44 protein-coding genes and 1 tRNA gene are annotated in these 50356 nt (G+C 72.3%); 20 read left to right on the top strand and 25 right to left on the bottom strand.

Going from position 1 to position 50356, the window contains the following annotated elements; translation table 11 throughout:
• Positions 1-338: 338 nt before the first annotated feature.
• Positions 339-2519 carry a cytochrome c oxidase assembly protein gene (locus PSD17_RS10050; RefSeq protein WP_013676867.1) on the bottom strand — a complete coding sequence of 727 codons (2181 nt, stop codon included), beginning with the start codon at positions 2517-2519 and terminating at the stop codon, positions 339-341.
• 34 nt (positions 2520-2553) lie between these two features.
• Positions 2554-3378 carry a PP2C family protein-serine/threonine phosphatase gene (locus tag PSD17_RS10045; RefSeq protein ID WP_013676868.1) on the bottom strand — a complete coding sequence of 275 codons (825 nt, stop codon included), beginning with the start codon at positions 3376-3378 and terminating at the stop codon, positions 2554-2556.
• A 66-nt stretch (positions 3379-3444) separates the two neighbouring features.
• Between PSD17_RS10045 and PSD17_RS10040 the strand changes: the two genes are divergently transcribed.
• The 3 genes from PSD17_RS10040 to PSD17_RS10030 all read left to right on the top strand — a co-directional run bounded on the left by PSD17_RS10040 (position 3445) and on the right by PSD17_RS10030 (position 6791).
• Entirely contained in the window at positions 3445-5202 is a 1758-nt protein-coding gene (locus tag PSD17_RS10040) for an N-6 DNA methylase (protein ID WP_339122465.1), read from the top strand.
• Positions 5193-5269: transfer RNA gene (locus PSD17_RS10035), tRNA-Arg, on the top strand. Before PSD17_RS10040 ends, PSD17_RS10035 begins: the two co-directional genes overlap by 10 nt.
• A gap of 271 nt (positions 5270-5540) precedes the next feature.
• On the top strand, positions 5541-6791 hold the full coding sequence (locus PSD17_RS10030; RefSeq protein WP_339122464.1) for an amidohydrolase: 1251 nt from the start codon (positions 5541-5543) through the stop codon (positions 6789-6791).
• A 214-nt stretch (positions 6792-7005) separates the two neighbouring features.
• On the opposite strand, the gene PSD17_RS10025 is transcribed toward PSD17_RS10030, so the two are convergent.
• Positions 7006-8166, bottom strand: a complete 1161-nt coding sequence (locus tag PSD17_RS10025) for a hypothetical protein (protein WP_339122463.1) — start codon at positions 8164-8166, stop codon at positions 7006-7008.
• Between the two features lie 63 nt (positions 8167-8229).
• On the bottom strand, positions 8230-8580 hold the full coding sequence (locus PSD17_RS10020) for a hypothetical protein (protein ID WP_339122462.1): 351 nt from the start codon (positions 8578-8580) through the stop codon (positions 8230-8232).
• A gap of 405 nt (positions 8581-8985) precedes the next feature.
• On the opposite strand from PSD17_RS10020, the gene pta reads away from it, so the two are divergent.
• Complete coding sequence (gene pta / locus PSD17_RS10015) at positions 8986-11064, top strand: phosphate acetyltransferase (protein ID WP_339122461.1); 2079 nt, start codon at positions 8986-8988, stop codon at positions 11062-11064.
• A gap of 537 nt (positions 11065-11601) precedes the next feature.
• Positions 11602-12222 (top strand): hypothetical protein, encoded by a 621-nt coding sequence (locus PSD17_RS10010; protein ID WP_339122460.1) that lies wholly within the window; start codon positions 11602-11604, stop codon positions 12220-12222.
• Positions 12223-12397: 175 nt separating this feature from the next.
• On the opposite strand, the gene PSD17_RS10005 is transcribed toward PSD17_RS10010, so the two are convergent.
• From PSD17_RS10005 to PSD17_RS09980, 6 genes are all read right to left on the bottom strand, one after another.
• Entirely contained in the window at positions 12398-12856 is a 459-nt protein-coding gene (locus PSD17_RS10005; RefSeq protein ID WP_013676895.1) for a pyridoxamine 5'-phosphate oxidase family protein, read from the bottom strand.
• Positions 12857-12927: 71 nt separating this feature from the next.
• On the bottom strand, positions 12928-13983 hold the full coding sequence (locus PSD17_RS10000; protein ID WP_339122459.1) for an acetate/propionate family kinase: 1056 nt from the start codon (positions 13981-13983) through the stop codon (positions 12928-12930).
• A gap of 43 nt (positions 13984-14026) precedes the next feature.
• Positions 14027-16381 carry a phosphoketolase family protein gene (locus tag PSD17_RS09995; protein WP_339122458.1) on the bottom strand — a complete coding sequence of 785 codons (2355 nt, stop codon included), beginning with the start codon at positions 16379-16381 and terminating at the stop codon, positions 14027-14029.
• A 274-nt stretch (positions 16382-16655) separates the two neighbouring features.
• Positions 16656-17537: a universal stress protein gene (locus PSD17_RS09990; RefSeq protein ID WP_339122457.1), complete on the bottom strand. Its 882-nt coding sequence runs from the start codon at positions 17535-17537 to the stop codon at positions 16656-16658.
• 307 nt (positions 17538-17844) lie between these two features.
• On the bottom strand, positions 17845-18705 hold the full coding sequence (locus tag PSD17_RS09985) for a universal stress protein (protein WP_158703493.1): 861 nt from the start codon (positions 18703-18705) through the stop codon (positions 17845-17847).
• A 51-nt stretch (positions 18706-18756) separates the two neighbouring features.
• The gene (locus PSD17_RS09980; protein ID WP_339122456.1) at positions 18757-20103 is read right to left on the bottom strand and encodes an FAD-dependent oxidoreductase; all 1347 of its coding nucleotides are present in this window, start codon (positions 20101-20103) and stop codon (positions 18757-18759) included.
• A gap of 74 nt (positions 20104-20177) precedes the next feature.
• Here PSD17_RS09980 and PSD17_RS09975 point away from each other — a divergent pair, with 74 nt between their 5' ends.
• Together PSD17_RS09975 and PSD17_RS09970 are read left to right on the top strand one after the other, a co-directional pair.
• Positions 20178-20816: a TetR/AcrR family transcriptional regulator gene (locus PSD17_RS09975; protein ID WP_339122455.1), complete on the top strand. Its 639-nt coding sequence runs from the start codon at positions 20178-20180 to the stop codon at positions 20814-20816.
• 299 nt (positions 20817-21115) lie between these two features.
• On the top strand, positions 21116-23860 hold the full coding sequence (locus PSD17_RS09970; RefSeq protein ID WP_339122454.1) for a cation-translocating P-type ATPase: 2745 nt from the start codon (positions 21116-21118) through the stop codon (positions 23858-23860).
• 110 nt (positions 23861-23970) lie between these two features.
• Here PSD17_RS09970 and PSD17_RS09965 read toward each other — a convergent pair whose 3' ends face one another.
• Both PSD17_RS09965 and PSD17_RS09960 read right to left on the bottom strand, forming a co-directional pair.
• Positions 23971-24414 (bottom strand): pyridoxamine 5'-phosphate oxidase family protein, encoded by a 444-nt coding sequence (locus tag PSD17_RS09965; RefSeq protein WP_339122453.1) that lies wholly within the window; start codon positions 24412-24414, stop codon positions 23971-23973.
• Between the two features lie 364 nt (positions 24415-24778).
• A complete protein-coding gene (locus tag PSD17_RS09960) occupies positions 24779-26575 on the bottom strand; it encodes a GAF domain-containing sensor histidine kinase (protein ID WP_339122452.1) in 1797 nt (598 codons plus the stop codon).
• 367 nt (positions 26576-26942) lie between these two features.
• Here PSD17_RS09960 and PSD17_RS09955 point away from each other — a divergent pair, with 367 nt between their 5' ends.
• From PSD17_RS09955 to PSD17_RS09940, 4 genes are all read left to right on the top strand, one after another.
• Positions 26943-27587 carry a response regulator gene (locus tag PSD17_RS09955; RefSeq protein ID WP_103382783.1) on the top strand — a complete coding sequence of 215 codons (645 nt, stop codon included), beginning with the start codon at positions 26943-26945 and terminating at the stop codon, positions 27585-27587.
• A 433-nt stretch (positions 27588-28020) separates the two neighbouring features.
• Positions 28021-28617, top strand: coding sequence for a hypothetical protein (locus PSD17_RS09950; RefSeq protein WP_339122451.1), 597 nt, complete (start codon positions 28021-28023; stop codon positions 28615-28617).
• Positions 28618-28734: 117 nt separating this feature from the next.
• A complete protein-coding gene (locus PSD17_RS09945; protein ID WP_199796724.1) occupies positions 28735-29283 on the top strand; it encodes a flavodoxin in 549 nt (182 codons plus the stop codon).
• Positions 29280-30125 (top strand): universal stress protein, encoded by an 846-nt coding sequence (locus tag PSD17_RS09940; RefSeq protein ID WP_339122450.1) that lies wholly within the window; start codon positions 29280-29282, stop codon positions 30123-30125. The genes PSD17_RS09945 and PSD17_RS09940 overlap by 4 nt, the downstream gene beginning before the upstream one ends.
• A 452-nt stretch (positions 30126-30577) precedes the next feature.
• Here the strand turns inward: PSD17_RS09940 and PSD17_RS09935 are convergent, their stop codons facing one another.
• From PSD17_RS09935 to PSD17_RS09885, 11 genes are all read right to left on the bottom strand, one after another.
• Positions 30578-32176: an ABC transporter permease gene (locus PSD17_RS09935; protein WP_339122449.1), complete on the bottom strand. Its 1599-nt coding sequence runs from the start codon at positions 32174-32176 to the stop codon at positions 30578-30580.
• Positions 32173-33078 (bottom strand): ABC transporter ATP-binding protein, encoded by a 906-nt coding sequence (locus PSD17_RS09930; protein ID WP_339122448.1) that lies wholly within the window; start codon positions 33076-33078, stop codon positions 32173-32175. The genes PSD17_RS09935 and PSD17_RS09930 overlap by 4 nt, the downstream gene beginning before the upstream one ends.
• A complete protein-coding gene (locus PSD17_RS09925) occupies positions 33078-34019 on the bottom strand; it encodes a universal stress protein (RefSeq protein ID WP_339122447.1) in 942 nt (313 codons plus the stop codon). The genes PSD17_RS09930 and PSD17_RS09925 overlap by 1 nt, the downstream gene beginning before the upstream one ends.
• Before the next feature lie 276 nt (positions 34020-34295).
• Positions 34296-34886, bottom strand: coding sequence for an Rv1733c family protein (locus PSD17_RS35340; protein WP_445261003.1), 591 nt, complete (start codon positions 34884-34886; stop codon positions 34296-34298).
• Between the two features lie 269 nt (positions 34887-35155).
• A complete protein-coding gene (locus tag PSD17_RS09915; protein WP_339122445.1) occupies positions 35156-36697 on the bottom strand; it encodes a CBS domain-containing protein in 1542 nt (513 codons plus the stop codon).
• Positions 36694-37563 (bottom strand): universal stress protein, encoded by an 870-nt coding sequence (locus tag PSD17_RS09910; protein ID WP_103383958.1) that lies wholly within the window; start codon positions 37561-37563, stop codon positions 36694-36696. The genes PSD17_RS09915 and PSD17_RS09910 overlap by 4 nt, the downstream gene beginning before the upstream one ends.
• A gap of 207 nt (positions 37564-37770) precedes the next feature.
• Complete coding sequence (locus tag PSD17_RS09905) at positions 37771-38199, bottom strand: avidin/streptavidin family protein (protein ID WP_339122444.1); 429 nt, start codon at positions 38197-38199, stop codon at positions 37771-37773.
• Positions 38200-38283: 84 nt separating this feature from the next.
• A complete protein-coding gene (locus tag PSD17_RS09900) occupies positions 38284-38733 on the bottom strand; it encodes a DUF1918 domain-containing protein (protein WP_199796725.1) in 450 nt (149 codons plus the stop codon).
• A 127-nt stretch (positions 38734-38860) separates the two neighbouring features.
• Positions 38861-39562 carry a CBS domain-containing protein gene (locus tag PSD17_RS09895; RefSeq protein WP_103383960.1) on the bottom strand — a complete coding sequence of 234 codons (702 nt, stop codon included), beginning with the start codon at positions 39560-39562 and terminating at the stop codon, positions 38861-38863.
• 31 nt (positions 39563-39593) lie between these two features.
• Complete coding sequence (locus tag PSD17_RS09890; protein ID WP_339122443.1) at positions 39594-40490, bottom strand: universal stress protein; 897 nt, start codon at positions 40488-40490, stop codon at positions 39594-39596.
• Positions 40487-41371: a universal stress protein gene (locus PSD17_RS09885; RefSeq protein WP_339122442.1), complete on the bottom strand. Its 885-nt coding sequence runs from the start codon at positions 41369-41371 to the stop codon at positions 40487-40489. The genes PSD17_RS09890 and PSD17_RS09885 overlap by 4 nt, the downstream gene beginning before the upstream one ends.
• 233 nt (positions 41372-41604) lie before the next feature.
• Between PSD17_RS09885 and gap the strand changes: the two genes are divergently transcribed.
• The 5 genes from gap to PSD17_RS09860 all read left to right on the top strand — a co-directional run bounded on the left by gap (position 41605) and on the right by PSD17_RS09860 (position 47161).
• The gene (gap, locus tag PSD17_RS09880; RefSeq protein WP_339122441.1) at positions 41605-42621 is read left to right on the top strand and encodes a type I glyceraldehyde-3-phosphate dehydrogenase; all 1017 of its coding nucleotides are present in this window, start codon (positions 41605-41607) and stop codon (positions 42619-42621) included.
• The gene (locus PSD17_RS09875) at positions 42618-44096 is read left to right on the top strand and encodes a bifunctional aminoglycoside phosphotransferase/ATP-binding protein (RefSeq protein WP_103383964.1); all 1479 of its coding nucleotides are present in this window, start codon (positions 42618-42620) and stop codon (positions 44094-44096) included. The genes gap and PSD17_RS09875 overlap by 4 nt, the downstream gene beginning before the upstream one ends.
• A gap of 187 nt (positions 44097-44283) precedes the next feature.
• Positions 44284-44550 carry a metal-sensitive transcriptional regulator gene (locus PSD17_RS09870; protein WP_103383965.1) on the top strand — a complete coding sequence of 89 codons (267 nt, stop codon included), beginning with the start codon at positions 44284-44286 and terminating at the stop codon, positions 44548-44550.
• A 223-nt stretch (positions 44551-44773) separates the two neighbouring features.
• Positions 44774-46192: an MBL fold metallo-hydrolase gene (locus PSD17_RS09865; protein WP_339122440.1), complete on the top strand. Its 1419-nt coding sequence runs from the start codon at positions 44774-44776 to the stop codon at positions 46190-46192.
• A gap of 195 nt (positions 46193-46387) precedes the next feature.
• Positions 46388-47161: a sulfite exporter TauE/SafE family protein gene (locus tag PSD17_RS09860; protein ID WP_339122439.1), complete on the top strand. Its 774-nt coding sequence runs from the start codon at positions 46388-46390 to the stop codon at positions 47159-47161.
• Between the two features lie 228 nt (positions 47162-47389).
• Here PSD17_RS09860 and PSD17_RS09855 read toward each other — a convergent pair whose 3' ends face one another.
• On the bottom strand, positions 47390-47803 hold the full coding sequence (locus PSD17_RS09855) for a CBS domain-containing protein (RefSeq protein ID WP_158703495.1): 414 nt from the start codon (positions 47801-47803) through the stop codon (positions 47390-47392).
• 244 nt (positions 47804-48047) lie between these two features.
• Between PSD17_RS09855 and PSD17_RS09850 the strand changes: the two genes are divergently transcribed.
• From PSD17_RS09850 to PSD17_RS09835, 4 genes are all read left to right on the top strand, one after another.
• Positions 48048-48248, top strand: coding sequence for a hypothetical protein (locus PSD17_RS09850; RefSeq protein ID WP_103383969.1), 201 nt, complete (start codon positions 48048-48050; stop codon positions 48246-48248).
• 41 nt (positions 48249-48289) lie between these two features.
• Complete coding sequence (locus PSD17_RS09845; protein ID WP_132975702.1) at positions 48290-48820, top strand: flavodoxin family protein; 531 nt, start codon at positions 48290-48292, stop codon at positions 48818-48820.
• 89 nt (positions 48821-48909) lie between these two features.
• On the top strand, positions 48910-49383 hold the full coding sequence (locus PSD17_RS09840; protein ID WP_103383971.1) for a universal stress protein: 474 nt from the start codon (positions 48910-48912) through the stop codon (positions 49381-49383).
• A 197-nt stretch (positions 49384-49580) separates the two neighbouring features.
• The gene (locus PSD17_RS09835) at positions 49581-50051 is read left to right on the top strand and encodes an Hsp20/alpha crystallin family protein (protein WP_103383972.1); all 471 of its coding nucleotides are present in this window, start codon (positions 49581-49583) and stop codon (positions 50049-50051) included.
• Between the two features lie 106 nt (positions 50052-50157).
• On the opposite strand, the gene PSD17_RS09830 is transcribed toward PSD17_RS09835, so the two are convergent.
• On the bottom strand, positions 50158-50356 hold a 199-nt coding region (locus PSD17_RS09830; RefSeq protein WP_339122438.1), incomplete at its 5' end, for a universal stress protein.

The following is a 50356-nucleotide window of genomic DNA, read 5'->3' as shown; positions in this document are numbered from 1 at the left end:
CCAATCCGAAAAACAAGCTCGACACACTGTTGAGTTCTCAAAAGACACCCGCACACCATCGACCGACTCCCAGCAAGGAAGCCAGCGTCCGGGGCTGTAATGTTCCTCGACCGAGCAACCTAGACCGCTCGACCGAGGGGGCGGCCAGCGGGCCTGGTGACCGACCCGCTCGGGGCCGTTCTGTCCGGCGTCTCGCTGACAGGGAGAAAGTTACAGGAGCGCTCCGACCCCTGCAAATCACCCCCCTTGTACCGCCTCTGACCAGGCGAAACAAGCTTTTTCAGGTTGCCAGCGCGTGACCTTCGTGCGACGAACGGTCGGTCGGCCCGTGCGGCCCGTCAGCGCTCCCCGTCGCCCGACGCGTCGTCCTGACCTGCAGGGACAGTGCCCGTCGCGCGGCCGGGCCGGTGATCACGGGTCTCGGCGGTCGGGCGTTCGTCGCTCACGGTGACCGCGGCCACTTTTCGGAAATTCTCCTCCTGCGCGGCAGGCGTAGGCGTCCCCGTCGCCAGGCGGTTCAACATGGCGTTGTAGGCCTTCAGGTCGGCATCCCCGTCGACCTCGGCGCGACGATCATCGCGTCGCGCCGACCGCTCGTCGTGGCGCGACCATTGCACGAGCAGGACGATGACGACCAGCAGGAGCGGGAGCTCGCCGGAAGCCCAGGTCAAACCACCGCCGAGCTGCTGGTCGCGCATCAGGTCGGGGACCCAGGGCAGGCTCAGACCGCGGTAGAACGACCCCCCGATGATCTCGTTCTGGCTCATCAGGGCGACGCCGAAGAACGCATGGAACGGCACCGACGCGAAGACGACGCCGAGCCGGGCGACCGCCGGTAGCCGGCGCGGCGACGGGTCCACCCCGATCAACGGCCAGAAGAACAGCCAGCCGACCAGCAGGAAGTGGGCGTTCATCGCCAGGTGCGCCCAGTGCTCGTTGAGCGAGGTCTCGAAGAGGCTGGAGAAGTACAGCGCGTAGTAGCTGCCGACGAAGAGCGGCAACGTGATCAGGGGGTTCGTCAGCCAGCGCGCCGCCGGGGAGTGGACGGCCGCGAGGATCCACTCGCGCGGACCGTCGGGGCGTCCCTTCCCGCTCGGGGGGAGCGCCCGCAGCGCCAGCGTCACCGGGGCGCCGAGCACCAGCAGGATCGGCGCCAGCATCGACAGCATCATGTGCTGGGCCATGTGCACGCTGAACATCGCGGGCGCGTACCGGCCGATCCCCGAGCTCGTCGCCATCAGCACGACCAGGCACCCGCACAGCCAGGCGATCGTGCGGCCCACCGGCCAGGCGTCGCCACGGCGGCGCAGCCTGCGCAGGCCCGCCAGGTACCCGACGGCCAGCAGGATCGCGAACGAGCCGTAGATCAGGCTGAACCGCCAGTCGAACAGCAGGCGCAGCAACGTCGGCGGGCCGTCGAGGTCGTACCCGATCACCGCCTCGAGAATCGACGGCGGCGGGGCGCCGGTGTCGGGAGGTGCGCTGCGCCCCAACGCGACCGCGAGGCCGATCGTCGCCAGCATCAGCAGGATCTCGACGCCGCCCAGCGCGATCAGCGACCGGGTACGGCCCTCGGCGGCCGCGGCGACGGTCCGCCTGCGGTGCAGTGCCCCGAGCACGCCGAGGGTGACGAGGGCGAGGGTCTTGGCCACGACCAGGGCGCCGTACTCCGTGGTGAAGACGGCCCACAGCGGCACCCGCACGAGCGCGTTGACCACGCCGGTCACCGCGAGCAGCGCCCAGCACACCAGTGCCAGCGTGGAGAAGCGCGGGACCGCCGTCGCGAGCGCGGCGGCACGGTCGCGGTTGCTCCGGCTGCTCGCGAGCACGACGACGGCCGCGAGGCCACCCACCCACAGCGACGCGCCGAGGACGTGCAGGACCAGGCTGTCGGTGGCGATGTCGTGCGAGCCGCCGGCGGCGGAGTGCCCGGTCAGCGCGACGGGGAGCGGGCCGAACAGCGCCAGTCCGAAGGCCACGACCGCCCAGCCCCAGCTCAGGACCAGTCGCGCCGCGACCAGCACCAGCAGCGCGGCCACGGCCGTGAGCGACCAGGCCTCGGCGGCGGAGATCTTGGGGATCAGGTCGAACAGCAGGCCCGGGTCGAGCACCTGGCCGACGGGACGTCCCAGCGTGTCGGCGACGTTGAGCGGCACCAGCAACACCGCGCAGACGAACCACGCCGACGCCGTCCACGACGCGGCACGCACCGCGCGGTAGCCGGAGACGTCGAGGTAGCCGTCGGGCTGGGCGGGCACGAAGAACGCGGCGAGCAGCAGGAACCCGATGGTCAGCACCATCGAGACCTCGGAGAGTGCGCGGACGGCCGGGAGCGCGACCGTCGTCAGCTCGCCGGGGTCGGGCAACCCGAGCAGGGTCGCGGGACGGGCACCCGTCAGTACTGTCAGTCCTCCGGCGACGAGCATCGCGATGCCCGCCCCGAGCCCGATGAGACCGGCGGCCCCGGACGAGGACGTCCCGGCCTTCCGCGTCTCCGGCCCGGCGGTCGTCTGCGCCATGACCTCCAGGCTAAGCCCCGGCCGAACGGGCTCGTCAGACGGCTTCGGCGGCCTCGGCGGCCGCCCCCACCAGGACGTGACCGTTGTCGACCGAACCGTCCGACCCGGCACCCCCGTCGGCGTCGGGCACCTCCACGACGTCGGCGACGATGCACGTGATGTTGTCCGGGCCGCCACCCTCGTTCGCGAGCTCGATCACGGCCGACACGACGGCGTCGGGGTCGCGGTCACGGGCGACCAGCTCGCGCAGCGTGTCGTCGTCGAGGACGGCGGTGGCGCCGTCGGAGCAGAGCAGGTAGCGGTCACCGGGTGCCACGTCGTCGACCCACACCTCGGGGTCGGGGTCGTTGCCCGCCTGCAGCGCGCGCAGCAGCACCGAGCGGCGCGGATGGACCGCGGCCTCCTCGGGGGTGATGCGGCCCTCGTCGACGAGTGCCTGTACGACGGTGTGGTCGTGCGTCACCCGGGTGAACTCGTCGCCACGCAGCCGGTACACCCGCGAGTCGCCGATGTGCAGGATGCCGAGGCGGGTGTCGTCGAACAGCAGCGCCACGACGGTCGTCCCCATCCCGCGCGAGCCGGGGTCGCGGCGGGCACCCTCGTCGAGCAGGCGCGCGGCGACGGAGACCCCCGTGGTCAGCGCGGCGGCCAGGTCGACCTCGGAGAGGTCGGGACCGAGCTGCTCGTCCATCTCGGAGAAGGCGGCGACCGTCAGCGAGCTGGCGAGCTCCCCGTGCGCGTGCCCGCCCATCCCGTCCGCGACCACGAGCAGCCTGCGGCCGGCGAGGCCGGAGTCCTGGTTGCCCGACCTCCTGCGGCCGACGTCGGACCCGATCGCGAACCGCAGTGCCGAAGGCATGGCGCGAAGTATGGGGGCTGTGTAACCGCTTCACAACTCACGACGCGGCGAATTAGGGTGATCGACGTGAGCGAGGTCGCCACCGTCAGCGCGGGCGACATCGCGCGGCTGGGCGGGGTGAGCAGGGCCGCCGTCTCCAACTGGCGACGTCGTCATCCCGACTTCCCCAGCCCCGTCGACGGCACGCCCGCGAGCCCGCGGTACGAGCTGCGCCACGTCGAGGAGTGGTTGCGCCGCAACGGGAAAGCCACCGAGATGCCCCCGCTGGAGCGGATGTGGCAGCACCTGCGGGGCGAAGGTGGCGAGATCGGGCTCGGGCACGTCGTCGCCCGGGCGGGGGCACTGCTCGTGTGGCTGCGCGACGGGGACGACGAACCCCTGCTGCCCGGCGTCACCGAGCGGACCGACGCGGCGTTCGTGGAGCTCGCCGAGCGCGTCGCCGACGAGCACGGGCACGCCGGCGCCTTCGAGCTCCTGCACGCGCGCTACCTCGAGACCGACTCCCGACGGCTGCGCCCCACACCGCCCGACGTCGTCGCCGCGATGCTCGAGCTCGCCGCGCCGGAGCCCGGCGAGCTGCTGCTCGACCCGGCCTGCGGCACCGGTGGGCTGCTCGTCGCGGCCCGCGCCGACCGGCTCCGCGGCGTCGACCTCGCTCCCGACCGCGCGCTCATCGCGGCCGCCCGGCTGCGGCTGGCCCGTCGCGAAGCAGCGTCGGTCTGTGCGGACGCCCTGCTCCCGCCGGATCCTGCCGACCTCGCCGACGTGGTCGTGTGCGACCCGCCCGTCGGCGACCGTCGCGACCTCGACGGCCCCTGGCCCTACGGCGTCCCCCCGCGCAGCGAGCCCGAGCTCGCGTGGGCGCAACGGTGCGTGCAGCGGGTGCGCCCTGGCGGTCGCGTCGTCGTGCGGATGCCGGCGGCCGCCGCGTCACGACGCCGGGGCCGCCGCGTGCGGGCCGCCCTGCTGCACGACGGTGCCCTGCGTGCCGTCGTGGGAGCCGGTCACGACGCCGACCTGTGGGTGCTGCGCCGCCCGCGTGCCGGCGACCGGCGTCCGACGACGATCCTGCTCGCGCCCGACACCCACCGCCCCGCCGACGAACGCCCGCTCGCCGCGGTGGACGCCGAGACCGTCGACCTCAGCCCCCGGCTGCCTCCGCGCCCCGACCCGGCCGCGTACGCCGCGAAGGCGCAGGCGCTCGCCGAGGTCCGACCCTGCCCACCCGCCCTGCAGCCCACGACCAGGGAGCTGCCGACCACCAGCCTCGCCGCCCTCGAACGCGCCGGCGTCGTCCGGCTCGTCAGGGTGTCGACGGCCGACCCGGCACCGGCCACCCTCACCGCCGACGACCTGCGGCTGGCCCGCGCGCCGAGCGGTCCCGGCTCCGGGTCGACCGTGGTCCGCGCCGTCGCGGGCGACGTCGTCGTCGGGGCTGCGTGCGCCCGGACACTGGACGCACCGGCGGCACTCGCGCCCGGACTCACCGCCTATCGGCCCGACGTCGACCGGGTCGACCCCGACCTGCTCGCCGGGGTCCTGCGCACCGCCGGCACGTCGCGTGCCGAACAACGGCGCGTCCGCGTCCCCGACCTCCCCCTCGACGAGCAACGCCCCCTCGCCGCGGCCCTGCGTCGGCTCGCCGATCTGCACCTCCAGCTCCAGCAGGCCGCCGCAGCTGCGGAGGTGCTCGCCGCGCAGGGGACGGCGGGGCTGCTCGCAGGTCGGCTGGCGCCCGGAGACCCGCAGGTCCGAGCGCCGGGCGTCGACGGGACCGCTACCCTTTCCCCGCGCCCCGGCGGTCCGGGGCGCACGCCCTCGTAGCTCAGCTGGACAGAGCAAGAGCCTTCTAATCTCTGGGTCGCAGGTTCGAATCCTGCCGGGGGCACCAGGTCGGATGGCATACGTCTCCGGCCGGGCTCGACAGGTGGGGCGCGTGGTGGGGCGAGTATCGCTAACTTCGCCCGATGGCAGCCGCTCCGAAGCCCCGACGTCGGCGCGGTGAGATCACGCGCCTTCGGCTCGGACCGTGTGCGGGTCTTCGTGAGCACGGACCCCGGTGGGGATTCCCGTTCTCGAGAGGCGAGTCGTGGCCGTGGGGGCGGGTACGTCGGACACCTGTGGGCCATCATGGTGGCCACCGCCGACCTCTCGGAGACGTCATGACGACATCTAGCGTGCTGGCCGGGCTGGACCGGGTACGCGGCTGGCAGGAGGAGTTCTACCGGGACCTGCACGCCCACCCCGAGCTGTCGCACCAGGAACGACGCACGGCGCAGCGGGTGACCCAGCGGCTGCGCCACGCCGGCTACGAGCTGCACGAAGGCATCGGTGGCACCGGCGTCGTGGGCGTGCTGAGCAACGGCACCGGTCCCACCGTGCTGCTGCGCGCCGACATGGACGCGCTCCCGGTGCGCGAGGACACCGGGCTGCCCTACGCCAGCACGGTCACCGCTGCCGACGCCGAGGGCGACCAGGTACCCGTGGCCCATGCGTGCGGGCACGACGTGCACGTGAGCTGCCTGCTCGGCGCCGCTCAACTGCTCGCCGACGACCGCGACGCCTGGCACGGCACCGTGGTCGCGTTGTTCCAGCCCGCCGAGGAGACCGGCGACGGCGCCCGCGGCATGCTCGACGACGGCCTCGCCGAGAGGATTCCGACCCCGGACGTCGCGCTGGCCCAGCACGTGCTCCCGGCCCCGGCCGGACACGTCGGCACACTCGCCGGTCCGGTGCTCTCCGCCGCGGACAGCATGCGCATCACCGTCCACGGACGCGGCGCGCACGGATCGATGCCCCAGGCCGCGGTCGACCCCGTCGTGCTCGCGTCCATGATCGTGATCAGGCTGCAGACCATCGTCTCCCGGGAGATCCCGCCCGGCCAGACCGCCGTGCTGACCGTCGGCTCGCTCCGCGCCGGCAGGAAGAGCAACGTCATCCCGGACCGCGCCGTGCTCGAGCTCAATGTGCGCACCTACAGCGACACGACCCGGGACGGGATACTGGAGGCGATCCGCCGGATCGTCACCGCCGAGTGTCAGGCGTCGGGCTGCCCACGCGACCCCGAGTTCGAACTGTTCGACCGGTTCCCGCTCACCTCCAACGACCCCGACGTCACCGCGCGGGTCGCCGGCGCGTTCGGCGAGTTCTTCGGCGACCGGGCCGGCCCACTCGAGCAGCAGACCGCGAGTGAGGACTTCAGCGACATCCCCACCGCGCTCGGTGTCCCCTACACCTACTGGGGAATCGGCGGCATCGACGCGAAGACCTACCAGCGGGCCCAGGAGGCCGGCCGGGTGTCCCAGGACATCCCGGTCAACCACTCCCCCGGTTTCGCCCCGGTCATCCAGCCCACCCTCGACACCGGCACCCAAGCCCTCCTCGCCGCGGCGCTGGCCTGGCTGGCCCGATAGCTCAGTCGCTGCCGCCCCGGTCCCTCGCCACCCCCGTCGCTGTCGTCCCGGCCGCCGTGTCCCTCTCGCACCGCCGCTCGCCAGCTCGCCCGCGTGACACGAAGGACCGTCGCGTGGCCCACTACCGAGGTCAGCAGGCGCTGCGAGGCGACCATGGCCTCTGCGGGCCACGCGGCGGTGGAGCGATGCTACTGCCCCAGGTCGTGAACGGTCCTCAATTCCTGAGGTACCACGCGTACCAGTCGCGGCTCGAGGCGCTCAGGTAGTGCTGCGGGCCGACCTGCTCGGCGGGGAACAGCCGGAACCCTTGCGGCGGACGGCCCGCATGGACGTGATAGTACGTCCCACTGACCCAGTTGGGGTTGATGTCGAGTTCCATGCCACGCACGACGCCGGCGTCGATCAGGATCCGGCCCAGTGTGCATACCGACAGCGCTGGGCCGCCGACGTAGATCTCGGCGCCGTCGGCGGTCACCCCGAACCCGGACCGGTGGACGAATGCGGCCTGCCCGATCGTGCTGCCCCACTCGTGGGTGCCACCGCTGGCACAGGTTTGGTTGAGGGCGCCGCCGTCGACCAGCGGTGTCAGGTTCTGCCGCACGGACGCGACATCGGACGCCATCCGCACCTCGGTCCCCCAGGCGCCGACGTCCGCGATGCCGTCGCTGTGCAGGACCAGGCTCGCCTTGCCCTCGAGGAGCGGCGCGACGGTGCGCCCCTGGCTGTAGTAGCCGTTGTGGCTGGGGTCGCTGAGTTTGAATCCGCCGTTGAATGCGGCGACGACGTCGACGCCGGCCGCCCCGGCGAGCGATGTCGACGCCACCCAAGACCCTCCGGGGTCGTTCGTACCAGGATGCAGCTGGCCGCGGACCAGCCGCGGGTCCATCCGCATGACACCGGCGAGGAACGCCGTGTGCTCGTCGTCCACGCGCAGGGTGGTGACCTGCACGGCCGGTCTGCCGTGCGCGGCCACGACGGTCTGCCAGACACCTTCACCCGGCAGCGACGCGCCGCCGGCGAGGGGCGCCAGCGGCGGCGCCGTCGACTTCTCGCCGACCGCTCCTGCAGCGGTCGGGATCCCGCCGACGGGAGCGCCCCCGAGTACCGGGCGGTCAGCCGCATAGGTCACCCGTTCCAGGCCGGTGACCAGCCAGTTCATCCCGTGGTCACGAGCCCACTCGGCAAGCTTCACAGCGGCGGGGTCCGCACCCGCAGAACCGAGTGCCGCCGCGACGATCGAGGTCGTGACGAGTTGTACGAGGACGACGAACACCAGCAACGCGCGTCGGACACCGCGTCCTCTGCGTGGCCGGCGCAGCCTCCTCTCCGGTCCCGCGACCTCGTCGGTCTCGTCGGTCCCGCGGGGCGTTGTCATCGGCAGGCGGTCCGCGACCGGTCGCAGGGGCATCGGGTACTCGCCGATCTTCGGAATGGGCACTCAGTCCGCCGGGCGTCCGGAGGGTCGCGGCTGGGGTGCGTACTGCATGCTCCTCCAGGCGGCGCGGGCACCCCTGTCACCGACCCGGACGACCTGGACCGCAGACAGCACCGCGAAAGACATCCTCAGCACGGCAAGAACGACGATCCCGACCCGCGGCTGCCCGTCGTCGACGCGCGGTAGGGCGATCATCCTGGGCCACCCCCGCCGCGCCCGTATCCGCGGCCACAGCGCGACGAGCACGGCACCGATGACGGCGGCCGGCACGAGGACGACGACCGCGTGCACCACGAGCGGATGGACGGGGAGTCCGAGCATGAACGTGGGCAACGGCCGGCCTTCCAGCTGCATGGGGAACGAGACGATCGTTGCTGCGGAATCTCAGAGATTCCTTGGACCGGCCGGCAGAGTGGGCCGGAACGTCACGTCGCCGGTGTCTGTGTCGGTGTCGGTGTCGGCCGCGAGAGAGACACATCCGCCGTTCGCCGCCGAGCTGCAAGGACTTCCTCGGAGCAGGTGTTGACACCGTCGAGCTTGCGAGCGGGAACTCCAGGAATCTGCGGCGGCATGTTCAGGAGCGTTGTCGTTCCGTCCTTTCTCCGGCATTACCGTGCCGTGGGGAGGGCGGCGGCCCCTGCTCACGGCACGAGGTCCGTCCGGGGTGAGCCGTCCGGGTAGGGAAGAAGGGCCGGGTGCCGGGGCGGACGACCTGTCCCAGGATGGGACCACTGGTCCAGACGGGAGCGGAAACCCAGCGTGCAGAACGGTCCGGGGAAGGCCAGAAACGTCTACGTCACCGCGCTCGAGCCGGGAAGCGGTAAATCGGCGGTCGTGCTCGGCCTCTTCGAGGTGCTCGTTCGGCGTGCAGGGCGAGTGGCCTTCTTCCGCCCGTTGGTCGCCGACGCGGCGCCGCCGGACCCGGACGTCGAACTTCTCCGTCGGCATTACCGACTTCCGCAGCAGTACGCGGACTCGTTCGCTCTGACCGCGGCGGAGCTGCGGCGTTCGTCGCGCGACGGGGTGCTGGGGCGAGTTCTGGACGGGTGGGCGGCGGTAGCGGCCGGTGCGGATGTCGTCGTGGTCGAGGGCAGCGACCTGACCGCCTCACCGGCCACCGAGGTTGACCTCAACGCGGCCGCGGCGGTTCACCTCGAGGCACCGGTCCTGCTCGTGGTGGGGGGCCGCGAGCGCTCGGCGGTCCATGTACTCGATGCCGTCCGGCGTGATCTCGCCGCACTTGCCGAACGTGGCTGCGAGATGCTGGGTGTGGTCTGCAACCGGGTCGACCCGCGCGTGGCGGAGGCCGTCCGCGCCGAGCTGCCGGTCGCGTCGGGCGGGCTGCCGGGCGGGGTGCTCCCCGAGCTGCCCCTGCTATCGGCGCCGACCATCGCCGAGGTCGCGGCAGTACTCGAGGCGGAGGTGGTTGCGGGTGACCCGCGGCATGCGCGCGAGATCGAACGTGTGATCGTCGGGGCGATGGGGTTGCCGCACTTCCTCGAGCGGGTGTGCGACGCAGACCTGGTGATCACCCCGGGTGACCGGGCGGACATCGTGGCGGGCACGCTCGCCGCGCACCTGTCGGGTGCCTATCCCGCCGTCGCCGGACTAGTTCTGACCGGCGGCCTCGTGGAGCCCGCCGTGCACCGCCTCTGCCAAGGACTCGGCGCGGCCGGCGTACCCGTGCTCGCCGTCCCCGGCGACACGTTCGAGACCGTCTCGGCCGTCGGGCGCGTCCGCGCCGCGATCCGACCGGAGAACGAGCGCAAGATCGCTGCCGCGATCCGGATGTTCGAGGACCGCGTCGATCACGACGCCCTCACCCGACGCCTCGACATGGCCCGCTCGACCCGCACAACCCCGCTGATGTTCGAACAGCAGCTCCTCGACCGCGCCCGCGCCGACCGCCGGCACATCGTGCTTCCGGAGGGTGACGATGAGCGGATTCTGCGCGCCGCGGAGCAGCTGCTCCTGCGCGGGGTGGTCGACCTGACGCTCCTGGGCAGCGAGACCGAGCTGCGATCGCGGGCGAGCTCGCTCGGCCTCGCGCTGCCCGGGGTGCGGATCGTCGACCCCGTCACGTCACCGTGGCGGAAGGACTTCGCGCGCGTCTACGCCGAGCAACGCCGCCACCGGGGGGTCGCGCTGCCGTTGGCGCTCGATCTGATGGCCGACGGCACCTACTTCGGCACGCTCATGGTGCGCCAGGGCGTGGCCGACGGGGTGGTCTCCGGGGCCACTCACACCACCGCCCACACGATCCGCCCGGCATTCGAGGTGATCCGCACCGCGCCCGGGGTGTCGCTCGTGTCGAGCGCATTCCTGATGTGCCTGGCCGACCATGTCGTCGTCTACGCCGACTGCGCGGTCGTTCCGAACCCCGACCCGGTCCAGCTCGCCGAGATCGCGCTCTCCGCTGCGCACACCGCGACGACCTTCGGGATCGACCCCCGCGTCGCGATGTTGTCCTACTCCACCGGCGAGTCCGGCACCGGTGCCGACGTGGATCTCGTCCGGGAGGCGACGGCGCTGGTGCGCTCCCGGCAGCCGGACCTGCTGGTGGAGGGCCCGATCCAGTACGACGCCGCCGTCGACCCGGATGTCGCGCGCCTGAAACTGCCCGGCAGCAAGGTGGCGGGGCGGGCGACGGTGTTCATCTTCCCCGACCTCAATACCGGCAACAACACCTACAAGGCCGTGCAACGCTCCGCGGGAGCTGTGGCGATCGGCCCGGTCCTCCAGGGCCTCGCGCAGCCGGTGAACGACCTGTCCCGCGGAGCGACGGTGCACGACATCATCACCACCGTCGCGATCACGGCGATTCAGGCACAGGGCTGAGCCGAGGCACCGCGTCCCGGAGCTCCCTTCTTCGAAAGCTTGCCGCCGTCGGCCGCACGGCCGCGGCCGGGAGCGCGAGGAGGCGCGACACACCGCCTGACCAACCCGACCGAGCGACGGCCCGACAGCAGAGGTCCTCGGACCCGCGGGCCCGCCTCGTGAGTCCCTCGGGCGTCCGGCCCTTGGGCCCTCGCGGTGACGCGTGCGCGAGGCGAAGGTGGTCATGAGCCGGTTTTCGACCGGCACCAGGCGTACGGAGGGCCCATGGCACTCGAACTCGCGCCGCGGCGACTCGCGACGATCGTCGCTCCACCATCTCCTGCTCGGGCCCACCTCGAGCTACCCGGCGTCCCGCCGGCCGGCGCGCCGACCACCCGGACGCCGGCTGCCAGCATCCCGGCACCCGGATACCCGGCGGGCTGACCGATGCGTGCCGCGCTCCAGCGCAGGCATGCCGGTTCCGGTGTGGTCAGCACGCTGCTCTGGCGTCTGCTCGCGACCTGGGCCGGTGCTCCGACACCGAGGTCACCGTCGAGGGTGGGACGGCGCTGGTTCGTCTGGGTCACCCTCGGCGAGTGCACGGGGTTCGTCGCCCCGGCGATCGTGGGGGCGGCATCGAGCACCTGGTCGCTGCCGGCGACAGCCGCGGGGCTGCTGGTGGCCGGAGCGCTGGAGGGAACGGCGCTGGGTTGGGCCCAGGCCCACGTTCTGGCCCGGGATCTCGTGACCCTGCCCCGCGCCCGGTTCGTCGCCGCCACCGCTGTCGCTGCCGTCCTCGCTTACGCGATCGGACTCGTCCCCGTGGCGCTGGGCGAGCGGCTCACCACGCTTCCGCCGGCGCTCCTGATCTGCGGCGGGGTCGTGGGCGGCGGCGTGCTGCTCGGGAGCATCGGCACTGCACAGTGGCTCGTCCTCCGACGGGTGAGGCCGCGCTGCGCATGGTGGATCGCCGCCACCGGCGGAGCCTGGGTGGGCGGGTTGCTCATGTTCGTCGCCATCGCGACGCCGCTGTGGGAGCCCGGGCAGCCTGTCGCGCTCAGCATCGCCGTCGGGGTCCTCGGTGGGTTTGTCATGGCTGCGACCGTCGCCGCGCTCAGCGGCGCCGCGGCCGTGCGCCTCGTCGATCGGCCGCGCCGGTCCGGTCCTGGCTCCTCGTGACGATGAGGAACCTGCGACTCGCAGGCGTTGCGTGCGAACCAGGACGCGAGCACCGACGACGACCAGATGGCCGACCGAGGGTGCCGGCGACAGCGCTGTCGGGGCCTGCCCGGCGTCCGTCTCGGGCGCATCCCGAAATGCTGGTGCCGGTCGGTTGAGCGGTGGGCCGCGGGGCTCAGGGGTACGCCGCCGGCTCGAATGCCGGGGGGAGCCGGCCCGGGACGATGCGCCGGCCACTGATCTGCTGGGGAATCAGACGCATCCAGTGCCCGTGCTCCCCCGGCGCCCACGGCTCGACGCCACTGGCCCGAGTACGTTCGACGAGCTCGGCCCGGTGCTCCGCGGTGACCTCCTCGGCCAGACCACGCACGAGTACGCTCCAGCCGGCTCGCGTCCCCCTGTCGATCTGGTCGACCTCGAAGGTGACGTTGGCGTGGTCGGCCGCGCTGAGCTTGGTGCCGGTGTCCGTACGGATGACGATTGTGGTTCCGTCGAGTGCGAAGTTCACCGGGAAGATCAACGGGTAGTGCTCGGCGTTGACGCCCAACCGTCCGATCTGCTCGGTCGCCAGGAGGCGGTAGCACTCGTCGACGTCCAGGACCTGCAGCTGTCGGTCGCGTTCGCCTTCGGTCATCGGTTCTCATCCTCTCGGTGTCTGCCAGGGCCACGCGGGCGTCGGCCGGTGTCAGCGGCGAGCTCCCCGGGTCATCTCAACGCGGCGCGGGTGCCGCGGGCGATCTCGAGGTCCTCGCGGGCAGGGACGACGACGGTGCGTACGGCAGCACCGGCTGCCGTGATCTCGCCGTCGACGGTGTCGTCGAGCGCAGGGTCGACGGCCACGCCGAGGAACGCGAGCCTTTGCGCGGTGCGGGTCCGGATCTCGCCGGCGTGCTCGCCGACCCCGCCGGTGAAGGCCAGGGCCCCTATCCCACCGGTCGCGGCCGCCATCGAGGCGATCCCGGCCGCGAGCCGGTGGACGTAGGCGTCGCGGGCCAGGACCGCGTCGGGCTCGTCCCGGGCGGCCGCAGCCAGGACCTCCCGCATGTCGGGAGTGCCGGCCAGGGCCGCCAGCCCCGAACGCTTCTCCAGCGTTTCGGCGATCTCGTGCGGGCTGAGGTGCTCGTGCTCCTCGAGCCACAGCACCAGGCCGGGATCGACGGTGCCGGAGCGGGTCGCCATGACCAGGCCCTCGAGCGGAGTGAAACCCATGGTGGTGTCGACGCTGCGTCCATCGAGCACGGCGGCCAGTGACGCTCCCGCCCCCAGGTGCGCGGTCAGGATGCGCCGGGCTCCGGTCAGCTCGGCGACCCGCGCCGAGCACCATGCGTGGGACAGGCCGTGGAAGCCGTAGCGGCGGATGGCGTAACGCTCGCGCCACTGCTTCGGCACCGCGTACGTCGCGGCCGCCTCCGGGATCGAGGTGTGGAAGGCGGTGTCGAAGCAGGCCACGGCGGGGAGGTCGGGCAGCAGCGCGGTGACCGCGTCGAGCCCGGCGAGGGACTTCGGCTGGTGCAGGGGAGCCAGCGCGGTGAGGTCCTCGAGCTCCTTGCGCACCGCGGCGTCGATCACGACAGGGTCGGTGAACCGGGTGCCGCCGTGCACCACACGGTGGCCGACGGCGTCGGGCACCGGCCAGTCACGCAGCACGCCCTCCAGCTCGGCGCCGGGTTCGGTGTCGGCGCTCTGTTCGACGTCGTCGTCGGGCCCGAGAAGACGCAGCTTGACGCTCGACGACCCGGCGTTGACCACGAGCACCCTCATGAGCGGCCCCTCGTTCCCGCCGCGGTCGTCCCCTCGCCGTCGTTCATTCCCACCGCCAGTCGGCGATCTCCGGGTCGTCCTCGCCGTGCTCGCGGGTGTACGCGCGCGCGGCGAGCCGACGGTCGGCCATGTCCTGGCGAAGAGTGGCGGCCCGGCTGCCGAGCGTCGGCACCCGGTCGATCACATCCATCACCAGGTGGAAGCGATCGAGGTCGTTGAGCATGACCATGTCGAACGGCGTCGTGGTGGTGCCCTCCTCCTTGTAGCCGCGCACGTGGAGGTTGTGGTGGCCGTTGCGGGAGTACGTCAGGCGGTGGATCAGCCACGGGTAGCCGTGGAAGGCGAAGATCACCGGTTTGTCCACGGTGAACAGCGCGTCGAACTCCCGGTCGGACAGACCGTGCGGGTGCTCGCGGTCGGGCTGCAGCCGCATCAGGTCCACGATGTTGATCACTCGCACTCTCAGCTCGGGTAGATGCTCGCGCAGCAGCGCGGCCGCGGCGAGCGTCTCCAGCGTGGGGATGTCGCCGCAGCAGGCCAGCACGACATCCGGGTCGTCGGCACCGTCCGCCACCGGTGTGGACGCCCATTCCCAGATGCCGAGCCCGCGGGTGCAGTGCGCGATGGCCTCGTCCGTCGACAGGTATGTCAGCTGCGGCTGCTTGCCGGCCACGATCACGTTGACGTAGTGGCGACTGCGCAGGCAGTGGTCCGCGACGGAGAGCAGGGTGTTGGTGTCCGGGGGCAGGTAGACGCGGGTGATCTCCGCCTTCTTGTTCACCACGTGGTCGAGGAAGCCCGGGTCCTGGTGGGAGAAACCGTTGTGGTCCTGACGCCAGACATGGCTGGACAGGAGGTAGTTCAGCGACGCGATCGGGGGCCGCCACGGGATCGCGCGGGTGGTCTTGAGCCACTTGGCGTGCTGGTTGAGCATGGAGTCCACGATGTGGATGAACGCCTCGTAGCTGGTGAACAGCCCGTGCCGACCGGTGAGCAGGTAGCCCTCCAGCCAGCCCTGGCACAGGTGCTCGGAGAGGATCTCCATGACCCGCCCGCCCGGGGCCAGGTGCTCGTCGCCCGGCTCCACGGCGGCGTCCCAGGCCCGGTCGGTCACGTCGAAGACCGCCTGCAGCCGGTTCGACGCGACCTCGTCGGGCCCGAAGAGCCGGAACCGGTCGGGGTTGCGGCGCACCACCTCCCGCAGGAACTCACCGAGCACGCGCGTGGCCTCGCTCATCTCGACGGCGGGCTTGTCCACGGGCACGGCGAAGGAGCGGAAGTCCGGCATCGCGAGGTCGCGCAGCACCACCCCGCCGTTGGTGTGCGGGTTCGCGCTCATCCGGCGCTCCCCGCGGGGCGCCAGGGCGCGGATCTCGTCGACGAGCCGCCCGTGCTCGTCGAACAACTCCTCGGGCCGGTAGCTGCGCATCCACTCCTCGAGCTGGGCGCGATGTCGCTCGTCGGTCCGGGTTCCGGCGAGGGGGACCTGGTGGGCGCGGAAGGTGCCCTCGACCGGCTTGCCGTCGACCTCCCGTGGCCCGGTCCAGCCCTTCGGCGTGCGCAGCACGATCATCGGCCACGCCGGGCGTCCGACCGGCGGGTCCGCCTTGATCGCCGCGATCTCGTCGAGCGCGGCGTCGAGCCTCGCGGCGAGCTCCTCGTGCACCGCCGAGTGGTCCGTGTCGCTGCCGGCGGTGACGAACCGGGGCGCGTATCCGTAGCCCCGCATCAGCGCGGCGAGCTCCGCTTCGGGGATCCGGGCCAGCACCGTCGGGTTCGCGATCTTGTAGCCGTTGAGGTGCAGGACCGGCAGCACGACGCCGTCCCGGCGCGGGTCGAGGAACTTGTTCGAGTGCCAGCTCGCCGCCAGCGGACCGGTCTCGGCCTCGCCGTCGCCCACGACGCACAGTGCCAGCAGGTCCGGGTTGTCGAACACGGCGCCGTAGGCGTGCACCAGCGCGTAGCCGAGCTCGCCGCCCTCGTGGATCGACCCCGGCGTCTCCGGGGCGACATGACTGGGCACCCCACCGGGGAAGGAGAACTGCCGGAACAGCGCACGCAGCCCGTCGGCGTCCTCCCCGATGCCGGAGTAGACCTCGCTGTAGGTGCCTTCGAGGTAGGCGTTGGCCACCAGGCCCGGCCCGCCGTGCCCGGGCCCGGTCACGTAGAGCGCGTTCAGGTCCCGAGCCTTGATCACCCGGTTCATGTGCGCGTAGAGCAGGTTCAGCCCGGGCGTCGTTCCCCAGTGGCCGAGCAACCGCGGCTTGACGTGCTCGGCGGCCAGCGGTTCGCGGAGCAACGGGTTGTCGAGCAGGTAGATCTGCCCCACGGACAGGTAGTTCGCCGCTCGCCACCAGGCGTCGAGCACGGTCAGGTCGTCGGACGAGGTCGAAGGCACTACACGGCTCCCGTTCTCTCGGTCTCGTCGGTTACAGCGGTGGGCGGGGTGGGCAAGCGCGTCCTGGATCGCCCGGACGACCACGAAGTCGAGCGGCATACGTGTGTACCCGGTGATCCTCGGGGTGACGCGCCGCCATCGGCTACCCCTGATCCTCCGGTCGAGCCCTCGGCGGCGATCAGGGGGTCGGCAACGACCGCCGGCGCGAATTCAGGGCGTCCAGGAACCGGTGCCGATGGTCACCGCGACGGTGCCGCACCGCGGGCGACGAGAGCTACGTGGCGGGCTCGGGACGCACGACGGCGACCGGGCACGTGGCGTGCTGCAGGACGGCCTGGCTCACCGAGCCGAGCACCGCACCACCAACAGGGCCGTGTCCGCGCGAGCCGACGACGAGCAGTCCCGCATTCGTGGAGCGCGCCACGAGCTCGCGGGCCGCCGCATCGACGACCACGACCGGGGTTGCCGTGACACCTGGGTACTTCCGAACCCACACGGCGAGCTGCTCCTGCAGCGCCTTCTCCTCGGCGGCCTGCTCGGCCGGCCAGTCCACCAGCGGCTCGAGGAACGGGTCGAGCACGCCCTGGCTCCAGGCATGAACGGCGACCAACGGCACGTTCCGACGCGCGGCCTCCTCGAACGCGAAGCCTACGGCCTGGTCGTTCGCGGCCGAGCTGTCCACCCCGACCACAACCGGCCCGGCCGAGGCCGGCGCTCCGCGCACGACCACAACGGGGCACTCGGCGTGGGCAGCCACCGCGATCGCGACCGAGCCGAGCATGAGCCCGGTGAAGCCGCCCCGGCCGCGGGTGCCGAGCACGACCAGTGCAGCCCTCGTGGACTCGTCGCGGAGCACGACAGGTGGCTCGCCCCCGCGTACGTCCCGCTCCACTTGTGCGCCCGGTGCGGCCTTTCGCGCTACTGCCGCCGCGGCGTCGAGATGCTCCGCGGCGGCGCGCTCGATCTTCTGGCGCTGGTACTCCTGCCCGAGCGCAGGCAGCCCGACCGGGCGGAAGGTCGTCCACCCGACAGCGGCGACGAGACGCAGCCGGGCGTTGCGGCGCTCTGCCTCCGCCGCAGCCCAGCGCGTAGCGGCGAGCGAGGACTCCGAACCGTCGATGCCCACGACGACCGCCCTCTCGAGCTGCTTCGCCATCGTTCCTCCTCTGCACGTCACTCCCACTACGTTCCGGAGCTCGATATCCACGATCTCCGAATGATCGAGTTGTGGCAGCGGCTCTCGGGCCCGGTTGGGAGGACCGAACGGCCCGGTACGTCAGGACGAAGCGCCCGGGCTCCACCTCGGCCGAGGCTTCCGCCGCCAGGGCGCCGCGTTCGGCGGCGATCCGGCGGGCGTCGTTCCGCAATGCGCGTTGGGGCGGCGAACCGAGCCCGACCGAGCTGGGGGGTCGCTCCGCGTGGACACGCTCGACAAGTGAGGGTACCTCGAAGTCACGACCAGATCACGGTCCGTCATCGGTCACGTGCTCCTGGCCGTCCTGCCGGACCGGGGCCAGCACGACCGGGCACGGAGCGAAGCCGACCAGGCCGCGGCTGGTCGACCCGAGCAGCATCCCGTCGTCAGAGCTGGGCGGCCGCGCAGCGCCGCGCGGCGCGGCGACGAGCACCCGAGCGGATACGGCCAGGTCCAACAACGTGCGCAGGGCGGTCCCCTCCACCGATCGCACATCCACCTCCACGTCTGGCGCATGCGCGCCGAGTCGTCGACGCGCGCGAGCCGCCACGGCGTCACCTTGCGCGGCCAACTCCGGCCAGTCCTCCGTGCGACGATGGGCCGCGCCCCCTGGACCGGTCGCGACATCGGACCACGCGTGCACCACCACCAGTGGCGCCGCGAGGTCGCTCGCGAGAGCTGCGGCGAGGTCCAGAGCTGTCCCGGCCGTCTCGGTGTCGTCGATCCCGACGACGACCGGGCCACCGCTCGGGGGCTGCTGGTCAGGTGTCGACCCGCGCACGACGGCCAGCGGACACGGTGTACCTCCGGCGAGCCGGGCCGCGACGGTCCCGGCCAGCAGCCCCGCCGCGCTACCTTCCCCATGGCTTCCGAGCACCAACAGGTCGGCCGTACCGACCCGCCCCACCAGCGCATCGACGACGGCGTCCGGCGATGCCGGCCCCGGCGCGAGGTCCACGTGTGCGCCCAGCTCCGCGGCCAGCTCCGTCAGCCATCTCGGCGCGGCCTCGGCACCGACGTGCACCAGATGCAGGGGAGCACCCCGGGCATCGGCGATCGCCGCCGCCCACCCCGCGGCGTGCCGAGCCGAGCGTGAGTCGTCGACGCCCACGACCACGGCGTCCGTCACCGTGCCCTCTTCGCGGTGCACCATGTCGTCACTGCCTCCGCCCGTTGCCACTCACGGACCAGGCTCGCACGCCTGTGCATCCCTCCGCAGGCCAGTCGTCCTGCCGACGGCGCTCGCACGCACGCGGTCGACGATCTCCGGATTGCTCCAGAACGCTGCCGGCGTGTCGAGCAGGTTCCGGTACCGCAGGTAGGCCACGTGCAGGTCAGGGTCGGTCCGCGCCGTCCTGACCGCGTCGGCGTGGCTGAACGGGCGCTCGGCCGACGGGGCAGGCCGGTCACCTGCCCAACGGGCGTTCGTCTCGGCGTCCAGCAGGACGGTGTCGCGGAACCATGGTTCGAGGTTCTCGGCGGTCCAGGCGGTGAGGGCCGCGGTCAGCGATGCGGGCTCCTCGTCGACGTCGAGGAGCCCGACCAGGGCGTCGGCATGGGCCAGGGCCAGGGCACCTCCACGGCCCCATGTCGGGTTCGTGCAGACCGCGGCATCGGCGACCGGGAGCAGACCGGCAGGCAACCGGGAGGAAGGACGCCGAAGCTGATTGGCCAGGTTGCCCATGAACTGGACTCTGCCGGTCGGGCGTGCGTCCTCGATCCGGTCCGGGACGGAGGGCACCGCACGGAGGGCACCGAGGAACTCGTCCGTGCCGTGCAGCCTGGCTCGTAGTCCCCGATCGTGGGCCGGTGCGAAGAAGGTGGCCGAAAGCCAGCCCGCGTCCACCGGGAGGACGAGGAGGGTCGCGAACGGCAGCTCGACCCGCAACATCGGATCACTGCCCGTGAAGCCGGTTTCACGGTGGGACCATTGCGTGAAGTAGACCTGCCGGGTGTCGACGGTGCGGGTCGTCGGCGGCGCCGCGCCGGAGCGGAGGCACCACTCGGCCACCCGGGACCGTCGGCCGGTCGCGTCGACCACCAGGTCTGCCGACAACTCACCAACGGTCGTAGCGACCCCGGTGACGCGCGGCCTGCGCCCCGCGGTGACGAGCAGACCCGTGACCTCGACTCCGCGCCGGAGACCGACCCTGGACTCTGCCTCGACGGCCGCGCGTAGCACCCACTCGAAGACCGGACGCCGGCACCGGAACTGCACGAGATCGTCCATCCCCGCGCCGCAGCGGATGCCGGGCTGGGACGCGAGCAGGTCGACGTCGTGGGCCCCGGCGCTGCGCAGCCGGTCCAGGACGTCGGGTGCCCTGGACGCCAGGATCGACCGACCGAGCGCCTGCGTCCCGTGCAGCTGCCGGAACTGGGGAACACCGCGCCGCTTCCAGCCGTGCCACACCTCGTCGACCCGGGCGGGCGCCGCGTGTCCGTCGGCCTCGAGCAGAACGACGTCGTGTCCGGCCCGGGCCGCGAACAGGGCGATCGCGAGCCCCCCGATGCTCCCGCCCGCCACCACGATCGAGCTCGTCGGCCACCTCCGGACTCGATGGTATAGTTCTACTATACTGAGTATCGCGGTACTGTACGCAGATGCCGAAGGCTGTCAACCGCGCTTCGGGTCTCCGTGCCGAGCAGGCCGCCCGGACAAGGGCCCGAATCCTCGAGGCGGCGCGCGAGGTCTTCGAGCGCCGCGGTTACGGCGGTGCCCGCATCGAGGACATCGCCGCGGCCGCCGGGGTAGCCGTGCCGACCGTCTACAAGACCTTCACCAACAAGAAGACCCTGCTGGCAGGCGTCGTCGAGCGTGCGATGACCGGCGCCGACTACGCGGGCGACGTCGACGAGCAGGACTGGTGGCAGGAGCAGCTTCGTGAGCCCGATCCCGTGCGTCAGCTACGACTGATCGCGCGCAACGCCCGTCGGATCTACGGCCGCGCCGCGTCGGTCCTGGAGATCCTCCGAGCATCGGCCCCGCTCGACCCGGACATCGCCGCCACGTGGGACGAGGTCTTCGCCCAACGCCTCGAGCGAAGCCGGGGGACGGCTCGCAGCATGCTGGCAAAGGCGGGCGGACGGGCCCGGTTCGATGCGCAGGAAACCGCGGTGACACTGCTGGCGCTCACCCGCCCGGAGCTCTACAGCGAGCAGATCGGGCTGGGCAGGAGCCCTGACCAGTACGAGCGCTGGCTCGGCGACGTCCTCGTCGCGACCCTCGTGACGAACGCATGAGAAGTGAACTCGCGTGGTTGCGGGGCCGGGTCCACCAACCCTGAGGCCCAGCCACACAGACAACGACGTGAGCCCGATCCCAGATGCCGTTCCGCGGCCATCGCCGGCGCGGCTCGTCAGAGCGAGGACACGGGGGCCACGGTCTCAGCCCGCCACCGGGCGGCGCAACCGTCTCGTCCTGCTCGTGGCTGCTGCCGGTGGCCGTCTCAGTGGCCCGTGGGTAAGGGACGAAGGACCCCTGATCAGGAGCCGGGCAGTGCGGGTTGTCTGGTGCGAAGCTGATCGTCTGGAGGTCGCGAATGAGCGGCGCAACACCTCGGGCCGCCGATGTGCCCGCGACAGCGGAGGACACCGATCCCCGCGAGCCGGTCGAGGTGCTCTTGCGCGATCTGCGCTCTTCCCGGGCGGGGCTGGGCTCGGCTGAGGCCGCTCGTCGCCTGGACCGGTACGGCCCGAACCTGCTCGAGCAGCGCTCGAACCGGGACTGGCCGCGAGCGCTGCTACGCCAGTTCACCCATCCACTGGCTCTGCTGCTGCTCGCCGCCGCGGTCCTGGCGTTCGTCTCCGGGACGCGCGAGCTGGCGTGGGCAATTCTCGCCGTGGTCGCGCTCAACGCGGTGTTCGCGTTCGTCCAGGAGACCCAGGCGAGCAAGGCGGTCGAGGCGCTCGGTCGCTACCTGCCCCCGCGGTCGCGGGTGCGCCGGGACGGCACCGTCGTCGAGGTCGCGGCTGGTGATCTCGTTCCCGGCGACGTCGTGTTGCTCGCCGAGGGCGATCGGGTTCCGGCCGATGCTCGGCTGCTGTCCGGCGCGCTGCAGGTCGACGCCGCGGCGCTGACCGGCGAGTCGGTCCCGGTCGACCGCGACGCCGCGGTCTCCGACACGGCCGACCGCAAGCTCGACTCCCCGGTGCTCGTCTTCAGCGGCACCGCGTGTGTCGCCGGAACCGCGGAGGCGGTCGTTCACGCTACCGGCCGGCACACCGAGATCGGCCGCATCGCCGCACTGACGGGCCGCCGCGGGCCCGACGAGAGCCCGTTGGAGCGGCAGGTCCGTCGGGTGGCCTACCTGATCGCCGCGGTCGCGGTCGGGGTCGGCATCGCGTTCCTGCCACTTGGTGTGGTGGCCGGCCTCTCGTGGACCGAGGCGGCGATCTTCGCCGTCGGTCTGCTGGTGGCCAACGTGCCCGAGGGTCTGCTGCCCACCATCACGCTGGCCCTCGCCGGTGGCGTGCGTGCGATGGCCCGACGCGGCGCCTTGGTCAAGCGGCTGTCCGCGGTGGAGACCCTCGGGTCGACGACCGTGATCTGCACCGACAAGACCGGCACCCTGACCGTCGGGCGCATGACGGTGCAGGACGTGCGCGACGGTGCCGGGAACCCCGTCGCCGTCGCGGGGTCTGCGCTTGCTGTCGCGGTGGCGCGCTGCGCGACCGCTGACGCCGCGACCGGGACCGGTGATCCGACCGAGTTGGCGCTGCTGGCGATGGCTGCCGATGTAGGCGCCGATGTCCGCGTCGACACCCGCGACCGTGACCGGCGGACCCTGTTCGCCTTCGACGCCCGCCGCCGGACCATGGCCACGCTCGACGATCTCCACGGGGACGAGGTCCGTGACGAAGGTCTTGCTGTCGGCTCGTGGATCCACGTCAAAGGTGCACCCGAGGTGCTCATCCCCCGTTGCTCCCTCGGCCTCGGCCGAACCGCCGCGGTGGAGGCCGCTGTGGACGAGATGGCCGGCCGGGGTCTGCGCGTCCTCGCGGTCGCTCGACGCGAATGGACCGCGGACAGCGCACCGGCCCGCGACGTCGCCGAAGGCCCCGGACTCGAGCTGCTCGGTCTGGTCGGGCTGCTCGACCCGCCGCGTCCCGAAGTGGGCCCGGCTGTCGCCGCCTGCCACTCCGCCGGGATCCGGGTGCACGTCGTGACCGGCGACAACGGCCGCACCGCCGCCGAGATCGCGCGTCGGGTCGGCCTGCACCCCGACCGGGTCGTCGAGGGCGACGAACTCGACGCCATGCCCGATCCCGAACTGCACCGGGTCCTGGCCGAGACGGGAGAGATCGTGTTCTCCCGGGCCGCGCCGGAGGCGAAGCTGCGCATCGCCGATGCCCTGCGCGCCGACGGACAGACCGTGGCGATGACCGGGGACGGCGTCAATGACGCGCCGGCACTACACCACTCCGACATCGGGGTCGCGATGGGACGGGAGGGCACCGAGGTCGCTCGCGAGGCTGCCACCATGATCCTCACCGACGACAACTTCGCCACCGTGGTCGCGGGGGTAGGAGAAGGCCGCCGCGTCTTCGACAACGTGCGCAAGTTCGTGCTCTACATCTTCGCCCACGCCATCCCGGAGGTCGTACCGTTCCTGGTCTTCGCACTGTCCGGGGGCCTGGTCCCGTTGCCACTGACCGTGCTGCAGATCCTCGCGGTCGACCTCGGCACCGAGACCCTGCCCGCCCTTGCTCTGGGCCGGGAGAAAGCCGAACCGGGTCTGATGGACCGTCCGCCCCGCTCGCGCGGGCACGCGGTGATCGACCGGCGAATGTTGCTGCGCGCCTGGGGAATCATGGGCGTCGTCTCCGCCGCCCTCGGCCTCGGCCTGTTCCTGCTGGTGCTCTACCGCGCGGGTTGGACTCCGGGCACCGACACCGGGCCGGGTGCGGCACTGCATGAGGCCTACCTGCAGGCCACCACGGCCAGCTTCGCCGCGATCGTGGCGTGCCAGATCGGAACCGCGTTCGCCGCCCGCACCGACCGCACCTCGCTGTGGCGCATCGGCGTGCTGAGCAACCGCCTGCTGCTGGCCGGCATCGCCTTCGAGATCGTCTTCGCGGCCGCGGTGATCTACCTCCCCCCGCTGCAGGCCGTGTTCGGTACCGCGGCCTTGCCGAGCTGGGCGCTACTTCTCCTGCTTCCCATGCCGGTCATCGTGTGGGGTGTCGACGAGGCCTATCGGTGGGCGGGTCGGCGACCGGACGACGCATGGCCGGAGGCAGCCTCGAGCGGCCCTCGAGCAGCCGCCGATTCGGCCCGGCGGTGAGCCTCGCGTTCTCCCGGGTGATCTCGGTGTTGGTGCCGTGCCCGTTCTCCTGCTCGGCGAAGTCCACTTCCCGGGCGCGCACACTCGAGGGAACCCGGGAGCATTGTGCGTCACGCGCCGGAGGGTTCGGGGTGGAGTGATTCCGCAGCCTGATGGAGCCGGCGCCCCTGGAGGACCTGCAGCGGTATCGAGATGACATGTCCGTCGCGACCGGCAACCCATGGAAGCGGCTGGATCGCGGCCAGCTCGCGGAGCCTGTCAGGCACGACGACCTCGTTGGCCTCGCCGACCCCCAGGACGGTCCAGCCCGTGCGCGTGACGGCGTCGATGCGATCGACCTGGAAACCGACGACCGCCCGACGGACCGCAGCAGCCAGTGTGCTGCCCGCGGCGGTCCAGAACACGATCTCTTCGCCGTCGAGCACATAGGCCACCGGGTGCACCGCGGGGAGTGCACGTGCGTTGAAGGCGACCCGCCCGATCTGTTCCCGGCCGAGCAGCCTCAGGCACTCGGCGCGGCTGATCTCGGTCAGCTCACCGCCGACGTTCGGCACATCTCCTCCTCGTCGCTCGTTGCCGCTCCGGGTCGGGAACGCGACAAAGCGATCACTGCTGCAACGATCGTCCGGTTCACGACTCACGGCGAGGGACCAAAGCCTCCACCTCACCCGACGTCAGGCCCGGCATGGCTTCAGACCGGGCTGCGGCCCTGAAACCGTGCCCGCGCGTGGATCCGGGATGGCGATCGCCGGCAGAACTCGTGTACCGCGTCGGCTCGGCCGAGACACCGCTGAGCAGGGTTGGCGGGCACGTCGTCCTTCAGCGATGGAGCTCGCCCTCTCTCCCGCCCGCACGCACAGCCTTGTCGGTTCCCCTCGACCACGAAAGCGGCTCATCGTGCTCGGCGGCGACATCAGGTCACCGCAGGGGGATGATCCAGGTGACCGCCGTGCCCCGGGGGACACGTTGCTCGAGGGTGAAGCGGCCGCCGCGCTGCTCTGCGCGCCGGCGCATGTTGTGCAGCCCGCTTCGACGACCGTCGGCGGAGATGCCGACGCCGTCGTCGCAGACCCGCAGGACCAGCTCACCACCAGCCGCGGTCAGCTCGACCTCGGCCGTCGTGGCGTGGGCATGACGGGCGACGTTGGTCAGGGCCTCGCGAGCCACCGCGAGAAGATCGGGCGCCAGGTCGGGGTCGGTGACCGTCTCGATCGGGCCCGCGAACCGCAACACCGGCTCGAACCCGAGCACCGCGGTCAGCTCGGTCACCAGGTCCAGCATCCGAGCGCGCAGCCCGGCCGGCCCGTCGACCCCGGCCTGGTTGAGAGCGAAGATCGTGGTACGGATCTGGCCGATGACCCCGTCGAGATCTCGGACCGCGTCGAGGACACGTTGGGTCGACCGCCCCGGCGGCATGCCGGCCGCCGCGCTGTGCAGCGAGAGCCCGGTGGCGAACAGCTGCTGGATGATGTGATCGTGCAGGTCTGCGGCGATGCGGTCGCGCTCGTCGAGCAGCGCCACCCGCTGCTGCTCGGCTCGGGCGTCGGCCAGCTCCAGCGCGACCGCGGCCTGGTTCGTGAACCCCGCGGCCATGTCGAGGTCCTCGGTGGTGAACACGGGACGACCACGACGGCGCACGACGGTCACCACGCCCCGACGGGCGTTGATACCCGCCAACGGGAGGATCATCAACGGGCCCACGTCGAAGCCCGTGGCGCTGACACCGGACCCACTCTCCTCGAGTGAGGTGAGCAGTGACGGTGTGCCGTTGAGCAACACGTCCCGGAACAGCGGAGTGTCTGCGGACACGTTGAGATCGGGCAGGTCGTCGGCACCAACCCTGACTGCGGCGCGCAGGCGGTCGTCGTCCTCGGTCAGCAGCCAGATCGACGCCAGGTCCGCGTTGGCGGTGCTGCGGCAGAGGCTCGCGATCAACGTCCAGGGATCCTGCGGCGGCCTCTCCAGGGCAGGGTCGTCCGCCGCGGTCGGCACGGGCGGGAAGAGCAGGGAGTTCGTGACGGTGGCCGCCGCACGCAGCCACCTGCCACGGTCGCGGGCGATGTCGTACAGGCGAGCGTTGGCAATGGCGACCGCGGCGGACGCGGCCAGGGTCAGCGTGAGCTCCTGGTCCTCGGCGGTGAACTCGCCACGGGTGCTCTCGGCCAGGTAGAGGTTGCCGTAGACCTCGTCGCGGATCCGGATCGGCACCCCGAGAAAGCTGTCCATCGGGGGGTGACCGGGCGGGAAGCCGGACGAGCGGTCGTCGTCGGCGATGCGAGAAAGCCGGATCGGCTCGGGTATGTCGATGAGCGCACCGAGGAGCCCCTTGCCCTGTGGCAGGTGTCCGATGACGGCTGCGTCGGAGTCGGGCATACCGGAATGGATGAACTCGATCAGGTGCCCGTCGGAGCCGATCACGCCGAGGGCCGCGTAGTTCGCGCCGACCAGTTCCCGCGCCGCCTCCACGATGCGCCGAAGTACGACCGGCAGGTCCAGATCCGAACCGACGGCCTGGTGAGCACGTAGCAGACCGCGTAGCCGCCCCTGACTGGCCATCACCTCCTGCGCCCGCTCGACCAGCTGCCCCAGCAGCTGGTCCAGCTCGAGGCGCGGAACGTCGACGAATGCGAACTCGCGGTTCGCGTCGTGTCCGGTGGAGTGCGGGTGCCTGGTCGATCGCGACCCGGCACCACTACTGCCCTCAGGCTCGGCCATCGCGATCACCACCTGTCGAGAGTCCGCGCGCGACGCCCTTCACCAGCGCTTCCTCTCCGCGGGCTGCGCTTTGACGAGTGGCCTTCGAGCTGCCGACCACGAGCCATCCGACCTCGTCGACCATACCGAGTCGTCGGCGCACCATTCCAGGGTTGAAGGAGTTCGCCCGAATCTCGGCCGGTCGACCGGTCCCGCCTTTCACGGCTACGGAGTCGATGATGCCGAATATAGATGCCGCATATATCGGCATCATCCGCACCTGCAGTGTGGCGACGCGCCGCCCGATCCATCCGGTCGGCCCTCGAGCGGGTCGCCGTGAAACGTCGAGGCGATACGGTGATCTCAACTGCTCAGCACAGGGGGTCCGGTGGCCATCTCGGTGTTCCTGCTCGACGACCACGAAATCGTCCGGCGCGGTATCGCCCAACTTCTCGAGACCGAAGGCGACATCGAGGTCGTCGGTGAGGCCGGCACGACGGCCCAGGCGCTGTCCCGTATTCCGGCCGTTCGTCCGGATGTGGCGATCCTCGATGTGCGGCTGCCCGACGGCGACGGCGTGACGGTGTGCCGTGAAGTCCGGTCCTCCGTGTCGCCGCCGCCGGCGTGTCTGATGCTGACCTCGTACTCCGATGACCAGGCGCTCTTCGGCGCGATCATGGCAGGCGCCTCCGGGTACCTGCTCAAGCAGGTCGTCGGTAGCGACCTCGTCGGCGCGGTGCGCACTGTCGCGGCCGGCGGCTCGCTGCTCGACCCGGACGCGACCGCCCGCGTGCTCGACCGACTCAGGCAACCCGAGAAGACCGAGGACCCGCGCTACGCAGAACTCTCTCCACAGGAGCGCCGAATTCTCGACTACATCGCCTCCGGCCTCACAAACAGGCAGATCGGCGCGGAGATGTACCTGGCTGAGAAGACGGTGAAGAACTATGTGTCGTCCGTATTGCACAAGTTGGGGTTCTCGCGCCGCACGGAGGCCGCGGTCTACGCCGAACGCCGCCGAGCCGCCGAGTAGCACGTTCGGCATCCCTCGGCCGCTCGAACTCCACATCCGACGAGCGGCGCCCTGACGATCCCCGCGACCCCGACGTCGCCCGCTCGGCAGGACCGACGCCAGAACCTGTCGACGACAGTCGGACCACACGAGGAATCAGCGCCGCGCTCGTGACCGGAAGCGGCCTACGGCCCAGGTGCCACGACGCGCACCGCCGACGTCCGCCACTCCCACGGATGCACGGATCAGACGAGCGTCCGCCTCGCCCCCAGCGTCCCGGGTGCGCGAGCCCTCTGCGGCTGCGCTGCGACCGCCGCAGAGCCCCAGGTGCCGGGCACTTGGTCCCGCTACGACGGTGACTTCGGCGGAACCGGAGGGGCCCTTGCGCCGCATCCCGCGCGCCGGCCTCCGACCGATCCTCATTCCGTACCACACGAATCGAGGAGGGTCGGACATGACCGTCACCCATGGCCACGACATCCCGACGACCGTCGTCAAGGTCGAGCGGCCGCACAGCACGATCGCGGAACCATCGCGCGGCGCAGCGATCGCGTTGGCGGCGCTGCGGATCGGCGTCGGTTTCGTCTTCCTCTGGGCCTTCCTGGACAAGACGTTCGGCCTCGGCTACGCGACCGGCACCGCCAAGGCCTGGATCCACGGCGGCTCGCCGACCAAGGGCTTCCTCGGCGCCGTCGACGTCGGTCCGCTGCAGTCGCTGTTCCACACCTGGGCCGGCGCGGGGTGGACGAACTGGCTCTTCATGCTCGCGATGCTCGGCATCGGCGTCGCCGTGATCACCGGGATCGCCCTGCGGCCCGCTGCCGTCGCCGGAACCGTCGTACTTGCCCTCATGTGGCTGGCGGAGTTCCCGTTCGCCCGCGTCGCGGCGGACGGCACGGCGACCGGCTCGACGAACCCGTTGGTCGACTACCACGTCATCTACGCGCTCGCGCTCATCGTGATCGCCGCGACGCAGGCGGGCCGTTACTGGGGCCTCGGCGACCGCTGGGCCCGGCTGCCGTTCGTGCGCGACCACCGATGGGCCCTGTGAACCGGCCCGAGTTCCCGTGACGGCGCCGGCTGTCCTGCCGGCACCCACGGGGCCCGCTCGAGGCCGTCACACACCGGGCCCGGGGGACCGGGCCCGGCACCATCAAGGAGGCATCACATGCGCGCACTCGTCGTTCACGAGTCGGTGTTCGACAATACCCGCGACATCGCCCGAGCCGTCGCCGACGGACTTTCGATCCACCTGCCGGTGACCGTCTGCGACGTCACGCGAGTTCCTCGCACCGTCCCGGCGGACGTGGGTGTGCTCGTGGTCGGCGGACCGACGCACGTGTTCGGGATGACCCGGCCCGATAGCCGCCGCGACGCCGCGACGCAGGCCGCCGACGATCCGGACCGGATCGGCATCCGGCTCGCGGACCTGGACCGGCCGCAACGGGTGGTCTCCGCCGCGGCCTTCGACACCCGCGTCCGCCATCCTCGGCTGCCGGGCTCGGCGGCGCACCGCGCACTCGCCCGGCTGCGCCGACTCGGGTTCCTGCTGCTCGACGAGCCGACGAGCTTCTGGGTGGCGGGCACGCCCGGCCCGCTGCTGGACGGCGAGGTGCACCGCGCCTACCGCTGGGGGGAGCAGGTCGGCGCGCGCATGAGCCCGCCCGCGCTCCAGACGTCTCCGCCGGAGCCTGCGACACCGAGAAGGCCGTCGTGACTCCTTCAGCGACCGATGCTCCCGTCGTGGTGGGCGTCGACGGCACACCGACCGGACTGCACGCGGTCGCGTGGGCGGCGGCCGAGGCGGCCGCTCGAGGCTGTGCCCTGGTGATCGCGCACGCCGCCCGCTACACCGGCGGCGAGCAGGGCAACCGCCGGGCCGCCGGCATTCTCGGCAGGGCCCGCGCCATCGCTCGTGCCGAGTTCCCGCAGCTCGTCGTCGAGACTCGCCTGGTGGACGACGATCCACTGCCCGGTCTCCTCGACGCCGCCGAGGACGCCCGGCTGCTGGTCACCGGCCTGATGTCCGGGACGATCGCCGACGCGGTGCTGGGCTCGCTCGCCCTCGACGTACTAGGCCGGGCATCGTGCCCCGTCGCCGTGGTCCGCCGCCCGGACAGGTTCGAGGGGACCTCCGTCGTCGCCGGCGTCGACGGCTCACGCGCGGACGCCGCAGTCGTCTCCGCCGCATTCGCCGCCGCGTCCGCGCACCGACTGCCCCTGCGTCTGGTTCATGTCGGTCACCGGCACGACGCGCTCACCGGTCCCGTGCGGGACGACGAGCTCGCCCGATGGTCCGGCCCGTACCCGGGCGTGGAGGTATCCGCCGAGACCGTCCAGGGGCACCCGACCGAGGTCCTCGCCGAGCGTTCGACCGGAGCCCGGGTCCTGGTCGTGGGCACCCGCCGCGCGCACCGGCCGGCACGGCTGCTGTTCGGCTCCACGAGCAGGTCCCTGGCCTGGAACAGTCGGTGCCCGCTGCTCGTGACCCCGGCCGTGCGGTCGGTACCGCCGAACCTCGAGCGGGTGGGCGGCTTGGCTGCTCGGCCTCGCAGCTGAGCGGCTCCGAGGTCGGCGGTGTTGTCGACCTCGTGCGCATCGCCCTGTCCGTCCATAGCGCCAGACGTGCTGGCGCCTTCTCGACCGCACCGAACACGGTTACGCGGACCTCGGCCGGCTGCTTCCGGCAGGCGACCGGCCCGCAGAGCGCGCAGCGAGCACCATCCATGAGCGCCGCGGTCGGTACCCCAACAGCTCCCTCGCCGACCACGTGTTCGCCGGCGGACCAGCTCACTCCCGGGCTGGTCGATCTGGGCATGCGGACAGTGGCGCCGGATGCCCGACGCGGTGGACCCGACTCGCATGGCTTCCGTCATGCGCATCGGTCGGGCACGGTCCTGATCAGCAGCGGCGCGGTCTCGTCCTCGTCGTCCAGGTCGCCCCGCCGGAACGGCGCGCGTCGTTCGACCGATCCACCACGATGGTGAACGCCGAGCGGGGGAAGCCCGGCGTCAGGCGATGTCCCGCCGACGGAACGCTGCGACCCCGACGAGCGCGAACCAGATGGAGACGACCACGATCCACGCAGCCGCCACGGGGTCGTAGACGCCACCCGGCAGATGGGCGACGTGGGTGAACGGCGACAGGTCCAGGATCCACCGCGATGCCCCCAACGCCGGACCGAGCTCGGCGACCAGGATGAACCCGGCGACGACCAGCCACACCCCGATCGCTGCGCGTCGGGTCATCCCGTAGAGCGCGAGGGCCACGCTCGCGACGAGCACGACGGCCGGCGTCTGCGCCAGCGCCGCGACCAGGCATTGTCCGACATCCGGCCAGAGGTGGCCGACGCCCGCGCCGCGCGCCACTCCGGCGGCGAGCCCGGCTCCCGTCATCAGCAACACACCGCCGACGACGGCCACGGCCAGCTGGGCGAGGAGCCACCGCGCTCTGCTCACCGGTGTCGCCAGGACGGCGTCGGCGCGACCCGAGCGCTCGTCGTCGGCTGCTCGGAGCACCGCGGCGGCCACCACCACCGACGCCACACCTGCGAGCAGCCCGAACTCCGCCGCGAGGAAGGCGTCCGACACGGCCTGCCGACCACCGAGGCCGGCGACGACACGCTGCATCTGCGGACTGTCGAGCAGCCCGCCGAGCTGCGACGTCACACTCCCGCACAGCGCGCCGAGCAGGACGAACCCGACCGCCCAGGCCGCGAACGAACCCCGCGTACGGCGCCACACCAGTCCGACGGGCCGGTGCAGCAGACGCGAGGCCCGGGACGGCCCCGGACGCGCCGGCAGCCAGCCGACCCCGAAGTCCCGTCGTGCGCGCAGCGACCCGGCCACTGCCGTGCAGACGAGCGCCAACCCGAGTGACGCCGCCAGCCACCACCATCGGTGACGGCCGAAGGGTTCGACCAGTTCGGCCCACCCGACGGGTGAGAGTGCGACGAGCCACGCCCGTCCCCCACCTGCGGCATCGCCGATCGCGCGAACGAGGTAGGACGCGAACACCACCGCGACCGCGGACGTCGTCGCGACCCTCGCGGAACCGGCGGCCTCCCCGGCAACCAGCCCCACCGGTGCGAATGCGACGGCCGCCGCCCCCCACGCCGCCCCGAAGGCCAACGCGTCGGCCCACGGCACAGACGTCACGGCGAGCGCGACGCCCGTCGTCATGGCCAGCGCGAGCGCGAACCCGCCGGCGGTCAGCAACGCCGACATCGCCGGGGCGTGCCGCCCGACCGGCGCCGAGCACACCAGCTCGGCGCGCCCGCAGTCCTCCTCCGCGCGGGTGTGCCGCACCACGGTCAGAACGGCCACCACCGCTGCGACGACCGCGCCCGACACACCGAGCTTCCACAACGCGAGCGCGCCGAGCGAGCCTCCCGTCAGCGGGCCGTAGACCGCCAGGAGCGCCGGCGAGGACCCGATGGCACCCACGGCCGCGATCTGCTCCGCGGCAGCCGGGTACAGGGCCGCGGTCGCCGCTGACGACAGCGCCGCCGTTCCGGCGAGGACGACGACCACGATCGGGAGCCGGACCCGGTCGCGGCGCAGGGCGTACCGCAGCAGCAGGCCCGCCCCCGCGGCCCACGACGGCGTCACGGCCGGGCCCCGGCGTCCCTGGCGAACTCGGCGAGGAACAGCTGCTCGAGGGAGGGCGGGCGCACGTCGAGGCGGACGATCCCGGCGTCGGCGAGCCGGCGCATGAGGTGATCCAGGGATGCGGGCTCGACCGCACACGTGAGACCCCGCCCCCGGGCGACGACGTCGTGTACTCCGACGAGATCGTCCAGCCGCGGTGCCGGCGACGAGAGCTCCACTGTCACCGTCGTGCGGGCGAGTTCGCGCAGCTGCAGCAGGGTGCCGGACTCGACGGTGCGGCCCCGCCGGATGATGGTCACCCGGTCGCACAACGCCTCCACCTCGGTCAGCAGATGGCTCGACAGCAGCACCGTCCGGCCCCGACTGCGTTCCTCGACCACCGCCCGTCGGAACTCGGCGTCGACGAGTGGGTCCAGCCCCGCGGTCGGTTCGTCCATGACCAGCAGCTCGACATCCGAGGACAGCGCGGCCACGAGCGCCACCTTCTGCCGGTTGCCACGCGAGTAGCCGCGGGCCCGGACCGTGGGGTCGAGTGCGAACCGCTCGATCAAGGCGTCCCGCCGAACGGGGTCGAGCCCGCCCCGCAACGCCCCGAGCATGCCGATGACCTCGCCGCCGGTGAGTTCGGGCCACAGCGCGACATCCCCGGGAACGTAGGCGAGCCTGCGATGGAGCTCGACAGCATCCCTGCGGGGATCGCGGCCCAGGACCCTCGCCGACCCCGCGTCCGGACGCAGCAGTCCCAGCAGCACACGCAGCGTCGTGGTCTTGCCCGAGCCGTTCGGCCCGAGGAACCCGTGAATCTCACCGCGCTCGACCTGCAGGTCGAGCCCGTCGAGCGCGACGGACCGGCCGAAGCGCTTCACCAAGCCGCGGACCTCGACAGCGCGGGTCGGGCTCATCACCGCACCTCGGCGAGATCGGCAGCCTCCACCGGTCGGGCGCGGACGACCGCAACCGGACACGGCGCATGCTGGAGAAGGGCCTGGCTCACCGAGCCGAGCAGCAGGCCCCGCGTAGCACCGAACCCTCGGGACCCGACGACGACGAGGCTCGCGCCCGCGGCGGCCGCCAGCACCGCACGAGCCGCACCGTCGCGGACGACGACCTCGCGGAGCTCGACACCCGGGTACTTGCGGGTCCACGGCGCGAGCGCATCGGTGAGGAGCCGACGTTCCTCCGACGCCACGGAGTCCCAGTCGACGTACGGCACGAGGAACGGGTCGATCACGGACTCGATCCATGAGTGGACGGCGACGAGCGGAACCCCACGTCGCGCCGCCTCCTCGAAGGCAAAGGAAAGGGCGCCCTCGGCCGTGCCTTCGTCGCCGACACCGACGACCACTGGTGCACCGGGACGACCGATGCCGTCGCCGTCTCCGCGCACCACCACGACAGGGCAGCGTGCGTGTGCCGCGAGCGTGACGCCCACGGACCCGAGCGTGAGACCGGCGAACCCGCCGCTGCCGCGGTTGCCGACGACCAGCACGTTCGCCGACGCGGACTCCTCGACCAGCACCCGCGACGGAACCCCGCCGCGTACCTCGCGCTGCACCTCGACATCCGGCACGGTCGCCGTCGCGACGTCCGCCGCTGCGTCGACCATCGCGCGTGCGGTCTCCAGCGCCAGACCACGCCTGTACTCCCCCAGCGCGGGGAGCCCGACCGGCGCGTACGTGGTCCACCCGACGGCAGACACGATCCGCAACGGCAACCCGCGCCGGCGCGCCTCGGCCCCCGCCCACCGCGTCGCCGAGAGTGCGTACTCGGACCCGTCGACGCCGACGACCACTGCCCCGACCCGTGTGGCTCCGAGGTGCGCACCTGGGCTGTCGGTGTCCATGGTTCCTCCCGCTCGGTCTCGCTTCTCCGACGATCGCCGATCGCGGATCCGCACGGCAGTGCTCTCGGGCCCGGCGCCGCAGGCCCTAGGGCCCCTCCGGTCGGCCGAGAGCCGCAACGCATCGGCGGCATCGGTCGTCCATCGGTCGCACGAACCACCTGCTGAGCCGAGGCCCGACAACTGGACTTCCGACGACACCGATTTCGTCGGGGAGTCCGGCGCGTTGTCACGTGTGCAGGCCCGGTCATCGGCCGGGTCTGTGCCGGCCTCGAGTCGTCAGCGCCGTTCCGATCCTTCCCGACCGCTCCAGCCGGGCTCCACGCGACGCCACTCGGCCTCCCACTCCGCCGCGCGCAGCCGGCCCAGCAGCCGCTGTTCCCCCGCCCTGGCCAGCACGAGCACGGCGCCCCCGAGGGCAACAGCGAAGACAACGGCCATGGCCGTCATGACCAGCGGGAACTCCGAGCCCAGCGGAGGAGCGACGAGCTCGCCCTGATCGTTCGTCCAGACCGTGACCTCGTTTCCCGCGGCGGTCATGGGTGGCACCTGGGCGGTTCCGGTCCGGACAGATCCGTCCGCGGCGGTCCACCGGACATCTCCGTACGCCGGTGCGCCGCGGTCCGTCGCAACGGCTGGGACGCTCGACAGGGCCACCGCGACCGTCGGCTGGCGGTCGCCGTGTTCTTGGCGAACCTCGTCCGAGGCCGCGTTATGTGCCCACGAGCCCGCCAACGCAACGACGACGACGAGCACGGCAGCGAGACTGCACAGCCCCCACGTCGTGAGGGCCTCGATACGGTCGCTTCGGCGGTGCGGCAGCCGGCGCTGCCGTCGCGGACGGCGGTCCGGTTGCTCGTCCTTGCCCATCGCTTCCTCCTGAGGACTCTCGGCGCCGAACGTGCCGATACGGGCGCAGGGTCGCCGAAGGGATTTGCTCCATGAGCACACCGCACCCGGCCGCCACCGGCGTAGGGCCGAGGGGTCCGGCGCGGACGTCCCGGAGGTCCTCGTTCGTCGTGGCGAGGGTCCCGAGCGCGACATCGACACGACCCGAAGGGGCTCCGGAACAGAGCCGACCGTCACGCCAGCTGAGCACACGCCCCGCCCGCACGACTGCGCCGATGCGTGCGTTTCCGTCAGCGCACCCGGATCACCGGGCAGGGCGCGAAGGCGAGCAGACCCTGCAGCACCGATGCCTGCGTCGTGCCGGTCACGGTGTGCTCACGATGGCCCACGACCACCGCTCGCGCCCCCCGCGCCTGGTACAACAACGTCGACAGCGCCGGTTCCTCACCGAGCTCGGTACCGACCGACAACCCCGGCCGACGCTGCCGCACCCGCGCGGCCTCCGCGTCCAGGACCCGCCGCGCCGCGGCCTGCTGTGCACCCCGGTGCTCACCATCGAGATGCAGTCGACCATCCGGATCGCGCCTCAGCTCGGTCCAGGAGTGGACCAGGGTCACCGACGCCCCCCACCCGGCGGCCAGATCAGCGGCGAGGTCGGCCGCCGCGCGAGCGGGCACCGACCCGTCGACCCCGACGACGACCGGGCCCTGCCGAGGCGCCGGCAGCTCCACCGACGCACCACGGACCACCGCCAACGGACAGTCCACACCGTCGGCGAGCAGCCGGGCCAACGGCCCCGTCATCCCCGGACCCGACCGCGCACCCGCACTGCCGAGCACCAGCAGCCGCGCGCCGACCGCATGTGCGGCAAGCACCTCCGCCGGGGTACCCGTCACCATCACGCTGTCCACGTCGGACACCCCTGCCCGCTCGGCATCCGCACACAGCTCCCGCAGCACCGCCGCGGCCGGGCTGTCACGGCCGTCCTCGGGCCGGACCGCGTGCACCAGACGCAGCCGCGCCCCGCATGCCGCCGCGACATCCCCCGCCCACCACACCGCCGCCCGCGCCGACGCACTCACATCGACCGCCACGACGACCGTGCCACCCCGAGCAGCCTCGTCGCCGCCCGGCGCCCCGCCCGGCGCCCCGGCCGGGGAACCACCCGGCGGCGGCCCGTACGTCAACTCGTCGACCACCGAGACCACACCCTCGAGCCGGGCGACCAGCGCGACGGCCAGCTCCACGTCCGACCTCGTCGCGAGCCGACCCCGAAGCGTGACGACACCGTCGCGGACCCCGACCTCGACTTCACCCGGCCCGACGTGCAAGAAGTGCCGGAACACCTCGTCCACGACCTCCGCGCGCAGCTCCGCGTCGTCACGCAGGAACACCGCGAGGACATCCGAGCGTCCCAGCACCCCCACGACACGGCCCCCGACCTCGTCGAGCACCGGCAGCCAGCCCACGCTCCGGATGCGCATCCGCCGCGCCGCCTCGGCGACCGAGGCGTCCTGCAGAACATAGATCGCGGGCGTGCTCATCACGTCGGCTGCGGTGGTCGGCCGGTCGGTGCGGGCGTCGTGGACCGACCAGCCGGGTTCACCCAGCCGGTCCGGGTCACGTTGCTCGGCCGTGCGGACGAGGTCGGCCTCCGTCACGACACCGACCAGCACCCCGTCGTCGATCACCGGCACCGCGCGGATCCCCCGCTCCAGCAGCGCCCGCGTCACCTCGTCGAACGAGGTGTCCGGCGCCACCGACACCACATCGGTCGTCATCACGTCACGGACCAGCGTGCGCCGCAGCACGCCCCGCGCCACCGCGGTCACGGCCGGACCACTGCGACGGGACAGCTTGCGTGACGCAGCAGGGCCTGGCTGACCGACCCGAGCAGCGTCCCGCGGACCGAACCACGGCCACGGCTACCGACCACGACGAGCTGTGCGGTCGCCGTGTGGTCGACCAGAACCGAAGCCGGGTCGTCCCGCACGATCAGCGGTTCGATGGCGACATCGGGGTACTTCTCCGACCAACCGGCCAGCCGCTCGGCGAGCACCTCGTGTTCGGTCGCCTCGATGGCGTCCCGGTCCCCGAGCGCCCAGTCGGCCGTGTCGATCGTCGAGTCGTTCCATACGTGGACGGCGACCAGCCTGGCGCGGCGGGCGGACGCGGTGGCGAAGGCGTAGGACAGCGCGCCCTCGCTCACCATCGAGCCGTCGACGCCCACGACCACCGGGCCGTTCGCCGTCGCAGTGCCGCGCACGACGACAACGGGGCATCGCGCCGAGGCAGCCACGGCCACCGCGACCGATCCGCTCAACAAACCCGACACACGACCAAGGCCGCGATGACCGACGACGACCAGCTGTGCGGCGGCGGACTCCTGATGCAGCACGGCGGCCGCGGTACCGCCACGCACCTCTGTCTCCACCCCTGGCAGTGATGCGGCGTCCTCGGCCAGGGTGCGCGCGTCGGCGAGCCATCCTTCCGCCGTCGTCACGACGGCCTCGCGTACGTCCGGCGGCTCGAGCCCCGTGGCACCGATGCGGTGCGGCGTGACCCACTCGACCGCCGCGACGAGCCGCAGCGGCAGATGTGAGCGAGCCGCCTCGTCGGCGGCCCACCGCACGGCATCCGACGCCGCCTCCGATCCGTCGACGCCGACCACGACGCTGCGCGCCCCCTGATCGCCCACGGTTCCTCCCCTCCCGAACGTCCCCAGACGATGCCGTCTGCCGTCGCGGCCCGGCCACGGCTGTGGGTCACGGTGGCCCCGGCCCGACGGCCCGGTGCAGCAGGGTCGAACGACCCGAGGGCTCGGCTTCCGAAGGTGGTGACGCGAGGAGAACCGGCGATGGGGCGGGGCCCTGGCTCAGAAAGTGGTTCGACTTACAAGGCCGGATCACGACCGGCGGAGCGGATGCGACGACTTCGTGCCGTAAGCCAGCCGTCGTCGGACCTCGGCATCGTGCGGGACGGTCCGTGTGAACAGGTCCTGGCCGATGAGGGTGGACTCCCACGCCTCACCCGGCGCGCCCTCCATCACGAGCAGCCAGGTCGTGGACAACCGTTCCGGTTCGGCAGCAAAGTACTGACCGGCCCACGACGTCAGGGAGTAGCAGTCCGTCGACGAGTTCGTCCACGAGACGACCCAGCCCACCGCAGAGCCAGCGCCGTCACCGGGACGGGGATGGTGCCGTCCGGTCACCGGGTAGCTGCCCGTGGTCTCTCCGACCCTCGACTCGTAGGTCCCTTCGAGGGTGCCGTCGTCCTTCGTGGTGATGGTCAGGGTCGATCCGAGTTCGTTGTGCCAGGCTCCGTCGAGAGACACATCTGCTCCTTCGTCCAGGCCAGACCCACGCCGGGTCTCCGCGGACCGCGTAGGTACTGCGCTCCTCGTGCCTGACCGGGCACGTCACCCGCTCGCGACGGGCTCGTCGTGGCGCAGGACTCGAGTCCCGGGCGGAGGCAGGACGACGGTCACCCGGTCGTCGTCGAGCCAGCGGACACGATAGGGCGGTGAGCCGTCCGGATGCAGGAGTCCGATCACCTGGCCGCGGCGCCGGTGGTGCCCTGTCGGCGGCGGTGGGAGGACGAGCCAGTCACCGGGGCGCGCGCGCAACATGATGGTCCTCCTGACGCCTGCGTGTTCTTTCCGGCGCTCGGCGTCGACGTCCCATTCGGGTCCGTCGCCGTAGAGCGCGTCAAGGGCGCTGCGCTCGAGTACGTCGGTGGCAAGGGGAGTCACGACGCGGGTCGTCGCAGGATCGTCCTCGTCGGGTTCCGACGCCTCGAGCACGGGCTCGGACACCCGTGGCGTCGGCCGAATCGCATTGTGCGCCTTGACTTCCGCCTGCTCAACCATCTCCTCATCCTCCACAATGAACCATGACGGCCACAGGGCCGCGTGGCCCCGATCGAGGGGGCCGGGTGGCTCGTCCCGCGGAGGCCGGAGGTCCACGGACCAGCTGGTACCGGCGGGAGCCTCACAGTCAGAACAGCGGTACCCGCAGCGGTCCGCCCGAGGCGTCGGCGAACCGGTACGACAGCCTGTTCTCGACGGCCACGACCCCCTCCAGTCGTGACACGAGTGCGGCGGCGAGCTCGGCGTCGGACTGCTGAGGCACCTCCCCGGCGAGTGTCACGACGCCGTCCTCGACGTCGACGCGTAGGCCGGTCGGGTCGACGAGCAGGATGCGCCGGAAGACCTGGTCGACGATCTCGGCCCGCAGCTCGTGGTCGTCGCGCAGAAAGACCGCGAGCACGTCCGACCGGCCCAGCACGCCGACCAGCCGGGCGTCGCCCTGCTCCTCCTGCTCCACCACGGCCAGCCATCCCACTCCCCGCGCGCGCATGAGCCGGGACGCCTCGGCGACCGACCTGTCCGGGCCGACGCTGATCACAGGGCTACTCATGAGCTCGGCGGCCGTCGTCGGACGATCGAGGTCGCGCCGACGCCACCAGCCGTGCGTGCGCAGCGCCGGCTGGGGATCTCCTTGCTCACCGGTGCGCGCAAGATCGGCCTCGGACACGACACCGACCAGACGTCCGTCGTCGAGCACGGGTACCGCCCGCACCCCGCGCCCGACGAGCGCGCGAGCAACCTCGTCGAAGGTCGAGTCCGGCGTGACGGACACGACGACCGTGGACATCACGTCACGGACGAGAGTGCGTCGAAGGGTGTACACGCTCATCGTGACCGCCTTGTACGGGCGGGGCGCGGGTTCACGACTCCCTTTCCGGCCCCCGTGTGGGGACGACGACGGGGCAATGCGCGTGGTGCACCAGCGCCCGGCTGACCGAGCCGAGCAGGAACCCACGGACCGCGCCGCGGCCCCGGCTGCCGACCACGACCGCCCGGGCGTTCTCCGAGAGCCGTGTGAGGGCACCGGCGGCACCGTCACGGACGAACACCCGGCGGACGGAGACCTCCGGGAACTCCTTCTCCCAGGGCGCGGTCCACCCCGCGACCAGATCGTCGCACCCCGACTCGACGAGCGACCAGTCCAGCAGCGGGAGCGCGAGGGGGTCGAGCTTCGCCCCGCTCCAGGCATGCACCACCACGAGCCCGCAGCCGTGCGCGGCGGCCTCGGTGAACGCGAGCCGCAGGATGTCGTCGCGGTCCGCGGAGTCGTCCACACCGACCACGACCGGTGCGTCGACCGCCGCGGCCACATCCCGCACGACCGCGACCGGGCAATGGGAGCGCCCTGCGAGCGCCAGCGCGACCGAACCGAGCAGCAGCTCGTCGAACCCCCCGGCGCCCCGGCCGCCCACGACGACCAGCGAGGCACCCTGCGACTCGCGCTCGAGCGCCGCCGCCGCGGCTCCGCCGACGACCTCGGTGCTCAGCTCCAGCTCCGGCCGCAGCGCCGCGACCTGCGAGGCGGCCGTTTCCAGGTGCCCGCGCGCCTGGGTGACGAGAACGTCGCGCAGGTGGTCCTCCCCCAGCGCGGGCAACCCGATCGCGCGGTAGGTCGTCCACTCGACCGCGGCGACCAGCCGCAGGCTCGTACCGTGGACCGCGGCTTCCTCCGCGGCCCGCTCCACCGCGGCCAGCGCGGCGGACGAGCCGTCCACCCCGGCGACGACGGGTCGTTGCCACTGGACCGGGGCGCTCACGACGCGTCCTCACGCACGACCGCGACCGGGCACGACGCGTGCCGCAGCAGCGCCTGGCCGACCGAGCCGAGCAACGCCCCGCGCAGCGCGCCGCGACCGCGGCTGCCGACGACCACGAGCTGGGCACCGACCGACATCTCCACCAGCGTCGCCGCCGCGTTGTCACGCACGACCCGCCGCCCCACCTCGACGTCGGGGAACTTCTCCCCCCAGCCGGCCAGGCGTTCGGCGAGCACCTCCTCGGCACCGATCGCGAGTGCAGCCCAGTCGACCGCGGGCGCGGCGATCGGGTCGATCATCGTGTCGCTCCAGACGTGGACGGCCAACAGCGGAACCCGACGGGCCGACGCCTGCGCGAACGCGAACGCCAGCGCGGCCTCGCTGTGCGGGCTGCCGTCGACGCCGACGACGACGGGCAACCGACCCGTCGAGCCCACGATCCCGCGCACGACCACCACCGGGCATGCCGCCGCCGCGGCCACCGAGATCGTGACCGAGCCGGCGAGCAGCCCGGCGAACCCACCCAACCCCCGACACCCCAGTACCAGCAGCGCAGCCTCCCGCGAACGCGCGAGCAGGGTCGGCGTCGGGGTGCCGGTCGCCACCTCGGTGCGCACCTCGACCTCCGGCGCGATCCGGCGGGCCTCGGCAGCGGCCTCGGCGAGGGCGTCCTCGGCCGCCTCGACGAGCACCCGACGGAGCCGTTCCTGGCCGAGCGTGGTCATTCCCATCGGCGACGGGACAGCCCACTGGGCCGCGGTGACCAGGCGCAGCTCCGCCCCCCGACCGGCTGTCTCTGCAGCGGCCCACCGCACGGCGTCCAGCGCCGCGCTCGACCCGTCGACCGCGACGACGACGGCACGGCTCGGTCCAGCACCCATCGGTCCTCCTTGATCCGTCCTGACATCACCATGGCGACCAGCTGTGACCGGGCCGAGCCGCCATCCGTCCCGTGCGGAGGGGCCGGACGGCCCCAATCGCCGTGGCGTCACCCACCCGCGGGCCGGGAGGGGCACTCAGGGACCTTGGGCCCGCCGATCACCGTCGCCGGGCCCTGCCGATCGCCGGGGGCGCAGCGGACGGTGGAGCTCCGGGACGACGAGAGGAGCGAGAGATGCGCACACGCATCGGGGTCAACGGGATGGGACGGATCGGCCGGGCACTGTTCCGGATCGCCGAGGACCGCGCCGACTGCTCCTTCGAGATCGTCGCGGCCAACGACGTGGCCGGCGCCGAGCAGGTCGCGGGCCTCCTGGCGCGCGACTCCACCTACGGCCGATGGGACAAGCGGATCGAGCTGTCCCATGGCTATCTGTCCGTCGACGACCGCGCCGTGCGCGTGACGCAGTGGCAGGACCCGACGGACGTCGACTGGTCCGAGGACGGTGTGGAGATCGTCGTCGACGCGACCGGCCGGTTCCGCACCCGCGACGCGGCCGCGGCGCACCTGAGCTCCGGCGTCCGCAAGGTCGTGCTGACCGCGCCGGGCTCGGGGATGGACGCCACCATCGTCATGGGCGTCAACGACAGCGACTACGAAGCGATGCGCGACCACGTGCTCTCGGCGGCATCCTGCACGACGAACTGCGCAGCGCCGATGGCATACGTCCTCGACCAGGCGTTCGGGATCGAGGAGGGGCTGTTGACCACCGTGCACAGCTACACCGCCGACCAGAACCTCGTCGACGGTCCGCACCACGACCCCCGACGGGCCCGATCCGCGGCGGTCAACATCATTCCGACCGGGACCGGAGCCGCCAGGGCCATCGGCGCGGTCCTGCCCAGGCTGGCCGGCCGTCTGGACGGGCTGTCCCTGCGAGTGCCCGTCGAGGACGTCTCGCTGGTCGATCTCACTGTTCGGCTCTCGACGCCGGTCACGGCGGCCCAGGTGAACCACGCGTTCGTCACGGCGGCCGACGGCGCCCTCAAGGGGGTGCTCCGGTCCACGACGGAACCGATCGTCTCCCGCGACGTCGTCGGCGAGCGCGCGTCCTGCCTGATGGATCTCGGTCTGACCCGCGTCGTCGAGGGCCTGGTGAAGGTCTTCGGGTGGTACGACAACGAGTGGGGCTACGCCGAGCGCGTCGCGGACCTGCTCGGGCTGGTCGCACGCACGCTGCCCGACGAATGAGGCCTGCCGGGGCCGGGTCCGCGAGCGCGCAGGTGCACGAGACGCACGTCGGGATCGTGCTGCTCGTCGGCGACCGGGCCTACAAGGTCAAGAAGCCGGTGCGCACCTCGTTCTGCGACTTCTCGACGTCCGCGCTGCGTCGGGTTGCGATCGAGCGCGAGCTGCGGCTCAACCGCCGCCTCGCCCCGGACGTGTACCTCGGAACGGCGCGGCTCGACGGCGCAGGCTGCGCCGAGCCGGTGCTCGTGATGCGGCGCATGCCCGACGACCGGCGGCTCTCCCGCCTGGTGTCCGACGGCGGCGACGTCACCGACCACCTGCGTCGGCTGGCCAGGATGCTCGCCGCGTTCCACGCGCGCTCCGAGCGGTCCGCGCCGATCACCGCCGATGCGAGTGCCGACGCCCTGCTCGAGCGTTGGCGGGGCAACCTCGCGGGGATGGAAGCGTTGCGCGGCGACGCGCTCGACCCGGGCCTGCTCGACGGCGCGGGCCGGCTCGCTGCGCGTTTCCTGGCCGGCCGTCGCCCGCTGTTCGTCCGGCGCGCCGCCGAGGGCCGTGTGGTGGACGGCCACGGCGACCTGCTCGCCGACGACGTCTTCTGCCTCGACGACGGCCCTCGGGCTCTCGACTGCCTGGACTTCGACGACTCCCTGCGCCACGTCGACGGCCTCGACGACGCCGCGTTCCTCGCCATGGACCTCGAGCGGCTCGGCGCGGACGCGGCGGCGCTGTACTTCCTTCACGCGTACGCCGAGTTCGCCGCCGATCCCGCTCCCGAGACGCTCGTGCACCACTACGTCGCCTATCGGGCGGGCGTGCGGGCCACCGTCGCCGCCGTACGTCACCTCCAGCAGCCCGACGTCGGTGCGGACGCCGACGCGGCCCGGCTCCTCACGCTCACCGTGGCCCACCTGCGCGCCGGAGCGCCGCGGCTCGTCCTCGTCGGCGGGCTGCCGGGGACGGGCAAGTCGACACTCGCCGCCGGGCTGGCCGACCGCACCGGCGCCGTGCTGGTCTCCAGCGACCGCGTGCGCAAGGAGCTGGCCGGCATGGACCCCTCGACCTCCGCGGCCGCTCCGTTCGGCACCGGCCTGTACTCACCGGACCGCACCAGCACGACCTACCGGGAGGTCCTGAGCCGCGCGGTGTCGCTGCTGTCCCTCGGCGAGTCGGTCGTGCTCGACGCGAGCTGGACGTCCGCCCGCCGGCGGGCCGAGGCGGCGGCCGCGGCCGACGAGGCTGCAGCGGAGCTCGTCCAGCTGCGCTGCGTGACCTCGTCGGACGTGGCCACCGCACGAATCCGGGCCCGGCACGGCTCGGCCTCCGACGCGACGCCGGCCGTCGCGGCGCAGATGGCCGCAACCATGGACGCGTGGCCCGAGGCCCTGGCGGTGGACACGACGGCGCCGGCCGCGCGAGGCGTGGACGTGGCTAGGGGGGCGTGGGACGCCGCGGTTGACGTCGTTCTGCGCTGACACCCAGCCGCGGCCTCGACGACCGGCGACCACGCACGTGCCCGGCTCAGCCGCAGGACGGCCACCGTGTTCCGGCAAGGAGGCGCGGACGGTACGCGACCCGTCGTCGGGCCGCCGGAATAGGACGCAATAGGCTGGCGTCATACCCCCCGGGGTACACGAGACGCCCAGACGGAGGAGATGCGCCATGGATGTGAACGCCGCGAAGCTGACCGACGTGGTGGCTCGGCTCAAGCGCGTGCAGGGGCAGCTCGGCGGGATCGTCCGGATGATCGAGGAAGGTCGTGACTGCGCAGACGTGGTCACGCAACTCGCGGCGGCGTCGCGCGCGTTGGACAAGGCCGGATTCAAGATCATCTCTACGGGTCTGCGGCAATGCGTCGCCGAGGATGTCGACGGCTCACGGCGGGTGGACGAAGCCGAGCTCGAGCGCCTTTTCCTGTCGCTGGCCTGATCAGCGCGCCGACGGGACGGGTCGGCGTCGGCCGCCCATTGGCGATATTGCACACCCCTAGAGGTGTCGGGTACGGCCCGGTCCGTGCCGGCGCGGTGAACCGGCCGCTGCCGCAGGTGGAAGCACGACGTGGGCCCAGAGGGCCGCCGCAGCCCAGTGCCCTACCTGCCGACGACATCGATCTGCAACGAGATACCCTACGGGGTAGGGAAGTGAGCAGGATATGGACGCGACACGCGACAGCGCGTACGAGGGCATCGGCCGCCCCCAGGTCGTGACGATCGAGACGACCGGCCTGGGCGACCGCAGCTACCTCGTCCACGACGGCGAGACCGCGGTGGTGGTCGACCCGCAACGCGACATCGACCGGATCACCGCGCTGCTCGACGAGCGCGGGCTGCGGCTGTCGCACGTGGTCGAGACCCACGTGCACAACGACTACGTCTCCGGCGGGCTGGAGCTGGCCCGCTCGACCAGCGCCGCGTACGTGCTCGCGGCCGGCGACGAGCTGGACTTCGACCACCACCCGGTCACCGACGACGATGTGCTCGAGGCCGGGCGCATGCGGCTGCGGGTGCTGCACACCCCCGGACACACCCATCACCACGTCAGCTACGTCCTGCAGGACGCCGACGGGCACGTCCACGGTGTGTTCACCGGTGGCTCGATGCTCTACGGCGCGACCGGCCGCACCGACCTCGTGCGCCCGGAGGACACCGAGTTGCTCACCCACGCCCAATACCACTCGGTGCGCCGGCTGGCCGCCGAGCTTCCCGCCGACACCCCGATCTACCCGACCCACGGGTTCGGCAGCTTCTGCTCGGCCACCCCGACGAGCGGCGACGCCTCCACCGTCGGAGCGCAGGCCGAGGTCAATCCCGCGCTGACCCTGGCCGAGCAGGACTACGTCGACACCCTGATCGCCGGGCTCGCCGCGTACCCGGCCTACTACGCCCACATGGGCCCGCTCAACCGCCGCGGCCCCGGCCCGGTCGACCTGACGCTGCCCGAGCCGGTCGACCCGGCCGAGCTGCGCCGGCGGATCGAGGCCGGAGAGTGGGTGGTCGACCTGCGTGAGCGCACCGCGTTCGCCGCCGGGCACCTGGCCGGCTCGCTCGGGTTCGAGCTGTCCACGAACTTCCTGACCTACGTGGGCTGGCTGTATCCGTGGGGTGCCCCGCTGACGCTGATCGGCGAGTCGGTCGAGCAGGTCGCCCGCGCCCGCCGCGAGCTCGTCCGCATCGGGATCGACCGCCTCGCCGGGATGGCCTACGGCGAGATCGAGGAGCTCGCCGACGGGCGGGCATTGCGTTCCTACCCGGTCAGCGACTTCGCCGGGCTCGCCGCCGCCCTGGCCGAGCGGCCTGGCGGGTTCACCGTGCTCGACGCCCGTCGTGACGACGAGCGCGCGGGCGGTGGGGTCCGCGGCTCGCTCCACATCCCGATCCACGAGCTCGCCGAACGGGTCGGCGAGGTCCCGGAGGGCGAGGTGTGGGTCTACTGCGGCTCGGGCTACCGCGCCTCGATCGCCGGGTCGATCCTCGACCGGCCCGGCCGCACCCTCGTGCTGGTCGACGACGGCTACGACCACGCCGCCGACGCCGGACTGCACAGCGAGCAGCCCGAGCCCGCTGGCGCCTGACCCACGGCCCCGGGCCACGGGTGGCCGCCGCGCCCGCCACAGACCGATCCGGTCCTGTTCAGGCGCGGTCCCCACCGATGACGGCAAAGGAACCACCGCTGCCCCTCTCCGCCCTGCCGTACAACCGTGCCGGCACGCCCGTCACCCCCTCGCGCACGCTCGACGGGATCGCCCGAACCAGGAGGTGACGACCTCGTGATCGCCGCACTCGGCCTCGGTGTGCTCATCGGGATCCTGCTCGGCCTGCTCGGCGGCGGCGGGTCGATCCTCGCCGTGCCCGCCCTGGTGTACGGCGTCGGCGTGCCGATCGCCGCGGCGATCCCGATGTCGCTGGTCGTCGTCGGGGTCTCCGCAGCCGCGGCGCTGATCCCACGGCTGCGGGCCGGGCAGATCCGCTGGCGCATCGCCGCGATCTTCGGAGTGACCGGGGCCGGCGCAGCCTTCGCCGGGGCCGCGGTCAACCGGCTTCTCGACCCCCGCCTGGTCCTCGCCGGATTCGCCCTGCTGATGATCGCCGCCGGGATCCGGATGCTCACCGGCACCGACACCATCGGCGGGGACTGCGCCCTGCCCGAGGGCGGGGTGAACTGGCGCGGCTGCCTACCCAAGTCGATCGCCGCCGGGCTGGCCGTCGGGTTCCTGACCGGCCTGTTCGGTGTCGGCGGTGGCTTCCTGATCGTCCCCGCCTTCGTCCTGCTGCTCGGCCTGCCCATGGGCACGGCGGTAGCCACCTCGCTGGCCGTCATCGTGATCAACTCGGGTGCCGGGTTCGCCGCCCACCTCGGCGAGGCCCACCTCGACCTCGGCCTCACCCTCGCCTTCGCCGGTGCCGCAATCGTCGGCTCGCTGCTCGCCGGCCGCGTGGCGCGCCGGGTCCCGACCAGCAGGCTGCAGCACTGGTTCGCCTACCTCGTCTTCGTCGTCGCCGCGTTCGTCCTCATCCAGGTCGTCGTCGGAGGTCCTGGTTGATCGCGGCATCTCCACGCACAGGCTGCAGCCCACCCCCGAGCGCGCCGTGAACCGGACCGGGACCGTGCACAAGGCCTGACACTGCTGGTCGACGGCAGGTACGAGCCGACTGTCCCGGCCACACCGGGCAGAGGTCGGCGTCGGCGGTTGATCAACGGGAGGCCGGTCACCGTCGGCGACCGAAGGCCCACCCGGCCGATCGACCACTCACGCTGCACCGGCGCCGCATCAGTCCGTCGGCGCGGCGAGCACGTCGAGGACGTCGCGCACCGACACGATCCCGGCGACAGCCCCCGACGCTCCGCGCACGGGCATGTGCCGCACGTTCGCCTCGTGCATCCGTCGCGCGACATCGCCGATCCCGTCGTCGGGGTCGGCCCAGACCAGCTCGGTGCTCATGAGATCGGCCGCCTGGAGCCGGTCGAGGTCGCTGCCGGTCGCCAGGGCGGTGACGACGTCGCGTTCGGAGACGATGCCGACCGGCCCGTGGGACCCGTCGACGAGCACCGCCCCCACCTCGTCGGCGACCAGCTCCTCGGCGACCTCCCGGGCGCTCCGCTCCGCAGGTATCGACGCCACCGGTGCTCGCAGAATGCGCCGGACCGGGTCGTCCGGAGCGGGTCGCTCGGTCGTCGTCGCCATGGAGGTCCCCTCGGGTCGCGGTGCGCCGAACGTCGTGCCGACAGGGAGATCCTCGGCCTCCGCCGGACGACCCGGGCAGAGTCGATCGGCCTTGTCCGGGAGGCCCAGGGTCGGTCCCTGCGACGGCGACGCAGAGACCGAGGTCCCGTCCATGGCCGCCCTCCGGCCCTGGCCGGACCACCCGGAACCGGCGGACCGTGTACGGCACCGCCCGGACGACCGGGCCCTACCGAAAGGGGCCACCATGCCCGCGTCTGCTTCCGCCGTCGTGACCGGCGGGTTCGTCGTCGACGACAGCGGGGTCCGGCTCGGCACCGTCGGTGAGGACGGCGAGGTCCGTGACTTCGCCGGCGTTCACATCGGCTCCGTCGACCCGGACCGCCCCGATGTCGTCGTCGACTTCGCCGGCATCCGCATCGGACACGTCGTCCACGGAAATGGCTGACATGGCCCGCTCATCGCCACGGCGACGAGGAGGTGCTGGTCGTGCGCGTGCTCGTTGCCTGTGAGACCTGCTTCGGCAACACGGGTCTGGTCGCCCAGGCCCTCGCCGAGGGACTTCGGTCGGCGGTGCCCGATGCCGACGTCGACATCGTCGACGTGTCGCGGGCCGGACCCGGCGTCGCAGCAGGCGCCGACCTGCTCGTGGTCGCGGCACCCACCCACACGTTCGGCCTCAGCCGCCCCGGGAGTCGCCGGGCGGCCCGGGAGATGGGTGCCGCAGCGGTGACCTCCGGTCCGGGGATGCGTGAGTGGTTGCGCTCGCTCGCCGCCGCGGACGTCCCCGGTCGCGTCGCCACCGTCGACACGCGCCTCCCGAGCGCGTTCCTGTGGGGCTCGGCCGCGCGCGCCATGATGCGTCGGCTGCGCTCGTTGGGCGGCGAGCCGCTGGCTCCCCCCGAGACCTTCTGGCTGCGCGACATGTCCGGTCCGCTGCTGCCTGCCGAGCGCGACCGCGCCCGGCGTTGGGGCGCCGAGCTGGGCGAACGGCTCACGTCCGTGACGTCGGTGCGCTGAAGCGCCCGGCCGACAGACCTGGACGGCGACGTGCAGCAACAGGTGACGCGCCCTCTTCGGTTCGGCCTCGCGATGGTGAGTCTGCGGCAATGATCGCTACGAGCGCCTCGATCTCACACGCCGAACGTGTCGTGGTCGGGGTCGACGGGTCCGAGCCCTCGAAGCAAGCTCTGCGGTGGGGGCTGTTCCTGGCCCTCGCCACCGGCGCCGAACTCGAAGCTGTGACGGCCTGGATGCTCCCCGCCCGCGCCACCGCCACCGGCGTGTGGCCTGCGGTCTGGGACCCGCAGCAGGACGCCGTACACGTCCTGCACGACACCGTCGTCGAGGTGCTCGGTCCACAGCCATCGGTTCCGGTGCGCGAAACCGTCGCCCGAGGCGGCGCCGCCCGGGTCCTGCTCGAGGCGAGCGGGGACGCACTCGTCCTCGTCGTGGGCAGCCGCGGGCACGGCGGATTCAGTGGCCTGCTGCTCGGCTCGGTCAGCTCCGCCTGCGCGGAGCACGCCGCCGGCGCGGTCCTGGTCGTGCACGGCGAAACCCCACCCCCGTGTTGCTCGTGCTGACGAGCTTGCGGCCACCAGCCATTCGCAGATTTCACCCCACGCTCAGGTTCGGTGGCCCATCCGCTCGCGGGAAACGCACGCTCCCTGGGGGACCTCCGTCCGGTACGAGGGGGGTCGCACGGCACCTGCGCACGGTTGCCCTGGAGGGGAGCCTCGAGGAGGCCACCGATAGTCGAGACATCGAAAGGAACGACCCGATGAGCACGATCTCTCGCCGAGACCGCAATACCGATGCCCTGCCCTTCGGGCGGATGGACCGCCTTTTCGACGAGTGGTTCCGTTCGCTGCCGATGCGCCGCCCGTTCGGGCTGGCCTGGGACTGGCCGGGTGAGGACCTCATCCGCGTCGACGAGTACCACGACGGCGACGTTCAGGTGATCAAGGCCGAGCTGCCGGGGATCGACCCGGCGAAGGACGTCACCATCACGGCGGCAGCAGGCATGCTGACCATCAAGGCCGAGCGCCGGATCGAGAAGGACCGCGAGGACAAGGGCTACACCCGCCACGAGATGCGCTACGGCGCCCTTGCGCGCTCGCTGCCGCTGCCCGACGGCGTTGCCGAGGGCGACATCACCGCGACCTACAAGGACGGGATCCTCGAGATCCGCATTCCGACTCCGGCGGCGCCGGAGGCACCCGAACCGGTCACCGTCCCGATCAGCACCTGACGGACGCCACGGACGGGCCGTGTCCCGATGGACACGGCCCCCTGGCGCGTGTCCCGATGAGTGTCCCGGCTGCTGGGTGGTTGCTGCGGGACTTATTGCTCCGTGCTCAGTCCGCAGCTCCGACGCTGTCGGACGAGGTCCGCGGCCGCACATCCGACCCGACGACCATCACGGGGCAGAGGGCAGCCATGACGATCCGCCGGCTCACCTGCCCCAGCTCGAGCCCACGGGAGCGGCCCCGGGCGCCGATCACGACGAGGTGGGCGTTCGCGGAGAGCTCGCGCAGCGCCCGCTCGGGATGGTCG

The organism is Pseudonocardia sp. D17 (genome assembly GCF_036984265.1).
GTDB classification, from domain to species: Bacteria; Actinomycetota; Actinomycetes; order Mycobacteriales; family Pseudonocardiaceae; genus Pseudonocardia; species Pseudonocardia benzenivorans.
This window is presented reverse-complemented; position numbering and strand designations above follow the sequence as displayed.

Coding starts and splice junctions, on each gene's coding strand:
- PSD17_RS09970 (WP_339122454.1), top strand. CDS start 21,116: ATGAGCGGCGCAACACCTCGGGCCGCCGATGTGCCCGCGACAGCGGAG.
- PSD17_RS10050 (WP_013676867.1), bottom strand. CDS start 2,519: ATGGCGCAGACGACCGCCGGGCCGGAGACGCGGAAGGCCGGGACGTCC.
- PSD17_RS10020 (WP_339122462.1), bottom strand. CDS start 8,580: ATGCAGCTGGAAGGCCGGCCGTTGCCCACGTTCATGCTCGGACTCCCC.
- PSD17_RS09990 (WP_339122457.1), bottom strand. CDS start 17,537: ATGGCGAAGCAGCTCGAGAGGGCGGTCGTCGTGGGCATCGACGGTTCG.
- PSD17_RS09900 (WP_199796725.1), bottom strand. CDS start 38,733: ATGGTTGAGCAGGCGGAAGTCAAGGCGCACAATGCGATTCGGCCGACG.
- PSD17_RS09865 (WP_339122440.1), top strand. CDS start 44,774: ATGGACGCGACACGCGACAGCGCGTACGAGGGCATCGGCCGCCCCCAG.
- PSD17_RS09835 (WP_103383972.1), top strand. CDS start 49,581: ATGAGCACGATCTCTCGCCGAGACCGCAATACCGATGCCCTGCCCTTC.
- PSD17_RS09950 (WP_339122451.1), top strand. CDS start 28,021: ATGACCGTCACCCATGGCCACGACATCCCGACGACCGTCGTCAAGGTC.
- PSD17_RS09975 (WP_339122455.1), top strand. CDS start 20,178: ATGCCGAAGGCTGTCAACCGCGCTTCGGGTCTCCGTGCCGAGCAGGCC.
- PSD17_RS09885 (WP_339122442.1), bottom strand. CDS start 41,371: ATGGGTGCTGGACCGAGCCGTGCCGTCGTCGTCGCGGTCGACGGGTCG.
- PSD17_RS09960 (WP_339122452.1), bottom strand. CDS start 26,575: ATGGCCGAGCCTGAGGGCAGTAGTGGTGCCGGGTCGCGATCGACCAGG.
- PSD17_RS09895 (WP_103383960.1), bottom strand. CDS start 39,562: ATGAGCGTGTACACCCTTCGACGCACTCTCGTCCGTGACGTGATGTCC.
- PSD17_RS35340 (WP_445261003.1), bottom strand. CDS start 34,886: ATGGGCAAGGACGAGCAACCGGACCGCCGTCCGCGACGGCAGCGCCGG.
- PSD17_RS10030 (WP_339122464.1), top strand. CDS start 5,541: ATGACGACATCTAGCGTGCTGGCCGGGCTGGACCGGGTACGCGGCTGG.
- PSD17_RS09855 (WP_158703495.1), bottom strand. CDS start 47,803: ATGGCGACGACGACCGAGCGACCCGCTCCGGACGACCCGGTCCGGCGC.
- PSD17_RS09850 (WP_103383969.1), top strand. CDS start 48,048: ATGCCCGCGTCTGCTTCCGCCGTCGTGACCGGCGGGTTCGTCGTCGAC.
- PSD17_RS10000 (WP_339122459.1), bottom strand. CDS start 13,983: ATGAGGGTGCTCGTGGTCAACGCCGGGTCGTCGAGCGTCAAGCTGCGT.
- PSD17_RS09840 (WP_103383971.1), top strand. CDS start 48,910: ATGATCGCTACGAGCGCCTCGATCTCACACGCCGAACGTGTCGTGGTC.
- PSD17_RS09870 (WP_103383965.1), top strand. CDS start 44,284: ATGGATGTGAACGCCGCGAAGCTGACCGACGTGGTGGCTCGGCTCAAG.
- PSD17_RS10045 (WP_013676868.1), bottom strand. CDS start 3,378: ATGCCTTCGGCACTGCGGTTCGCGATCGGGTCCGACGTCGGCCGCAGG.
- PSD17_RS09925 (WP_339122447.1), bottom strand. CDS start 34,019: ATGGACACCGACAGCCCAGGTGCGCACCTCGGAGCCACACGGGTCGGG.
- PSD17_RS09930 (WP_339122448.1), bottom strand. CDS start 33,078: ATGAGCCCGACCCGCGCTGTCGAGGTCCGCGGCTTGGTGAAGCGCTTC.
- gap (WP_339122441.1), top strand. CDS start 41,605: ATGCGCACACGCATCGGGGTCAACGGGATGGGACGGATCGGCCGGGCA.
- PSD17_RS10025 (WP_339122463.1), bottom strand. CDS start 8,166: ATGACAACGCCCCGCGGGACCGACGAGACCGACGAGGTCGCGGGACCG.
- PSD17_RS09945 (WP_199796724.1), top strand. CDS start 28,735: ATGCGCGCACTCGTCGTTCACGAGTCGGTGTTCGACAATACCCGCGAC.
- PSD17_RS10005 (WP_013676895.1), bottom strand. CDS start 12,856: ATGACCGAAGGCGAACGCGACCGACAGCTGCAGGTCCTGGACGTCGAC.
- PSD17_RS09875 (WP_103383964.1), top strand. CDS start 42,618: ATGAGGCCTGCCGGGGCCGGGTCCGCGAGCGCGCAGGTGCACGAGACG.